49 protein-coding genes and 1 pseudogene (2 of these 50 running past the window's edge) are annotated in these 56,382 nt (G+C 72.3%); 26 read left to right on the top strand and 24 right to left on the bottom strand.

Annotated elements, in window-relative coordinates; all coding sequences use genetic code 11:
- Positions 1–78, bottom strand: partial view of an Rv2578c family radical SAM protein gene (locus ACIRPT_RS33165; protein WP_403833979.1) — the beginning only. It extends 993 nt beyond the left edge of the window; only the first 78 of its 1,071 coding nucleotides appear in the window; the start codon lies at positions 76–78; its stop codon lies off the left edge, out of view.
- 158 nt (positions 79–236) lie between these two features.
- Here ACIRPT_RS33165 and ACIRPT_RS33170 point away from each other — a divergent pair, with 158 nt between their 5' ends.
- The 3 genes from ACIRPT_RS33170 (at position 237) to ACIRPT_RS33180 (ending at position 4,108) form a co-directional block, all read left to right on the top strand.
- Complete coding sequence (locus ACIRPT_RS33170; RefSeq protein WP_403497417.1) at positions 237–680, top strand: SRPBCC family protein; 444 nt, start codon at positions 237–239, stop codon at positions 678–680.
- 216 nt (positions 681–896) lie between these two features.
- Positions 897–3,353: an MFS transporter gene (locus ACIRPT_RS33175; RefSeq protein ID WP_403833981.1), complete on the top strand. Its 2,457-nt coding sequence runs from the start codon at positions 897–899 to the stop codon at positions 3,351–3,353.
- 149 nt (positions 3,354–3,502) lie between these two features.
- A complete protein-coding gene (locus ACIRPT_RS33180; RefSeq protein WP_403833983.1) occupies positions 3,503–4,108 on the top strand; it encodes a hypothetical protein in 606 nt (201 codons plus the stop codon).
- Here the strand turns inward: ACIRPT_RS33180 and ACIRPT_RS33185 are convergent.
- From ACIRPT_RS33185 to ACIRPT_RS33215, 7 genes are all read right to left on the bottom strand, one after another.
- Positions 4,053–4,967 (bottom strand): class I SAM-dependent methyltransferase, encoded by a 915-nt coding sequence (locus ACIRPT_RS33185; protein WP_403833986.1) that lies wholly within the window; start codon positions 4,965–4,967, stop codon positions 4,053–4,055. The two genes, ACIRPT_RS33180 and ACIRPT_RS33185, sit on opposite strands and share 56 nt — an antisense overlap.
- Positions 4,968–5,051: 84 nt before the next feature.
- A complete protein-coding gene (locus ACIRPT_RS33190) occupies positions 5,052–6,344 on the bottom strand; it encodes a DUF6895 family protein (protein WP_403833988.1) in 1,293 nt (430 codons plus the stop codon).
- Positions 6,341–7,153 carry an ABC transporter permease gene (locus tag ACIRPT_RS33195; protein WP_403833991.1) on the bottom strand — a complete coding sequence of 271 codons (813 nt, stop codon included), beginning with the start codon at positions 7,151–7,153 and terminating at the stop codon, positions 6,341–6,343. The genes ACIRPT_RS33190 and ACIRPT_RS33195 overlap by 4 nt, the downstream gene beginning before the upstream one ends.
- Positions 7,150–8,163: an ABC transporter ATP-binding protein gene (locus ACIRPT_RS33200; protein ID WP_403833993.1), complete on the bottom strand. Its 1,014-nt coding sequence runs from the start codon at positions 8,161–8,163 to the stop codon at positions 7,150–7,152. The genes ACIRPT_RS33195 and ACIRPT_RS33200 overlap by 4 nt, the downstream gene beginning before the upstream one ends.
- 59 nt (positions 8,164–8,222) lie before the next feature.
- Positions 8,223–9,575, bottom strand: a complete 1,353-nt coding sequence (locus ACIRPT_RS33205; RefSeq protein ID WP_403833996.1) for a lanthionine synthetase C family protein — start codon at positions 9,573–9,575, stop codon at positions 8,223–8,225.
- Positions 9,572–12,781: a lantibiotic dehydratase gene (locus tag ACIRPT_RS33210; RefSeq protein WP_403833998.1), complete on the bottom strand. Its 3,210-nt coding sequence runs from the start codon at positions 12,779–12,781 to the stop codon at positions 9,572–9,574. Before ACIRPT_RS33210 ends, ACIRPT_RS33205 begins: the two co-directional genes overlap by 4 nt.
- Before the next feature lie 150 nt (positions 12,782–12,931).
- A complete protein-coding gene (locus tag ACIRPT_RS33215) occupies positions 12,932–13,099 on the bottom strand; it encodes a gallidermin/nisin family lantibiotic (RefSeq protein WP_078971490.1) in 168 nt (55 codons plus the stop codon).
- Positions 13,100–13,446: 347 nt separating this feature from the next.
- Between ACIRPT_RS33215 and ACIRPT_RS33220 the strand changes: the two genes are divergently transcribed.
- The 7 genes from ACIRPT_RS33220 (at position 13,447) to ACIRPT_RS33250 (ending at position 19,197) form a co-directional block, all read left to right on the top strand.
- Positions 13,447–14,004: an RNA polymerase sigma factor gene (locus tag ACIRPT_RS33220; RefSeq protein WP_403834000.1), complete on the top strand. Its 558-nt coding sequence runs from the start codon at positions 13,447–13,449 to the stop codon at positions 14,002–14,004.
- Complete coding sequence (locus ACIRPT_RS33225) at positions 14,001–14,921, top strand: hypothetical protein (protein ID WP_403834002.1); 921 nt, start codon at positions 14,001–14,003, stop codon at positions 14,919–14,921. The genes ACIRPT_RS33220 and ACIRPT_RS33225 overlap by 4 nt, the downstream gene beginning before the upstream one ends.
- Before the next feature lie 419 nt (positions 14,922–15,340).
- Positions 15,341–15,982 carry a hypothetical protein gene (locus ACIRPT_RS33230; RefSeq protein WP_403834004.1) on the top strand — a complete coding sequence of 214 codons (642 nt, stop codon included), beginning with the start codon at positions 15,341–15,343 and terminating at the stop codon, positions 15,980–15,982.
- Positions 15,982–16,776: a hypothetical protein gene (locus tag ACIRPT_RS33235; RefSeq protein WP_403834006.1), complete on the top strand. Its 795-nt coding sequence runs from the start codon at positions 15,982–15,984 to the stop codon at positions 16,774–16,776. Before ACIRPT_RS33230 ends, ACIRPT_RS33235 begins: the two co-directional genes overlap by 1 nt.
- The gene (locus ACIRPT_RS33240; RefSeq protein WP_403834008.1) at positions 16,773–17,804 is read left to right on the top strand and encodes an ABC transporter ATP-binding protein; all 1,032 of its coding nucleotides are present in this window, start codon (positions 16,773–16,775) and stop codon (positions 17,802–17,804) included. Before ACIRPT_RS33235 ends, ACIRPT_RS33240 begins: the two co-directional genes overlap by 4 nt.
- Positions 17,801–18,211: a DUF2511 domain-containing protein gene (locus tag ACIRPT_RS33245; RefSeq protein WP_403834010.1), complete on the top strand. Its 411-nt coding sequence runs from the start codon at positions 17,801–17,803 to the stop codon at positions 18,209–18,211. The genes ACIRPT_RS33240 and ACIRPT_RS33245 overlap by 4 nt, the downstream gene beginning before the upstream one ends.
- 68 nt (positions 18,212–18,279) lie before the next feature.
- The gene (locus tag ACIRPT_RS33250) at positions 18,280–19,197 is read left to right on the top strand and encodes a hypothetical protein (RefSeq protein ID WP_403834012.1); all 918 of its coding nucleotides are present in this window, start codon (positions 18,280–18,282) and stop codon (positions 19,195–19,197) included.
- A 98-nt stretch (positions 19,198–19,295) separates the two neighbouring features.
- On the opposite strand, the gene ACIRPT_RS33255 is transcribed toward ACIRPT_RS33250, so the two are convergent.
- The 4 genes from ACIRPT_RS33255 to ACIRPT_RS33270 all read right to left on the bottom strand — a co-directional run bounded on the left by ACIRPT_RS33255 (position 19,296) and on the right by ACIRPT_RS33270 (position 21,918).
- The gene (locus ACIRPT_RS33255; protein ID WP_403497449.1) at positions 19,296–20,054 is read right to left on the bottom strand and encodes an ABC transporter ATP-binding protein; all 759 of its coding nucleotides are present in this window, start codon (positions 20,052–20,054) and stop codon (positions 19,296–19,298) included.
- Between the two features lie 2 nt (positions 20,055–20,056).
- Entirely contained in the window at positions 20,057–20,860 is an 804-nt protein-coding gene (locus ACIRPT_RS33260; RefSeq protein WP_403834014.1) for an ABC transporter permease, read from the bottom strand.
- 209 nt (positions 20,861–21,069) lie between these two features.
- A complete protein-coding gene (locus ACIRPT_RS33265; protein ID WP_403834017.1) occupies positions 21,070–21,417 on the bottom strand; it encodes a DUF4288 domain-containing protein in 348 nt (115 codons plus the stop codon).
- Positions 21,418–21,507: 90 nt separating this feature from the next.
- Entirely contained in the window at positions 21,508–21,918 is a 411-nt protein-coding gene (locus ACIRPT_RS33270; RefSeq protein WP_403834019.1) for a hypothetical protein, read from the bottom strand.
- Positions 21,919–22,152: 234 nt separating this feature from the next.
- Between ACIRPT_RS33270 and ACIRPT_RS33275 the strand changes: the two genes are divergently transcribed.
- Both ACIRPT_RS33275 and ACIRPT_RS33280 read left to right on the top strand, forming a co-directional pair.
- On the top strand, positions 22,153–23,217 hold the full coding sequence (locus ACIRPT_RS33275; RefSeq protein ID WP_403834022.1) for an aldo/keto reductase: 1,065 nt from the start codon (positions 22,153–22,155) through the stop codon (positions 23,215–23,217).
- Between the two features lie 175 nt (positions 23,218–23,392).
- Complete coding sequence (locus ACIRPT_RS33280; RefSeq protein WP_403834024.1) at positions 23,393–23,911, top strand: YfbM family protein; 519 nt, start codon at positions 23,393–23,395, stop codon at positions 23,909–23,911.
- Positions 23,912–23,947: 36 nt separating this feature from the next.
- Here the strand turns inward: ACIRPT_RS33280 and ACIRPT_RS33285 are convergent, their stop codons facing one another.
- A complete protein-coding gene (locus ACIRPT_RS33285; RefSeq protein ID WP_403834026.1) occupies positions 23,948–25,318 on the bottom strand; it encodes an 8-oxoguanine deaminase in 1,371 nt (456 codons plus the stop codon).
- Positions 25,319–25,700: 382 nt separating this feature from the next.
- Between ACIRPT_RS33285 and ACIRPT_RS33290 the strand changes: the two genes are divergently transcribed.
- A complete protein-coding gene (locus ACIRPT_RS33290; protein WP_403834028.1) occupies positions 25,701–26,930 on the top strand; it encodes an NAD(P)/FAD-dependent oxidoreductase in 1,230 nt (409 codons plus the stop codon).
- Between the two features lie 88 nt (positions 26,931–27,018).
- Here ACIRPT_RS33290 and ACIRPT_RS33295 read toward each other — a convergent pair whose 3' ends face one another.
- Positions 27,019–27,885 (bottom strand): alpha/beta fold hydrolase, encoded by an 867-nt coding sequence (locus tag ACIRPT_RS33295; RefSeq protein ID WP_403834031.1) that lies wholly within the window; start codon positions 27,883–27,885, stop codon positions 27,019–27,021.
- 192 nt (positions 27,886–28,077) lie between these two features.
- On the opposite strand from ACIRPT_RS33295, the gene ACIRPT_RS33300 reads away from it, so the two are divergent.
- Complete coding sequence (locus ACIRPT_RS33300; RefSeq protein WP_403834034.1) at positions 28,078–29,406, top strand: PLP-dependent aminotransferase family protein; 1,329 nt, start codon at positions 28,078–28,080, stop codon at positions 29,404–29,406.
- A gap of 46 nt (positions 29,407–29,452) precedes the next feature.
- On the opposite strand, the gene ACIRPT_RS33305 is transcribed toward ACIRPT_RS33300, so the two are convergent.
- The 6 genes from ACIRPT_RS33305 to ACIRPT_RS33330 all read right to left on the bottom strand — a co-directional run bounded on the left by ACIRPT_RS33305 (position 29,453) and on the right by ACIRPT_RS33330 (position 37,125).
- Entirely contained in the window at positions 29,453–29,968 is a 516-nt protein-coding gene (locus ACIRPT_RS33305; RefSeq protein WP_403834037.1) for a cupin domain-containing protein, read from the bottom strand.
- Positions 29,969–30,130: 162 nt separating this feature from the next.
- Complete coding sequence (locus ACIRPT_RS33310; protein WP_403834039.1) at positions 30,131–31,012, bottom strand: carbohydrate ABC transporter permease; 882 nt, start codon at positions 31,010–31,012, stop codon at positions 30,131–30,133.
- Positions 31,009–32,412 (bottom strand): ABC transporter permease subunit, encoded by a 1,404-nt coding sequence (locus ACIRPT_RS33315; RefSeq protein WP_403834042.1) that lies wholly within the window; start codon positions 32,410–32,412, stop codon positions 31,009–31,011. Before ACIRPT_RS33315 ends, ACIRPT_RS33310 begins: the two co-directional genes overlap by 4 nt.
- Positions 32,413–32,423: 11 nt before the next feature.
- Complete coding sequence (locus tag ACIRPT_RS33320) at positions 32,424–33,767, bottom strand: ABC transporter substrate-binding protein (protein WP_403834045.1); 1,344 nt, start codon at positions 33,765–33,767, stop codon at positions 32,424–32,426.
- Positions 33,768–33,843: 76 nt separating this feature from the next.
- Entirely contained in the window at positions 33,844–35,643 is a 1,800-nt protein-coding gene (locus ACIRPT_RS33325; protein WP_403834047.1) for a glycoside hydrolase family 13 protein, read from the bottom strand.
- 210 nt (positions 35,644–35,853) lie between these two features.
- Positions 35,854–37,125, bottom strand: coding sequence for an ABC transporter substrate-binding protein (locus ACIRPT_RS33330; protein ID WP_403834050.1), 1,272 nt, complete (start codon positions 37,123–37,125; stop codon positions 35,854–35,856).
- A gap of 270 nt (positions 37,126–37,395) precedes the next feature.
- Here ACIRPT_RS33330 and ACIRPT_RS33335 point away from each other — a divergent pair, with 270 nt between their 5' ends.
- The 8 genes from ACIRPT_RS33335 to ACIRPT_RS33370 all read left to right on the top strand — a co-directional run bounded on the left by ACIRPT_RS33335 (position 37,396) and on the right by ACIRPT_RS33370 (position 48,493).
- A complete protein-coding gene (locus tag ACIRPT_RS33335; RefSeq protein WP_403497478.1) occupies positions 37,396–37,902 on the top strand; it encodes a PadR family transcriptional regulator in 507 nt (168 codons plus the stop codon).
- Positions 37,899–38,666 carry an ABC transporter ATP-binding protein gene (locus ACIRPT_RS33340; protein ID WP_403834053.1) on the top strand — a complete coding sequence of 256 codons (768 nt, stop codon included), beginning with the start codon at positions 37,899–37,901 and terminating at the stop codon, positions 38,664–38,666. The genes ACIRPT_RS33335 and ACIRPT_RS33340 overlap by 4 nt, the downstream gene beginning before the upstream one ends.
- Before the next feature lie 3 nt (positions 38,667–38,669).
- On the top strand, positions 38,670–40,994 hold the full coding sequence (locus ACIRPT_RS33345; protein ID WP_403834055.1) for an FtsX-like permease family protein: 2,325 nt from the start codon (positions 38,670–38,672) through the stop codon (positions 40,992–40,994).
- Positions 40,995–41,122: 128 nt separating this feature from the next.
- On the top strand, positions 41,123–41,956 hold the full coding sequence (locus ACIRPT_RS33350; RefSeq protein ID WP_403834057.1) for a M55 family metallopeptidase: 834 nt from the start codon (positions 41,123–41,125) through the stop codon (positions 41,954–41,956).
- Entirely contained in the window at positions 41,949–43,367 is a 1,419-nt protein-coding gene (locus ACIRPT_RS33355) for a M20/M25/M40 family metallo-hydrolase (protein WP_403834059.1), read from the top strand. Before ACIRPT_RS33350 ends, ACIRPT_RS33355 begins: the two co-directional genes overlap by 8 nt.
- Before the next feature lie 74 nt (positions 43,368–43,441).
- Positions 43,442–45,481 (top strand): prolyl oligopeptidase family serine peptidase, encoded by a 2,040-nt coding sequence (locus ACIRPT_RS33360; RefSeq protein ID WP_403834061.1) that lies wholly within the window; start codon positions 43,442–43,444, stop codon positions 45,479–45,481.
- A complete protein-coding gene (locus ACIRPT_RS33365) occupies positions 45,478–46,410 on the top strand; it encodes an LD-carboxypeptidase (protein WP_403834063.1) in 933 nt (310 codons plus the stop codon). The genes ACIRPT_RS33360 and ACIRPT_RS33365 overlap by 4 nt, the downstream gene beginning before the upstream one ends.
- Positions 46,411–46,678: 268 nt before the next feature.
- Positions 46,679–48,493 carry a CocE/NonD family hydrolase gene (locus tag ACIRPT_RS33370; protein ID WP_403834212.1) on the top strand — a complete coding sequence of 605 codons (1,815 nt, stop codon included), beginning with the start codon at positions 46,679–46,681 and terminating at the stop codon, positions 48,491–48,493.
- A gap of 99 nt (positions 48,494–48,592) precedes the next feature.
- Here ACIRPT_RS33370 and ACIRPT_RS33375 read toward each other — a convergent pair whose 3' ends face one another.
- The 3 genes and pseudogenes from ACIRPT_RS33375 to ACIRPT_RS33385 form a co-directional block, all read right to left on the bottom strand.
- Entirely contained in the window at positions 48,593–48,787 is a 195-nt protein-coding gene (locus ACIRPT_RS33375; protein WP_403497493.1) for a ferredoxin, read from the bottom strand.
- Positions 48,788–48,826: 39 nt separating this feature from the next.
- A pseudogene (locus ACIRPT_RS33380) lies at positions 48,827–49,557 on the bottom strand (cytochrome P450); the annotation flags it as partial.
- A 348-nt stretch (positions 49,558–49,905) separates the two neighbouring features.
- Complete coding sequence (locus tag ACIRPT_RS33385; protein ID WP_403834066.1) at positions 49,906–50,505, bottom strand: TetR/AcrR family transcriptional regulator; 600 nt, start codon at positions 50,503–50,505, stop codon at positions 49,906–49,908.
- Between the two features lie 69 nt (positions 50,506–50,574).
- Between ACIRPT_RS33385 and ACIRPT_RS33390 the strand changes: the two genes are divergently transcribed.
- The 3 genes from ACIRPT_RS33390 to ACIRPT_RS33400 all read left to right on the top strand — a co-directional run bounded on the left by ACIRPT_RS33390 (position 50,575) and on the right by ACIRPT_RS33400 (position 54,072).
- Entirely contained in the window at positions 50,575–51,474 is a 900-nt protein-coding gene (locus ACIRPT_RS33390; RefSeq protein WP_403834214.1) for a DUF2867 domain-containing protein, read from the top strand.
- A 48-nt stretch (positions 51,475–51,522) separates the two neighbouring features.
- On the top strand, positions 51,523–53,028 hold the full coding sequence (locus ACIRPT_RS33395) for a CoA transferase (protein WP_403834069.1): 1,506 nt from the start codon (positions 51,523–51,525) through the stop codon (positions 53,026–53,028).
- 63 nt (positions 53,029–53,091) lie between these two features.
- Positions 53,092–54,072 (top strand): glyoxalase superfamily protein, encoded by a 981-nt coding sequence (locus ACIRPT_RS33400; protein WP_403834072.1) that lies wholly within the window; start codon positions 53,092–53,094, stop codon positions 54,070–54,072.
- Here the strand turns inward: ACIRPT_RS33400 and ACIRPT_RS33405 are convergent.
- Positions 54,044–54,391, bottom strand: a complete 348-nt coding sequence (locus ACIRPT_RS33405; protein ID WP_403834075.1) for a DUF6204 family protein — start codon at positions 54,389–54,391, stop codon at positions 54,044–54,046. The genes ACIRPT_RS33400 and ACIRPT_RS33405 overlap by 29 nt on opposite strands.
- A gap of 303 nt (positions 54,392–54,694) precedes the next feature.
- Here ACIRPT_RS33405 and ACIRPT_RS33410 point away from each other — a divergent pair, with 303 nt between their 5' ends.
- Positions 54,695–56,382, top strand: the 5' portion of a protein-coding gene (locus ACIRPT_RS33410) for a DUF5107 domain-containing protein (protein ID WP_403834077.1). It continues 364 nt past the right edge of the window; the window shows 1,688 of its 2,052 coding nt (coding positions 1–1,688); its start codon is at positions 54,695–54,697; the stop codon falls past the right edge of the window.

The following is a 56,382-nucleotide window of genomic DNA, read 5'->3' on the forward strand; positions in this document are numbered from 1 at the left end:
GGGGGTGTCGATCGTCCGGCTGACGACGTCCGTGCCGAACAGCGCGGCAGGGCTTTCGCCCAGATTGTCCCAGCGCATCGGGCCTCCTTCAGGGTCCTGTCGAGCCCCCGTTCTCGATAATAGAACACATGTTCCCTTGTCGGCTGTCACCCCGGATTTTGGGCGCGCCGCCCAGTGGTGGTTGGCTTGGCGGCGCATCGCAGGACCGGCAGCCGACTAACTGGAGGAAGACGCACATGGGTCAGGTCGAGGCCACCACGCAGCGCGAGATCGCGGCGGACCCGGAGGACGTGTTCGACGCGCTCGCCGACTACAGCGGCACGCGCCAGAAGCTGCTGCCCGAGCACTTCAGCGAGTACGAGGTCCGCGAGGGCGGCGACGGCAAGGGCACCGTCGTCCACTGGAAGCTCCAGGCCACCAGCAAGCGCGTCCGCGACTGCCTGCTGGAGGTCGACGAGCCGACCGACGGTCAGCTCGTGGAGAAGGACCGCAACTCCTCCATGGTGACCACCTGGGTCGTCACCCCGGCGGGCGAGAACCGCGCGAACGTCGTGGTCACCACCAACTGGCAGGGCGCCGGCGGCATTGGCGGTTTCTTCGAGCGGACCTTCGCTCCCAAGGGGCTCGGCCGGATCTACGACACGATCCTCGCCAAGCTCGCCCAGGAGATGGAGAAGTAGCCGGTCACCGGTTCGGGTGGTTTCCGTTGCGCCGCGGTGTCCGGTCGTCCCGGCCATCGTCGTACGGAAACCCCTGATGGGAGCCCAATAGGCGCCCCGGGCAACGTACTTGACGCCCCTTCCCGCCCCGCATGCCCCCTTTCGTCGTACTTGTTCGCTGTTATCGCCCGATGCGAAAAAGGGGCGGTGGTGCAGGTGTGACGAGGGAGGCAGTACGTGGGCGGGACCACCCTGGCAAAAAGGGGCAAGCGGGCCAAGCGGGCAGTGGTGCCCGTCGCCGTCTACCCGGGCGGCGGGGCAGGCCTGGCCCTGGGCTCCCGGCGCAGGCGGACGGTCTTCGTCGGACTGACACTGACGCTGGTGCTCGCGGCCCTCGACCAGACCATCGTCGCCACCGCGCTCCCCAGGATCGTCGGTGAGCTGCACGGCCTGCCCATGATGTCCTGGGCGGTCACCGCCTACCTGCTCGCCTCCACCATCGGCCTGCCGCTCCACGGCAAGCTCGGCGACCTCTTCGGACGCAAGCCGGTCCTCCTCTTCGCGATCCTGGTCTTCGTCGCCGGCTCGGCACTGACCGGCTGGTCGCGCTCCATGGACGAGCTGATCGCCTTCCGCGCCGTCCAGGGCATCGGCGGCGGCGGCCTCCTGATCGGCGTCCAGGCGGTCATCGCCGAGGTCGTACCGCCCCGGACCCGCGGCCGCTGCCTCGGCCTGTTCGGCGCGGCCTTCGGACTCGCCGCCATGGCCGGTCCCCTGCTCGGCGGCCTCTTCACCGACCACGCCTCCTGGCGCTGGTGCTTCTACCTCAACGTCCCCTTCGGCGCGCTGGCGTTCCTCCTCATCGCCGGCGCGCTCAGACTCCCCAGGCACCCCGTCCGCCCCAAGCTGGACATCGCGGGCGCGCTGCTGCTCGCCGCGTTCTCCACCTGCCTTGTCCTGCTGGCCAGTTGGGGCGGCACCCACTACGCCTGGAACTCGCGGGTCATCCTCGGGCTCGGCGCCGGTGCCCTCGGCACCGCCCTGCTGTTCCTCGCCGTCGAACACTTCGCCACCGCACCGCTGATGCCGCTCCGGCTCTTCCGCGACTCCGTCTTCACCCTCACCCATCTCGTCGGGACGGTCGTCGGCATCGCCCTCTTCGGCGCCGCGGGCTATCTGCCGACCTTCCTCCAGATGGTCGACGGCGCGACGGCCACCGCATCAGGCCTGCTGATGATGCCGCTGATGGGCGGCATCGTCCTCGCCTCCCTCGTCGCCGGCCGGCTCATCAGCCGCACCGGCCACCACAAGCTCTTCCCGATCCTCGGCTGCGCGGTGGCCGCCGAGGGAATGTGGCTGCTGTCCCGGATGGAGCGGGACACCTCGCGCGGCGTCTACAGCCTCTGGACGGGCATCCTCGGCCTCGGCATCGGCTTCGTCATGCCGGTGCTGGCGCTCGCCGTACGGAACTCCGTACGCCGCACCGATCTCGGCACCGCCACCGGCACCACCGCCTACTTCCGCCAGCTCGGCGGCAGCATCGGCGCGGCCCTCTTCGGCGCCCTCTTCGCCCACCGCCTCGCCGGCCAACTCGCCCATGAACTTCCCAAGTCGGCGCGCCTGCCCGACCCGGACTCGCTCACTCCGCAACTGGTACGAGCCCTGCCCGCCGGACTGCGGGACAGCTACATCGCCGCGTACGCGAACGCCATGCCGGGGATCTTCCTCTACCTCGCGCCGGTGCTCGTCGTGGGTTTCCTGCTCGCCATCTTCCTGAAAGAGAAACCACTGGTGTCCTACGCCTCTCATGCATCGCAGGCCCCCCAGACCTCGCACGCGCCCTACGGCGACGCCGAGGACCCCTCGGCCGGCGTGCCCCGGGCGCGCACCGCCGTCAACGGCCACGCCCCCACGGCCGGTTACGCCCCGGCCCCGGCCGGCGTCCCCGTGTGCGGCGCGGTCCGGCACCACGACGGCTCCACCGTGCCCCGCGCCGCGCTCACCCTCATCGACGTCGCCGGCCGCCAGATCGGACGCGGCGCCACGGGCGAAGACGGCCGGTACGCGCTGAGCACCCCCGGCGCCGGCTCCTATGTGCTGATCGCGGCCGCCGGCGGCCACCAGCCGCAGGCCGTCACCGTCACGGTCGGCGAACGGCCGGTCGAACTGGATGTGGTGCTCGGCGGCGCGGGCCGCCTCGCGGGCACCGTGACCACCGGCGACGGCACCCCCGTACGCGACGCCATGGTCACCCTCACCGACGTACGCGGCGAGGTCGTCGCCACCACCCGCAGCGGCCGCGAAGGCGGCTATGTCATCGGCGAGCTGGTGGCCGGCGAATACACCCTCGCCTCCAGCGCCCCGGCGTTCCGGCCCGCCGCGCTGCCGGTCACCGTCCACGCCTCCCGCGAGACCCGCCAGGACATCGAACTCGCGGGCGGCGCGGTGCTGCGCGGGACCGTACGGGCCGGCGGCGGCCGCCCCGTGGAGGACGCCCGGGTCACCCTGCTGGACGCCGGCGGCAACGTGGTGGACACCGCGACCACCGGACCCGACGGCCTCTTCCGCTTCGTGGACCTCTCGGCCGGCGAGTACACCGTGATCGCCGCCGGATATCCGCCCGTGGCCACCGTCCTCCAGGTAGCGGGCGGCGGCCGCACCGAACGCGACCTCCAACTGGGCCACGAGGACTGAGCCCGCCGCCCCCGCGCGGCCGCCCCGTCGTGGTGGGCGCGGGGGCCGGGTGCCACGGCGGGGCGGGCGCTGCGGCGGCTGGTTAGAGTTCCGCCCAGTCGACCGCCGCCGACCGCCGTGATCCCGCAGGCCACCGAGGAGAGCTCTTGATGACGTTCCGGCAGCACATGAGGGAGGCGACGGCGCGCGCCCTGGCGGAGTTCCCCCAAGAGCTGCTTCCCCAGATCTACGTCGTCACGTTCCGCATCGACAGCGTCGGCCAAGACCCCCGCTTCCCGTACCTGGCGATCGGCTACAACACCGAACTCGAGGTGGCCCGGATGCCGGCGGAGTCGAGCCCGTCGGAGGCATGGGACGTGCGCTGGAACTACGCCTATTTCCCGCCCTCGGGGCTCGAAGGCATCCGCATCGTCGGCCACCATCGCGAACACGACCCGGCCGGCGCCGAGTTGCACCGGCGGGAGGCCGAGACCAAAGGCCTCTGGTACGAGGACGGGCTCCCCGAAACGGAGCAGGACGAGCGGGGCGAACAACTCGACGCACAGTTCCGTGAACTCTGCGTCGAGCTGGCGCGGCAGCTCCACTCCGACGGCCGGATCGTCGGCACCCTGGGCCGGCCACTGCCGGTGGTCCTCTACGACATGTTCAACCCCGACGAGATGTTCGCGATGACCAGAGCCGCCAACCCGGCAGAACTGATCACGGAGTTCCTGAGCGAGGACCCGGAGGGGCCTTCGCGACCCGTGCTTCAGTAGCCGCCGCGCCCGCGCCGAACCGCAGCCGCGTGATCAGCGGCCGGTCCCCGCGCAGCAACGGCACGGCCGCGGCCCGCGGCGCCAGAAAGCCGAGGAGGCCGCGGCCCGCGGGCAGCGGGACATCGGCCACCTCGGTGACGGCCGGGTGGGCGGTACGCAGCGCCTTCCGCTCGGCCGCGTTCATGCCCCAGGGCATCGGCGGCAGGCGATGGCCGCCGGGCCCCCGGGCACCGGCGCGGGAACGGGCGCTGAACCGCCGTGACACGGTGTCGAACACCATCGTGCCGCCGGGAAAGGCCGCCGCGCAGGCGCCGATCAGCCCCTGCACCTGCGCGGGCTGCAGATACATCAGCAACCCCTGGGCGGTCACCAGCACCCCACGCGAGGACTCGATGCCGGCCATCCAGTGGCGCTCGCGGGCGTCACAGGCGACGAGCCGCTGGCGGGCGCCGTGCGGCAACAGGCGCCGGCGCAGCTCCAGCGGATCGGTCAAATCCACGGTGACCCAGCGGACCCGGCCGTTGTCCACCCGCCAGAACTGTGTCTCCAGACCCTCCCCGAGCGCGATCACGGTGCCCTCCGGATGCCGGTCCAGAAAGGCGCGCACCGCGCCGTCGAAGGCCAGCGCACGGAGCGCGATGGCCTGCGCCACCCACGGCCGGGCGGCGCCGAGCCGCTCCTCGAACGGGTACTCCACCTCGTCGACCAGCCGTACCGCGCGCGGGTCCGGCAGCACGGTGTCCCCCCGGGCGGCCTCGGCGGCCCGGTGATAGACCGTCCACAGCGCCGTTTCGGGGACTCCCCGGAGGTCTGCCCTGATACGGCCCGGCACCGCCTGGTGGCGCACATCCTCGGTCATGTGGCGTTGATATCGGGAGACCGGTCCCGTACGACGGCGATCGGAGTGTCGCTCACCCGACGGGGTGCAAAGTCGTACCGGCGGTCAGCCGGTCTGCGCGGACACGTACGCGGCCGCCGAGCGGACAACCGGGGCATCCCCCTGCCCGAGGGCCTCGGCCGCCCGCAGCACCTCCGTCAGGACGGGCAGGTCGCGCGCCTGCACGCAGAGCACCAGCAAGGGGACGACGTGGGCCGCCCAGGCCTCCCGCGACGAGGGCGGGGCCTGGGCCGCCTCCCGGGTCCAGCGCAGGATCTCCTCGGGCGCCGCGCAGGGGAGTTGCGGACCACAGTCGGCGCGGCCGCCCCCGCCGCGCTCGATCCGTACCGCCGCAGCCAGCCCCGCCGCCAGGGTCGTGTGGTAGCAGGTGCCGAAGAGATAGGCCGCGGCCTTGTCGCCGCTGAGTGTGGCCAGGACCTCGGGCCGGTGAACGGGGCTGGGCACCGCGCCGTCCGGCCGCCGGGCGCGGGCCAGGACGGACCAGCCGTAGCGCACCGGAGGGGCGGCGGAGATCCCTAATGCCTGCGTGCAGAGCAGGAGTTCGGCGGCCAGGTCGAGGCTTCCACGGGCGAGATGCACGGCCAGCAGGACCCGTACGGTCTCGCGCAGCCGGGCCGCCTCCTCCGGGCCGCCCGGAAGATCACGGCCGCCGAAGTCCGTGACGTAGAAAAGGGCATGGGTCAGGGCGTAGGTCTCGCTCTCGGTGAGGTGGAGGACGTCCGGGCGCAGGGCGGGCAGGCTCTCGCGGAAGAGCGTGCCGAGGTCGGGCAGCGGGGCGGGGGCCGGGAAGCCGCCGCGGTCGAGGAAGTAGCGCAGCTCGATCCGGCCGAGCACCGGCTTGTACGGCCGGGCATGGGCGCCGGCGCCCGCCGCCAGCAGGGCCTCGCCCCGCGCCCGCAGCGCGGGCTGCGGGCGGCCGAGGAGCTCCAGCAGGGCGATGAGGTTGAGGTGGTACGGGAAGAGCTCGTCGGCGCGGCACAGGCCGCGGGTGAAGTCCGGGTCGGCCGTGGCCCGTTCGGCGAGATCGAGGGCGCGGGAGGGGAGTGGGGCGTGTTTGGGGAGATGGCCCGAGCGGTCCAACAGCCGTATCAGGCCAAGGAGTTCGAGCAGCGGTCCGGGGCGGAAGGGGCGCCGCGGCAGGAAGCGCTCCCAGAGGTGTGGGGCGAACCATTCCAGGTGGGTATCGAGCCAGCCCAGCGCCCCGGACAGGGCACCGGCCGCCGCCTCCTCCGCCGCGTCCGCCCCCTCCGCCGCGTCCTCAGCCGACGGCGTCCCGACGGGCCGCGCGTGCGCGGGCACCGGGGCCCAGCAGGCCTCCGGGCCGCCCGCGGCGCTCATCGCCCGCTCCGCACCCGCAGCAGCACCAGCACGACCGCCAGAATCCCGCCCAGCGCGGCCAGATCCGCCCACCACACCAGCAGCTCGCCGCCACCCAGCAAGGTCCCCCGTGCCAGATCGACGGCATAGGTCATGGGATTGAGGTGCATGATCAGCGCCAGCCAGCCCGGCGCGTCCCGGGCGCTGAAGACCGAGCCGGACAGGAACAGCATCGGGAACATGGCCAGCTGGACGGTCGCCTGGAGCGTCTGGACCCGGGTGATGACCGTGGCCAGGCACAGGCCGATGACGCTGAAGACCGTGGCCGTCAGCGCATAGCAGCCCGCCGCGGCCACGAACCGGCCCGCCGTCAGATGCACCCCCATCAGCGGCGAGAACGCCAGCATGACGACGCTCTGCACGCTCACCATCCCGGCGCCCGCCGCGACCTTCCCCAGCGGCAGACAGATCCGCGGCACCGGAGCGACGAGGAGCTCGCGCAGCACGCCGTATTCGCGGTCCCAGGCGTACGACTGGCCGGACGCGACGCCGATGGAGACCACCTGGATGGCGATGATGCCGGGGAAGACATAGGCGCTGAAGGGCACCGACCCCACGGAGGGGATCATGCCGTCGAAACCGACGGCGTAGACGAGGACGAAGAAGACGATCTGTACCGCCTGGCTGAAGAGCACGCCCGGCCGTTTGACCTGGCGGAGCAGATCGCGGTGGGCGATCACGGAGATGGCGCGCAGGGCGACGGACAACCGCCCTTCGGCGACGGCCGGGGCGGGAGAGGGGACGGGAACGTGGGTGGTTGCCGCGGTCATGGCGTCCTCACGCCCTCCGGCACCGTCTGCCGTTGGCCGTGCGGCCCCGGTTGCCCGTCGAGGGCCCGCGGCCCGCCGCTCTCGCGAGGCCCGTCGTCCCCGGTGGCGGCGGCCAAGTACACGTCGTTCATGGACGGATGCCGTACGGACACGGTCAGTCCCGGCACGTCCAGGGCCCGCACCACCTCCGCGATCCGGGTCTCGGGGTCGGCGCAGTGCACGGAGACCCCCTCGGCGCCCAGCAGCGGATCGAAGCCCACGGCGCGCAACTGACGCGCGGCGGCGTCATTGTCCGCGCAGGACACCACGATCCGGGACGAGTCCAGCCCGCTCTTGAGCCGGTCGACGCTGCCGCGCCGGACCACGCGCCCCTTCTGCAGGATGACGATGTCGTCGGCGTACTCCGCCTCGTCCATGTAGTGCGTCGAGTAGAGAACCGTGACGCCCAGCTCGGCCCGCAGCCGCAGCAGATCGGCCCATACGGCGCTGCGCGCGGCCGGATCCAGCCCATTGGTCGGCTCGTCGAGAATGATCAGCCCCGGGCGGTGAAGGAGGGCGCGGGCGATCTCCACGCGCCGGGACAGCCCCCCGGACAGCTCCTCGACGGGGTCACGGCGGCGGTCGGCGAGGCCGAACAGCTCCAGCATCAGGTCGATACGGGCCCGCGCGTCACCGCGTTTCATCCCGAACAGCCGGGCGTGGAACCACAGATTGCGCTCGACGGACAGCTCCTTGTCGAGCGTGCGCTCCTGGAAGACCAGCCCCAGGCGCCGCCGGGCGGCCATCGGCGCCTCGCGCACGTCGTGCCCGAAGATCCGTACGCTGCCGCCGTCCGGCCGCGCCGCCGTCGACAGCACCCTGAGCAGGCTGGACTTCCCCGCGCCGTTGGGACCGAGCAGCGCGGTGATACGGCCCGGCGCCGAGGCCAGCGACACCTCCTGGACGGCGGTCAGCTTGCCGTAGCGCACCACGAGACCGGCCACCTCGAAGGCGGGGGGCGTCGAAGGCATCGGGACATTCCTCTCCTGGAGATCCTCGGACGGGACATTCCCCGCTGCGCGCCGTGCGGTCATACCAGCCCCAGACAGCGGTCCCAGGGCAGCGGCTCGCCGCCCACCGGCAGCAGCGCCAGGGCGACGCCCGCGGCGCCCTCCAGCATCCCCGCGACATTCACCGCCCGGTGCGCGACGGGCGAGCGGGCGGCAGCCGAAAAACGCATGAGGTGACGAAAGGCAAAGGGCGCCGTGGCATCGGCGCACCCCAGCACCTTGACCCGCAACCGCTGGCATCCGGCACGGAGTTCGTCGTCACCGGAGGCCACCGCCACCCGCGCCAGGACGCGCAGCAGGCCCGCGTACCCATGGCAGACCGTGGGGCCCTCGATCGCCCACCGCGACTCGTCCCGGCGGAGCGCGGCCCGCAGCGCATCGACGGCGGCCTCGCGCCAGCGCGGCCGGCCCAGCGCCGTCCCCGCGCGGTGGAGGGCGGCGGCCACACCCGGCGTGCCGTAACACCAGGCGGTACGCGTGAACAGCGCGTCCGGGCGCCGCGCCGCCAGCTCGTCGTCCCAGCTCACCCGGGCGGGCCAGTAGGCGCCCGCCTCGTCCCGCAGCGTCCAGCCCAGCAGCCACTCGGCGATGTACTCGACGGCCGCGCGCATCCCGGGCACCTCGCGGCCCGCCTCGTACGCCGAACACAGCACCGCCAGCGGCCCGCTGATCCCATGGGCCATCCCGAGGTTGAAGTCGCCGCGCGGATAGTCCGCCCGGTCGCGGTCGCTGATCTGGAGCTCGGGGGGCACCCACCAGCCGGGGACGCGGTGGCCGTCGACCCGGATCGGCGCGCTCAGCGCGACGAGGTGGCGGAGCGATGCGGTGAGGGCCGCCTCCACCGCGGGGCCGCTCTCCGCCGGGTCGGCCGCCGAGTCCAGCAGCAGGCGCGCCGTCCCGGACAGCCCGTTGATCAGGTCGTACGCGGCCCAGTCCACGCCGGCGCCGCCCTCCTGGGCACGGCCGCGGACGGCCCGCAGCCGTTCCGTCTGGTCCTCGGCGACCCAGGTCGCCAGATCGCGCCGCAGCGAGGCGTAGTGCCCCTCCCGTCCGGCGCAGGTCTGCGCGGCGGCCAGCAGCGCGGCCGGACCGGAGAACAGGCCATGGCTGGGCGCCGATGCCATGGCCCGCCCGGCGGCCGCCAGATGGCGGTGGGCGACCGGCCGCCAGGTGCCGTCGGCACGCGCCAGCTCGCCGTAGAGGAGGGCCGTGCCGGGAAGTCCGTTGGCGAGGGTGAGCGGGCCCCACATCACCGCGTCGTAGACGGGATCGCGGTTGTCGTCACGGGAGGCCACGGCGGCGACCTGCGCGGGGTCGGCGAGCCGCTCGCCGACCAGGGTGATGGCGCCCTGCGTAAGCGTGGCTGCGGTCACGGCTGGTGCCTCCGGCGGTTGAGGTGGTCCTGTACGGCGCCGCGTGCGATGCCCAGCACGGTCATTTCGCGGGCGCTGGAACCGCCGAACAACCGGTTGCAGACCATGTGCAGCAGACTGCCGACGACCCGACCCTCCGGGGTGTCGCCCGACTCCCTTACTTGGGCGGCAAGTTGACGGACGGCCTCGTCCCGAGGGCGGAGCGCCTCCAGGACGCGGGCGCCCACGGGATCCCCGGCGAGGGCGGGCCAGCCGCCGTACGGGTCGACGATGCGCCGCCACCGGGCGGCAATGCTGCGGAACTCGGCGGGCAGATCGCGGCGTGAGCCGGTCATCGACAACCACGCGGCGGCGCCGTCGCGGCCGTAGTCGTCGGCGGGCGGGGGAGCGCCGGGCGCGGGCGGGCCGAAGGCGTGCGACAGGGCGGCGCAGGAGATGACGGCCAGATCGTCGACGTCGTGATCGTTGCCGGGCTCCTTGGCCAGCCGCAGCAGGGCGAGGGCGGCCTCGCTGTCGTACCGGAAGACTCGTTCGGCCAGACGCTGCGCGGCCGGGCCGCCGTAGCGCTCGGTCTCCGGGTCGTACTGCGCGAGGCTGTGGCCGCGCAGCAGGCCCGCGCGCTGCCAGCTCGTCAGCAGCGCACCGGCCTCGGGGGCCACCGCGCCCCACAGCGCGCGCGGGTCCGGGCCGTGCAGCCGCAGTCGCAGATGATGTCCGGCGTCGTCCGTGTAGCGGAGGAAGAACCAGTCGTCCACGCCCAACTCGGCCGCCCTGGCGAGAAGTTGGGGCAGACGGTCGCACAGGAGGCCGTCCTGGGCGCGGGCGGCGCCGTGCAGTTTGAGGTAGAGCCAATCGCCACCGAGGCCATGGACCGTGCGATCGGGTTGCCGGTGACCGGCGTACGGGCGGCGGCGCGGGAGTCCCGTATCCCGGCGGACCAGCGGCACGACCAGTTCCGTGACATGCCCGGCCAGCGGGCCGGCGACACCGCACTCGTGCTCGCCCGGCACCTCCTGTGCGATCAGATCGGGATGCCGCAGCACCTGGTCGAGGAGCAGCTCGCGATGCCAGACGTTCTCGAGATCGAGCAGCAGACGCTGGTCGGCGGTGACGGCGAGGATCCGGCGCGGTACGTCCCAGGCGGCCCGCCAGTCCCCGACCGCCCGCGCCCAGCCGGCCTCGCGCGCGCCGCCCGCCGTACGGAGCCGCTCGCCGGCCGTACGGATCTCGTCCGGCCGCCAGATGGCGGGGGCCAGTACGAACCGGCCGTGGCGCACCCGGGGAACGAACGGCGCATCCGCGAGTGGACCCCAGTTCCACGGTTCCCACAGCCGCTGGCCCTCGAGCCCGATCTCCCACAACAGGCGGATGGCGTTGGGGGCCTGGGCGGGGGCGCTGACCATATTGCCGAGGACGGGGGCGAGTTCGCGGCCGGTGGGGAGATGGACGGCCGTCAGGCGGTCCAGGGTGGCGCCGATGGCGATGTCGGACAGCCGCAGCTCCTCGACGCCGCTCGCGTCGGGCACCCCGACGCCGATCCGACGGCCGGTCGCGGGGACGGTGTGGGCGAGGTTGGCGGCCCGTCCGGAGCGGGGCCGGAACGCGAGATCGACCGGTACGGCGCCCTCGATGTGCACCGGATTGTCACGGTGCAGCGCGCCGAACGCCTCCCGCCAGCCGGGGCATTGGTCGGCGAACCGGGCGAAGGTGGCCCCCGCCCGGTGCGAGCCGGGCGACGGCGAGAGGAAGACCCGGAACTCCCCGTTGGACAGCGCGTCCGTCGAAGGGGCGACGACCTGCACCGTCACCTCACAGCAGCTGGGCAGGTCCGCGAGATCGGCGACGTCATGGCACAGCTCGGCCAGATCGGCGTCCTGAAGGACCACCTCGCGCCGCCCCGAGCGGTGCGCGACGGCCACCAGCCGGGCCATCGCGCGGTCGCGGCGGGCGGTGCGCGGATCGTCGGGCGGCACCGGCGCGGCCTCGCTGTTGGGCCATCCGTAGCCCGCCGGCGCCCCCAAACCTGTTGATTCATCGAGGAGTTGAAGAATCGGCACCAAGCGGTCGGCCCCATATGCATCGAGGAAACGGCGGTGGTAGTCCCGCAGCGCGAACAGCCCGAGCTTGGGACGGGAGAGCCGCCACATCACACCGGCCGCCGCCTCGATCACCTCGCGCACCGCGTACGGCAGATGCAGCTCGGCATCCAGGAGGGTGTCGATGTGCAGGGGCGTGTCGTCCGGCTCGAGGGACCGGGCGGTCTCCAACAGGCGGCGCAGCGACGCGCGGCCCTCGCCTACGGGGCGCGCGTCATACGCCCGCCGCTCGCGGTCGAAGGCCAGCAGCGCGGCGTGGATCCGGCGGGTCTCCGCGCCGGGCCCGGCAACCCGGGCGAGCAGGCCGAGGACGTGCCGCAGCGGATCGCCGCCGTCCAGCGGCGGGCGCAGGCCCGTGATCAGAATCTCCTGCCGCACGAGCTCCCCGAGCAGGGCGCGGATCCGGTCCACCGGAGCCGTGGGGAAGGCCGCGGCCGTACGGCGGACCAACTCCTCGTACGGCAGCGGTCCGGCCGCCTCGGCCACCGCCCGCGCCACGACCGGCGTCCTGCGTACGGAAACCGAAGAGCGCCCCTCCCCGCTCTCGGAGGGGGCGACGCCCTGGGTGGAGGGCGAGACGAGCACCAGCCGGTCCCCGGCGGGCACCAAGGCCTGGTGGGCCTGCACGGTGAGCGCGCCGAGCACGGCCGGATCGCGCTCGAGGCGGTGGCCGATCCTGGTCAGCCACTGCATATCGGCATGGGTACGGGTGCGGTGCGCGCGGCCGCGCGCCACCTTGGCGGTGGCGTCGAAGACGCCCGTCGCCACCCCCGCGAACAGGCCGAACGGGGTGGGCCTGGTCCGCATCCGGATGTCGTAGCGGAGCGCGGCGAGGGCGGCGCGGCGCAGCTGACCGGTCTTGATCCCGGCGCCACCGCGCTCGCCGACCCGGTGGACCAGGGCGCTGAGGCTGGGGGAGGCGAGGTCGAGCGCCTCGCTCAGCGCGGGGTCGCCATCGACCGAGGAGAGGAGCGCGACACAGGCGTCGACGTCCTGGGGGCCGCCCGTATCGGGGAGGGGGAGGCCGGGTGCGTCCGGCGCCAACGGCGCACGCAGCAGGAACAGCTCCCGGGCCGCGAACGGCGCGTGCGGTGTCTGTGTTTCCCCCATGGCTCCCCCTGCTCTCGCTGCCCCTGCCCCGTGCCCCTGCGCTCGTCCTTGCGCCGCTTCGTACGAGGCCTGCGGACGAGGCCTCCGTATGCGGCGGGAACGGCCGGTGGGGCCGGGCGAGCGCCCGCCCGGCCCCACCGGCCGGTGATGTCAGCAGCAGTGGCTGCAGCCGGAGCCGCCGCCGTCGCTGGTGCACCCGGGGGTGCAGTAGGAGATGCTCGTGACGGCCGGGCCGGCGACGGACTTCTCGACGCCGATCTCCAGGTCGAGGTCGAACAGGCCGTCGTCCTGCGTCTGGGCGGGTCCGTTGATTCCCATGGTGTCCTCCGTTGAAATCACATGGACGGGTGGATGTGCATGGATCGCGATCCGGGCTTCACGCAACCACGGTCATTCGACGCTCTTCAATCGTTCTGAGCGGTCTTGGCAGTCTTGGCAGTTACGCGGCAGAAGGCCGGGAGCGCGGCAGTGGCGGGAAGAAAAATCCGGTCGGTCCGGCAGCCGGATCCGGCCCGGTCGCCGGAGGGGCCGGGCCGTAGGAGGGGCGGGATCCGGACCGAATGCCGGCGGGATCCGGACCGCACACCGAGATCCGTTTCGGACATCACTCGGATGAACCCGGTGAAACCGTGAACCGATCCCGGATTCTTGGATACGTACATGGTGTGTGTTCGGACGAAGCTCTGCTGACCGCGGTCGCCCGTGGCGACCAGGCCGCCCTGCGGGCCCTTTACGACAGGCACGCGGCCGCCATGCTCCGCCTCATCCGCAGACTCACCTCGGATCAGGGGGTCGCGGAAGAGCTCCTTCAGGAGTCCTGGCTGGCCGTGTGGCGTTCGGCGGGTGGTTTCCGCGCCGAGTCCTCCGTACGGGGCTGGCTGCTGGGCGTGGCACGACGGCAGGCCCACAACCAGCTCCGGAAATCGCGGCCGCAACTGACCGATCTCGCCGAGGCGCGCGATGTGCCGGACCCCGCGCCGAGCATCGAGGACCAGATCGTGCAGGACGCCGACCGTACGGCGCTGTTGACAGCCGTGCGGGCGCTTCCCGAACATCTGCGCGAGGTCCTTGCGCTGGTGCTGGTCGAGGACCTGGCCTACCCGGAAGTGGCCACCGTGCTCGCCATCCCGGTGGGCACCGTCAAGAGCCGGATGTCCCATGCGCGAAGGCGGCTGGGCAAAATGCTCGCCGCCACGCGGCTGGAAGGAACGGGACGACGATGACACCTCACCTCGCGGACGACGCCCTGGCGCGTCTCTCCCGGCCCGGCGCGGTCCCCGCGCAGCACCAGCGACATCTCGACGGCTGCCTCGACTGCCGTACGCGGATGGCAGTGTGGCAGGGCATCGGCGAGGCGGCCCGGGCGGATGCGGTGGAACAGACCGTGGCGGTCCCCTCGTTCGACGTGCTCATGGGGCCCGCGCTGGCGGAAGCCGGCCGGCATGAGGCGGAGTCCGCCACGGAGACCGGGACGGCGGAGCGGCCCGCCCGCCGCTTCGCGCCCCGGGGCTTCGCCCAGCCCTGGCGGCTGGCCGGGCTGCTCGCAGTGCGGCAGGCCGCGCTGCTGCCACGTATCTGGGCGCCGGCGAGCGCCCTCGGCATCGTCGGCGCCGCGCTGCTGGCCTCGACCTTCACCCAGGAACGTCTCGCGCTGCGGGTGTTCGGTGGCGTCGTGGTCCTGCTGATGCTGTTCGGCGCGCTGCTGGTGGCCTCGCCTCGCCGGGACCCCCGGCGCGAGCTGCTGTTCACCCTGCCGGTGCCGCCCGCGGCGGTGTTCCTCGCCCGGCTGACGGTGGTGCTCTGCGCCGATGTGGTACTGGCCCTGGCCTGTTCGGCGCTGCTGGACGGGCCGGCCTGGCGGACGGTGGTCGCGAGCTGGCTCGGAGAATCGTTGCTGGCCGCGTCCCTCGCGCTCGCCCTGTCCGTACGCTTCGCCCCCGCCGTGGGCGCGGCCGCCGGCGGCGCACTCTGGCTGCTCGGCCTGCTCAGCGGCCCCCAGGGCATGTTCACCACGCCGCTGCAGAACCTGACGGGCAGCCTGCTGTCGACCACGCCCTGGACGCTGCTGCCGGCCCTCGCACTCCTGGCCTGGGCCGCCATGGCCATGCGGACGGCCGGGGGGCCGGCGCCGTCGGACTAGCCGGGCCCACGCTCCGTTCGCGCGCCCCCGCCCCCACCCCCCGTCACCTGCCCTCCCCCCTACGGGGGGAGGGCAGGTGGGGGCGGGGGAGGGTGTGTGGGTGGGGTAGGGGGGTGCAAAGCGCCCGAATTCGGGCGCGATCAAGCCCTCGCTCGGCGCGCAGGCGTACCACCACCTCTCGGTACGGCCGCACCGACAGCGGCCCTCCGGCCGCAGGCGTACCGCTGCCCCAGGCGTACGTGCGCCTCCGCCCCCTGGCGCCGCCGCTCCATGCGCAGGCGTTCCGGGCGCAGGCGTACCCCCGTTCCGGGCGCAGGCGATTCCAGCGTTCCGGACGCATGTGAACCGCAGAGAGCCGGAACGCTACGTACTGTCCGTACCGCCTGCTTTCCGCGGGATCACATGGGAGGAATGGCGCAATGACTGCTGCGACTTGGTGGCCCTACGAGGTCCGCCGCTGCGGGCGGCAGGCGTATGTCCTGCCGCTGCTGGCGGCCCTCCTGGCATACGGGGCGACGGCCACGCGCACCGGCGACGGCCTGCTGCTCGGCCGCGCGCTGGTGACCTGCGCCCCGCCCACCGCCGCGGCCCTGGCCTGCGCGGCCGTGGTCGCCCGGGAGCCGATGACCGAGCTCCATCTGTCGCTGCCCACCGCCTACGCCCGCACCGTCGCCCGCCGTCTGACCTGGCCCGCCGCCGTCACCGCGGCGGCCGGCCTCGCCATGACCGGGGCGCTGGCGGCCACCGGCCAGCACCTCGACCCCGCCGTCACCCTCGTCGAGCTGGCCGGGCTGACCGTCCTGCTCGGCGGCTGCGCGGTATGGGCGACGGTACGGTCCGGCTCGGCCGCGCCCGCCACGGGACTGGTCGTGGCCATGGTCCTGGCCAAACTCCTGCTGATCGACCGGGTGGTACCGGAGGGGGCGGCGCAGGCGGTGCCCGCGCTGCTGGCCGGCGGCTGGCTGACCGCGCTGGCGCTGCGCGCCCTCCGGCCCGGCGGGAGCCAGGGCGCCCGGCTCGGCCGCGCCTCCGGTCCCGGCTTCGGCCCCGGGGAGGCCTGATGACCGCCCTGCTCGTGACCCTGCGCTACGAAGCGCTGATGGCCGCCCGCCGCAAGGCCGTATGGGCCGCCGTCCTCCCGCTGGCCCTGCTGAGCCTCCTCCTCGCCGCCACCTCACCCGTCGTCACCGGACACAGCGACCCGGCGGCCAGATGCGGCGCGGCCGCGGTGCTGGTCAACACCCTGTGCACCCTGGGCGTGGGCCTCGCGCTCACCGACCGGCTGCGCCGCTCCCTCGAGGCACGCGGCATGCCCGAACTGCTGACCGCCACGCCCGCCGGGCTGCTGGCACGCACGACCGGCACCCTGATCGGGCCGCTGCTGACCGCGCTGGCGCCGGTCGTCGGCCTTTTCCTCCTCTACGGAGCGGTGATCTCGGTGACCGCCGGCTCCGCCGCCCCGCTGGCCTCGACGGTCATCGCCCTGGTGGTGGCCGTACTGCCCGCCGCGCTCCTGGTGACCGCGTTCGCCGGGCTGCTCGGCGTGCTGATGCCGGTCGCCGCGGCGCGCGCCGTCACGGTCGTGGTGTGGCTGTGGGCCCTTCACTTCCCGCCGAGGTTCTCCCCGCTGCCCACCGCCACCGGCACGGTCCTCTCCCCGCTCGGCGGCTATCCGCTGGCCGCCTGGGCGCACGCCCCCCAGATCTGGGCCAACCGGCAGGGCTCCGGCCCGCTGCGCCCCGAAGTCTCCGACGCCACCGCCCTGCTGAACCTCGCCCTCGTCCTGGCCATGGCCGCGGCCTGCTACGCCCTCGGCCATCTCGTCGCCCGACTACGCCGACACGGAGCATCATGAACATCACCACTGAGCGACTGACGAAGGTCCACCCCGGCGGCCGCCGCGCGCTGGACGCCGTCGATCTGCACATCGACCGTGGCACCGTCGGACTGTTGGGCGCCAACGGCGCGGGCAAGACCACGCTGCTGCGCATCCTCACCGGCGTACTGCGGCCCACCTCCGGGCGGGTGACCGTCGCCGGCCACGATCTGTCCACCAGCCACGGCCTCACCGCCGTCAAACGCACCCTCGGCTACCTCCCGCAGGAGCTCTCCCTCTACCCCGACCTGACGGCCCGCGAGTTTCTCGACTACATCGGCGTCCTCAAGGGCATGCGCGACAAGCGCACCCGCCGCACGCAGGTCGAGGCCAAGATCGCCGAGGTCGGCCTGGAGGACCGTGCGGACGAACGGCTGGCCGGGTTCTCCGGCGGGATGAAGCGCCGGGTCGGCATCGCCCAGGCGCTGATGGGGGACCCTTCCGTACTGATCATCGACGAGCCGACGACCGGACTCGACCCGCACGAACGGATGCGCTTCCGCGCCCTGCTGGCCGGGCTCGGCGGCGGCCGTACGGTCCTGCTGTCCACCCACATCCTCGACGACGTCGCCCAGACCTGCCCCGAAGTCGCCGTCCTCACCGCCGGCCGGCTGGTCTTCCACGACACCACCGCCGCGCTGGTCAGCCAGGCCGCGGGGTGCACCTACGCGTTCAAGGCGGCCGGGCCGCCGCCCGGCGCGGAGGTGGTGAGCGCGGTGACCACCGCCGAGGGGCCCGAGTACCGCATCGTCACCACCCATCCGCCCGAGGGGGCGCGCCCGGTCGAGCCGTCGCTCGAGGACGGCTACGCCGCGCTCCTGTGCGCCGATGGGAAGGCGCGCGCACCAGAACGCGCGAATTCTTCACAGACCGACAGCCGGCCAGACCGTTCCGAACCCACCGGGGCCTCCGGCAGCGCCGGCAATCCCCGTCACTCCAGCGGTTCCGACAGCTCCAGCGGTTCCGACAGCTCCAACAGTTCCGATAGCGAGGTGGCCAACACATGAGCGCATACACCCGATCCGCCCGGCAGCCCCGAACCGCCGTCGCCTCCGCCCTGGCCGGACTGGCCCTGCTGGGCCTGACCGCCTGCGGGGGCGGCGGCCGCAGCGAACCGCACACCACGGACCCCGTACCGCTGCCCAGTCCGACCGCCGGCAAGCAGAAGATGAGCGAGAAGAACCTCGGCTACACCTGGCCGCTCAAGGTCGACCACGGAACTGCCGAATGCCGTAAAGACAATCAGGCGGTCTTCACCGTTCCCGACGGCACCACCTACGCTCTCAACGACCGTGCCCGTAATGCCGGATACCGTGACATCGACCCGCTGCGCGCCTCCGGTGACAACGGCGACAAGGTGAGCCTCGGCTCCCTGCTCAGCAAGACCCTCAAGCTCTGCCGCGCCGCTCACTGACCCGAGCCGGCCGGCCCGCGCACCACCAAAGGAAAACCGCACGAACGCACCACACGGGGGGCAACACCATGCAGCATCAGCACGCCTCGTCCGCCACCGGGCTGCATCTCCTGGCCCAGTCCGGCCTCCGAGCCCAATTCGAGTCGCCACACTCCCCGCTCAGCGGTCTCCGCCCCGGCCTGGACCGCGTCGACTTCGTCGAGGACGCGGCTCTGACCGCCCCCGGCACCGCCCTCGACCTCCCGGTCCTGATGCCCGTCACCAGCGAATTCCAGGCCGAGGGGCTGCGCGTCGTACGGGTCCGGCATCCCCTCGCGCTGCTCGTCGCCGTCACCAACGATGTCTCGGGCCATCAGACGTACTACGCCATCCGCTCCGGGGCGAACTTCGTGCTCAACCTCGCCATCCCCGGGGAGCGCCAGACCGACATGCTGTACGCGCAGTGCCGGGCGCACCGCGTGGCAAGCTCCGTCGACGGCTCCGCCGCCTGGCTCCGTTCCGTCCCCGGTGTCACCGGCGACCACGGCGGCCATCGCTGTGCGGACGACAGTGGCCACGCCGGCTGGGAACCTCCGCTCGCGCCGCACCGGGAGGCGCACGGATCACGGCGTCCGGAGTCCGCCTTGGCCGATTCGGTGGCCAGGGCACGGTCGGCGCTCGACGCACCCCCCGAGCCGGCTCGGGGCGCGGCCCCCGATCCGGTTTCCGTCCCGGAACGGCGCCGTGAACCCCAGCCGCCGCCCGACCCGCCGGCACCGCTCGCGCCGGGGTCCGGCGTGCCGGACTGCGACCGGGAACTGCTGCATTCGCTCTGTACCTCGGCGACCGTGTCGGAAATCGCACGGCGCCATTACTGTTCCGAGCGGTCCATGTACCGCCGTATTCGCCGTCTCTACGACGACCTCGGCGTCGCCGGCCGGTCCGAGCTGCTCTCGCTGGCCGCCGGGTGGGGTCTGGTGCATCCGGTGCCCGCACGCGCCAGCTGAAGCGCCGCGCGACGGTCCCGCGGGAGGGCGGCGTCCGGGCGGCCCCGGTGGCACACACCACCGGGGCCGCCCGCGGTCCGCTGCCGAGGGCTCCCGCATCAGCGGATCCCCGCGTCCGCGGTCTCCAGCAGCCGGAAGAAACCGGCCTCCACATCTCCGTCGAGGGCCAGCCCCGCGAGCGGCCCCTCGAAGCGGGTGCGCCCGGCCACCAGCACCTGCACCCGGTCGCAGACCTGGGCGACCTCCGCCAGCTGATGACTGGCGATCAGTACCGCCACTCCCTCCCCGGCCAAAGAGCGGATGATCCCGCGCATCTCGCGGATGCCCACCGGATCCAGACCGTTGGTGGGCTCGTCCAGCACGATCAGCCGCGGCTTGGCCAGCAGCGCCACGGCGATCCCCAGCCGCCAGCGCATACCCAGGGAGTACGCCCCGACCTTCCGGCTCCGCGCATCGGTCATCTTGACCAACTGCAGCGCCGGTTCGATCCACTCCTGCGGCACCCCGCGCAGCTTGGCATGTACCCGCAGCGTCTCATCACCCGTCAATGTGGGCCACAGGCCTGGCACTTCGATCAGCGCGCCGACATCCGCCAGCGACTGCCGCCCCACCGGACGGTCGAAGATCTCGATGCTCCCCGAGGTCGGCCGCTGCAGTCCCAGGAGCGCCTTCATCAGCGTCGTCTTGCCGGCGCCGTTCGGCCCGAGCAGGCCATAGACCTCCCCGACCTGGACCGTCAGATCCACCCCGTCCAGGGCGCGGTGCGCGCCGTAGTGCTTGTGCAGCTGCCGGATCTTGAGGGCCGTCGGCATCCGGCCGGTCGGCATCTCGGAGTATCCCGGTGTCATCGCGGTCATGGTCAGATCTCCTTACGGCTCATGTGCAGGCTGCCGATGATCAGCAGGACCGCCGTCAATGCGGCGGCGAGGCCGACGGCCAGAGGGATGGCCGAGGGGTCCGTTACCGGACTGTCCTTCGGCAGCGGTACGCCGTTGGGACCGATCCCGGCCAGCGGCAGCACCACCCGCATCGGCCAGGCGAACGGCACCGCGTACCAGAAGACCTTGTCGGAGATGAGCGCGCCGGAGAGCAGCCCCGCCACGCCCACCCCGATGCTGGGCCCCATGCCCCACATCACGGCGACCAGCACCGCCAGCGCGGTCATCGACAGTCCCACCAGCCACGGCAGATAGACCGCGGCGACGACCGTGCCCAAGGCGCCGGGGAATTTGCCGCTGAGCACCGCGCCCAGCGAGAGCATCACCAGCAGCACCGTGGAGGAGAGGAAGCCCAGCACACCCAGCGCGGCCACCTTCCCGACGAAATAGCGGCCGCGCGGCACGCCGTACGACAGCAGCAGTCGCCACGCGTCCTGGTCGGCGCGGACCGACAGCGCCGCGGCCAGGCCCGCCGTCATCGGCACCAGCACGCCCCAGAACTCCAGCGTCACATTGCGGAACACCTCGAACGTCTGGCCCGCCTTGGCCTCGGAGGAGCCGAGCGCCCCGAGGAACAGCGGGACGGTGATGATGACCGGCGCGAGGAGGTGATACCAGGGCACGAAGCCCCGGCGATTGCGGGCGAGCTCGGTGCCCAGCACCGTGGCCAGCGAGGGGTTGTCGCGCTTGCCCGCGAGCGGCGGGGCGAGGGTGTCGTGTGTCATGCGTTCTCCCACGGGTGCCGTCAGATGTCCTCCGGTTACGCCCTGTACGTAGCGTCGGCCGGCGACTCGGTTCACCGTTTGGTGTGCCGGTCTCGCGTTCGCGGCCCGGCCCGGGTGCCGGTCGCGTATCCGTGCCCGCATACGCGCGGTGGCCCGCCCCGGCAAGGCGGGGCGGGCCACTTGGGTGAGCTGCGGGGGCCGGGCGGGGCTCAGATCTCCTCGCCCGAGAGCAGCGGCTCGAACCGTTCGTAGGACGCGTAGTCCCGGAAGTGCCGGGTGTAGAGATCGGCGTCCCGGGTCAGATCGGTGTCCTCGGCCTCCTTGACGTCGACGATCGCCCGCAGCCGCCAGACGACGGTCTCACCCTGCTCGTTGCGGTAGCCCGTCTCCGCCTCCCGGGCCCGGCGCTCGACCCGCTCCCGTGCGGCTTTCTCGTCCGGCGCGTGCACCAGCAGGAAGCTCTCCTGGAAGAGCGACGGCCGGTCCGCCGCCTCGGAGCGTGCCTCCATCAGCACAATCGCCACATGAGGAATCGTCTTGGGGTTCATGGCGGTCATGGCGGACTCCTTGCCCGGTCGGTATCGGCGGGTGCGTTCGCGGTGAGCCGCTCCCCACGATCCTCACCCTCCCCGCGATCCGCCCGTTTCTCACTTGTCGAACCGGCGGTCGTTCAGCAGCTTCCACGCCTTGACGTCGTCCCGGTCACCGCTCCGTTTGCCGGCGTAGATCTGGCCGAGCGAACGGGACAGCCGGTCGCTGGGGAATTCGCTGCGGATGGACCCCTTCTTGCACCGGGAGATGAACTTCGCGGCGATCTCCTCGTGGTTGTCGGCGGCGCGGCAGCTCAGCGCGGCCGACGCGGTCGTGCTCCGGGCGTCCGCGGCGCCGGCCGGGGCCACGGCGGAGGCGGCCGGGGCGACCAGTCCCCCCAGCGCGAGGGTCAGGACTCCGGCGATGAACGCACGGCGCAGCGTCGTGAGGCGTGCCGTCGCCAGGCGTGACGTCGTCAAGGGGCGCGTCGTCGTGGGCAGCGTCTTCAGCGTCTTCAGCATCTTCATGGTCTTCCTCCCGAAGTGGGGCTGAGGCTGACACACCGGACCACCCGGGCCACGGGGGTGACCCGGCGGTCCGGTGCTGCCGAAGAGCGTTGCACCGACGACGGCCACATAGACGGGGTGGCAGAGAGATGGGCAGTCAGGTGTCAGCTGTGCCACCACAGCGGGCCGGTCTTGTGCTGGAGCGCACTCCAGCACCTAGCGTCTGCCACACGAACTGCCACGAAAGGAAACGCGGTGCGCTACACACTCTTCGGCAAGACCGGCCTGCGGGTGAGCGAGTTGAGCCTGGGGGCGATGACCTTCGGCGGGGAAGACAGCGGCTGGGGCGTTTCCAAGGACGTCAGCGCGCGCCTCCTCGACGCCTACACGGACGCCGGCGGCAACTTCATCGACACCGCCAACATCTACACCGGCGGAGAATCCGAGACGATTCTCGGCGAACTGCTCGACGGCGGCCGCCGGCAGCAACTGGTCCTGGCCACCAAATTCACCTGCGCCACCCGCAGCGGTGATGTGAACTCCGCGGGAAATCACCGCAAGAGCCTCGTCCAGTCCGTCGAGACCAGTCTGGAGCGGCTGCGCACCGACCACCTCGACATTCTCTGGGTGCACGCGCGGGACAACTTCACCCCGGTCGAGGAAACCATGCGTGCGCTGGACGACCTCGTACGCGCCGGGAAGGTGCTCTACATCGGCGTCTCCGACTGGCCCGCCTGGGAGATCGCGCAGGCCAGTACGCTCGCCGAACTCCGCGGCTGGACCGCCTTCGCCGGTTCGCAGATGCGCTACAACCTGCTGGAGCGGACGCCGGAGCGGGAACTGCTCCCGCAGGCCCGCGCCTTCGACCAGGCGGTGCTCGCGTGGGCGCCGCTCGCGGGCGGCAAGCTCACCGGCAAGTACCGCCGGGGTGCGGACGGCCGGCTGACCGTGGTCGGCGAGTACAGCGGCGGGAACCACAACGAGGACGAGACCATCACCGCCGTACTGGAGATCGCCGAAAAGGGCGGCTGGAGCCCGGCGCAGGTGGCGCTGGCGTGGCTGCGCAGCCGCCCCGGCAACATCATCCCGATCATCGGTGCCACGAAGGAGAGCCAGCTCGCCGACAATCTCGCCAGCGTCGACGTGCACCTCGACGCCGATGCCCTGGCGCGGCTGGACGGGGCGAGCGCGGTGCCGCTGGGCTTCCCGCATGCGTTCCTGAACGAGCCCGGTGTCCAGGCGAACGTTTACGGTGACCGCCGGGCCGACATCGACGACCGGCGCTCCACGTACCGGCGGACGACGGGCGGGGTCCTCTAGTGGCCTGAATCGGAGCTTCCTGGCGTCGGGACCCACCGTTGGATCGGATTCATGACCGCGGCTGAAGCGCGGTGGCGGCCCGGACCCCCGGCCTCGTGATCGCGAGACCTTCGATGCCCGCCCTGCTCTGGCTGTCTGCGCTCGCGTTGTCAGTGCGGCATGGAACATTTGTTCGTTGAAGCGATGGATCGATCTCGACTCGATGATGGGGGCTGTCTTCATGGGCATGGTCATCTCGTTCACGCGCGTGACGCCGGAGGAGTTGAACAGGGCGGAGAAGGATCACGAGTGGGCGAGCGAATTCCTCTGGAAGGTCGACGAGCTCCGGCCGGACAACCCCGAGGCCTACCTCGACAAGGCCTGGGCCGGCCTGGAGTTCCTGCTGGGCGCGGCCGATGCGTCCATTGAGTTCCTGATGGATGGCTACCAGATAGACGACGACGGCACGCTGTTCAGCTGGGGCGTCGAGCACGTCCAGGGCGTGGCGAAGAGGCTGCGGGCGCTGCCGTGGGAGCGGTTGGCCACCCATTACGACCCCGTTCGGATGACCGAGGAAGGGGTGTACCCCAACGTCTGGGATCCCGAGGATGAAGACGAGCTCGAGTATCTGAAGGGGGCCTACGAGACGCTGGTGAGCTTCTTCGACGCCACGGCCCGCCTGGAGTCGGGGGCGCTGATGAACTTCAGCTTCTGAGGGAGCGGGAGACGAGGGGGCGCACCGTACCGGTTCTCACTTCAGCCGCTGGATCCGGCGCGCCACCCGTGCGTGCTCCCGCAACTTCTCTTCCAGTTCCGGCAGTTGGGGCTCACCCCCGTCCACCAGGACGCGCCCGCCGACGATCGTGGTCCAGGCGCGGGACGGCCCGCAGCGCAGCCAGGCCTCCACCGGGTCGGTGAACGAGCCCGCGAGCGCCACCTCATGGGTGTTCCAGACGACCAGGTCGCCGCAGGCGCCGGGCCGCAGATGGCCGAGTTCGTCGTCGCGGCCGAGGCAGCGGGCGGAGCCCCGGGTCGCCATGTCGAGGGCGTCGCGGGCGGTCATCGCCCCGGGGCCGCCGCGATAGCGGGCGAGCAGCAGGGCGCCGCGGGTCTCCATCCACAACGAGGCGTGGTCGGTCGAGGCGGACCCGTCGCAGCCGATGCCCACCGGCATGCCGAGCTCGCGCATCTCCCGGATGGCGGCGGTGCCGCCGCCGATCAGCATGTTGGAGCTGGGACAGTGCGCCACCCCGACGCCGGCCGCGGCGAGCCGGGCGCGCTCCGCGTCGTCCGGGTAGATGCAGTGGGCCACCCACGTCCGGTCGGTCATCCAGCCGACGGAATCGAAGTACTCGACGGGCCGGCAGCCGTGTGTCTCCAGGCAGAAGGCGTCCTCGTCGCGGTCCTCCGCGAGATGGGTGTGCAGCCGTACGTCGAGCCGCTCGGCCAGCTCCGCGGTCTGCACCATCAGCTCCTTGGTCACCGAGAACGGCGAGCAGGGCGCCAGCGCGACGCGGATCAGGGCGCCCGGCGAGGGATCGTGATAGGTGGTCACCACCCGTTCGCTGTCGGCGAGTACCTCGTCATCGGTCTGGGTGACGGAGCGCGGCGGCAGCCCGCCGTCCTCGACGGAGCGGGTCATCGAGCCGCGGGTGGCGTGGAAGCGGAAGCCGATGTCCTGGGCCGTACGGATCTCGGCGTCGACCAGCCGCGGCCGGGGATGGACATAGAGGTGGTCCATCGAGGTCGTACAGCCGCCCATCAGCAGTTCGGCGATGCCGACGTAGGTGGAGAGGTGGACGGCTTCCGCGTCGAGGGCGGACCACAGGGGGTAGAGCGCCGTGAGCCAGTTGAAGAGGGTGCCGTTGACCGCGGGGGCGAAGGAACGGGTGAGGTTCTGGTAGATGTGGTGATGGGTGTTGATCAGGCCGGGGGTGACCAGGCGGCCGGTTGCGGAGATCGTACGTGCGACGCTCTCCGGCTCGGTGCCGGGCCCGCCGACCGCGGCGACGCGGCCGTCCCGCAGGGCGATCCAGCCGCCGGCGATCTCGGTGGCGCCGTCGACGACGAGCAGCTGGGCATCCTTGACGAGCAGGTCATAGTCATAGCTGGGCTTGCGCATGCGTGGTTCTCCCGTGATCGGTGTGCCGGCAATGGCACAAGGACTGCACTGAGTGCGCAGTTGCCCTGTACCGGTGTCGTGCGCCGAGCCGACCCCGGATCGTCACCACTCGCTCACGCGGGCGGACGGGCGTTGTTCCCCTGGTCGTTGGTCGTCTGCCCGTTCCGCGCACCCGTTATTCGCCTTTGTCGTTCGCGCGGTGGGTATGCGCCCTCGGGTTGTGCCGGCGAACGAGGTGCTGCCCCGTACCGCCCCGCTGTATGCCGACGCCGGCGGCCGGTTGTGGTGGCTGGCTATGGTGACCAGCGGTCGCTGGAGGGATCAGTACGCGATCAGCAGGCGACCAAGTACGCGATCAGTACGGGGAGGCGGGAGACGGCGCATGGCAGTCGAAGAAATAGTGGTCGTGGGAGCCGGAGTGGTGGGGGCATCGGTTGCCTACCACCTGACCGCGTTGGGGCACGACCGGGTGACCGTCCTGGACACCCGCGAGCGGGATGTGCTGCCCGGCTCCACCGGCCTGGCCCCCGGCTTCGTCGGTCAGCTCAGCGCCACGCCGGAACTGGCCGTGCTGGCCAAGGACAGCGTCGCCACCTACCGGTCGCTCTCCGCCGGCGCGGACCGCCCGGCCTTCTGGCAGGTCGGCTGCCTTGAGGTGGCCACGACGCAGGCGCGGCTGGCGCAGGCCCACCAGGACGTCGAGCACGGTCGCGGGCTGGGCATCGAGGCCGAGGTGATCGACGCGGCGGCCGCGGTGGCGCTGGCCCCGGCCCTGGTCGACGGCGAGCGGGCGCTCGGCGGGCTGCACATCCCCTCCGACGGCGCCGCCGACCCGTCGGCGCTGACCGCGGCCCTGGTCGCCGCGGCGGAGCGGGCCGGCGCCCGGTTCCGCTGGCAGACGCCGGTGCGGGCGCTGGAGTTGGCGCGCGGCCGGATCGTCGGCGTACGGACCGGGGCGGACGGCGACGACCTGCTGCGGGCCGACCGCGTCGTACTCGCCACCGGGATCTGGGGCCCGGTGCTGGCCGGCCAGGCCGGCGTACGGCTGCCGATGGTGGACGTCCAGCACCCCTATCTCTTCACCGCCGAACGCCCCGAACTCGACGACACCCCCCGCGATACCCCCCTCGACACCCCGATCGTGCGGTACCCGGACCACGCCGTCTACACCCGCCGGCACGGCCGCCGCTACGGCCTCGGCAGCTACGCGCACACCCCCCTCCCCGTGGAGCCGACCGCCGGACTCGAAGGGGCCGAACGCCCCTTCCGTGAAACCGACTTCGGCACCGCGCTCGCCGAGGCCCGTGCCCTCGTCCCCGCCTTCCGGCAGGCCCCGCAGGGACGCCGGCTCAACGGCGTCTTCGCCCTCACCCCCGACGAACTTCCCCTCGTCGGCCCTGCCCCCGGTGCCCCCGGCCTCTGGGTCGCGGAGGCCAGCTGGCTCACCCACGCCGGCGGCGTCGGCCGCCATCTGGCCCACCTCCTCCTGGACACGGGGCACCCCCTCGTGGACCCGGACCGGCTGGCCCCGGGCCGCTTCGACCATTGGACCGACCGGAAGGTGCGCGAGAGGGCGCTGGGGCACTATCGCGGAATTTACGACGCTCATTGAGGCCCATTGACGCCCATTGAGGCCTGTTGAGGACCATTGCGCCCTATTGGCGTCCATGAGGAGGCGAACAGCGAGAGGGGCTGGCCGGCTATCGCTCCACCGATTGCGGAATGCGCGCCGCCGGCAGGTCCTCGAGGAATTCCTGGAGCGCCGCATTGAACTCTTCGGGACGTTCCAGATTCGGCATGTGTGCCGCCTGCGGAATGACCTTGAGTGAGGCGTGGGGCACCCGGTCGGCGATCAGCTCGGCGTCGCTGACGGGCGTGAACTCGTCCTCCTCGCCCACGACGACCAGGGTCGGAACCGTGATGCGCGACAGCAGGTCCGTGTAATCCCGCCGCTCGGCGCGGCCACGCAGCGCCGCGGCCGCGCCCTCGGGAGAGGTGCCCCGCATCATGTCCAGGACGTGTCGGGCGACGGCCGGCTGCGTCTCGATGTTGCGCGGCGCGATCATCTTGGGCAGCACTTCCCGGGCGTAGCCGGCCATGCCTTCGCGCAGCAGGCGATCGGCCGTGTCGCGGCGGACGGCGCGGGCCTCGTCCGTATCCGCGGCCGCGAAGGTGTCGGCCAGCAGCATGCCGCTTATCCGGTCCGGGAATTGCCGGTGGAACTCCATCGCGATCTGCCCGCCCATGGACAGGCCACCGAGGACGAAGCGCTCGACCTTGAGGTGATCGAGGAGGCCGGCGATGTCCCGCGCGAAGGTCTCCAGTGTGGTTTTTCCCGGTGAGGTGTTTCCCGCTGCGGTTTTGCCGGGTGCGGAATTTCCTGGTGCAGGGGTGTGTACGGCCGGGTTCTCGCCGTAACCGCGGAGGTCCGGGGCAATCACCCGCATGCCCGCCCGCCGGAAATGGTCGATCTGCGGGCGCCACATCGAGCGATTGAAGGGATGTCCATGGATGAGGACGAGCGGCTCGCCGTCGCCCGCATCCTCGTATGCGCCGGTGATGGTCATTGTTCCTGCCCCGTTCTTCCGCGTTCTTCCGCCAACTGCCGCCGGTTTCCGTTGGCTTCGTTAACTTCCATCGGCGTCCGTCGACTTGACGACTCGATGCTATAGAGGGCAATCTCTCGGTGCAATAAAAACAATGCGCTCGGTGCAATGTTGAATGTGCGGCGCGCGCCGCGGGGACGTGGGGGCCTGCTGGTGGACGACTATCGCGTGATCGCCGATGAGCTGGCTGCCGAGATCGCGGCGGGCCGGCTCCGCCCGGGGGACCGGCTGCCGCCGCTGCGCCGGTACGCCCGTCAGCGGGGCATCGCGAGTTCGACCGCGGCACGCGTCTACCGCGAGCTGACCCGGCGCGGCCTGACGGTGGGTGAGGTCGGACGGGGAACGTTCGTACGGACCTCCGCGCCGGCGGCCGAGCCCGCGCTGGCCGAGCCGGGCGGGGCGCGGATCGATCTGGAACTGAACTTCCCGGTGCTGCCCGAACAGCCGGCCCGACTCGCCGAGAGCCTCCAACACCTGCTGCGCGCCGATGTGTTGGGAGATGCCCTGCGGCCGGTCGGCGTGGCGGGCACCGGGCCCGCCCGCGAGGCCGCCGCCTCCCACCTCGCCCGCGGCGACTGGGCCCCGGACCCCCAGCGGCTGCTCTTCGCGGGCAACGGCAGGCAGGCCATCGCCGCGGCCATCGCCGCCCTCGTCCCGGCCGGCGAACGCCTCGGCGTCGAATCGCTGACCTACCCCGTGGTGAAGGGCATCGCCGCCCGCCTCGGCGTCACCCTCGTACCGTTGGCGATGGACGAACACGGCCTCCTCCCCGAGGCGGTCGACGCCGCCCCGCCGCTGCGCGCCGTCTACCTCCAGCCCGCCCTGCACAACCCGCTGGGCATCACCATGCCGGACCACCGCCGCGAGCAACTCGCCGAAACCCTGCGCCGGCACGGCCTCTTCGCGATCGAGGACGCCATCTACGGCTTTCTCCGCCGCGACCTCCGCCCCCTCGCCGCCCTCGCCCCCGAACGCACCGTTCTCGTCGACAGCCTGTCCAAACGCCTCGCCCCGGGCCTCACCCTGGGCTTCGTCATGCCCCCCGAGGGGCGTACGCAGGAGTTCGCCGCGGCGCTTCGGTCGGGTACCTGGACGGCCGCCCGCTTCGCCCTGGATGCGGCGACGCGCTGGATGGCGGACGGCACCGCCGCCGCCATCGAGGAGGACAAGCGACGCGACGCCGCGAACCGTCAGCGGCTCGCCGCCGCACGCCTCGCCCCGCACGCCATCCAGGCCGACCCGCACGCCTACCACCTGTGGTGGCAGCTCCCGGACCCCTGGCGGGCCGACACCTTCGTCGCCGCCGCTGCCCGCCACGGTATTGCCGTCACCCCCTCGGGAGCGTTCGCCGTCGGTCCGGGCCACGCGCCCAACGCCGTACGCCTGGCCCTGGCCTCCCCGCCCCTCGACGCCCTGGCCGACGCCCTGGGCGTACTGGCCGAACTGGCCCATGGGACACCGGAGGACGCGGGGGCGGAATAGGGGAGGGGAAGGGGAGCGAGGAGAAGGGGGAGGCCGTTCGACGGGGTCAGTCGGCGCTCGGCCCGTGGCCGAGGACATACAGCCCGGGAAGGTTGACCACGATGGCTTCCTGGGTGCTGCGGGCGATCACCACGACGGCCTCCTCGTCGGGACTCGGGTTCTCCTCGCGATGGGGGACGTACGGCGGGACGAAAATGTAGTCGCCGGGCGCGGTACGGAGCCGGATCTCCTCGGGGGTGCCGCTGGAGTCGTCGAGAAAGACGAACTCCGGGTGGCCCTTGATGACATGGATCGCGGTTTCGGAGGCACCGTGGTGATGGTTGGCGGAGGTGGTCGCCGGGGCGACATGGGTCTGCCCCATCCAGATGCGCTCCGAGCCGACCGTCCGCCCGCTGATCGCGGCGAACCGCCGCATGCCCCCGGACTGGGCGGTATCGCCGTCCAGGGCATCGGCGCGGAGGTGATGCAGCCGGGCGCGCAGCGGCAGGGAGCCGGCACCTCCGGCCGGGTCGTCCCGGCCGTCGTCCGGGAGGTCGGGGTGAAAGGCGTCGTGCGAGGTCATGGGAGTCCTGCTCGTCGGGGTCGGTCGGGGGTCAGCGGGGGATGCGGTGTCCGGGTACGCCTACCACCCGGACACCGCTCCGTACCATGGCCCGAATCACCCCGAGCGCCTGACGACCGTGCCTGCCGCCAGTGCCTGACCGGCGGAAACGTCGCCCGGTTCCTACTTCACCGACCCCGCCATGATTCCCTGCACAAACTGCCGCTGGAACGCGAAGAACACGATCAGCGGCACGATCAGGGAGAGGAACGCGCCGGGCGCCAGCACCCCGATATTGCTGCCGAACTGCCGCATCTGCGACTGCAGGGCCACCGTCAGCGGCTGGGACTCGTTGTCGGCGAAGAGCAGGGCGACGAGCATGTCGTTCCACACCCACAGGAACTGGAAGATGGCCAGGCTGGCGATGGCGGGCCGGCCCAGCGGCAGCACGAGCTGGGAGAAGATCCGCCACTCCCCGCCGCCGTCCATCCGGGCAGCCTCCAGCATCTCCTTGGGAATCTCCGCGAAGAAATTGCGGAGCAGGAAGATGGCGAAGGGCAGACCGTAGGCGGTGTGGAAGAGGACCACGCCGGGGATCGAGCCGAACAGCCCCAGCGCGCCGAACATCTTGGCCACCGGCAACAGCCCGATCTGCACCGGGACCACGAGCATCGCGACGACCAGCAGGAAGATCCAGTCGCGGCCCGGGAAGTCCAGCCAGGCGAAGGCGTATCCGGCGAGCGCGGCGATCACCACGACGGCGATGGTGGTGGGCACCGAGATCAGCACGGTGTTCCAGAAGGCCTGGACGATGCCCGAGTCCTTCAGCAGCGCCGAGTAGTTGTCGAACGACAGCTGGCCCGGGGTGGTGAACGCCTGCCACCAGCCGCCGCTCGCATTCGCCTCCTCCGTCCGCAGGGAGGAGAGGAACAGTCCGGCGGCGGGGGTGAGCCAGACCAGGCCGATGATGAGCAGCAGGGCCTGGATCAGGCTGGTGGTGAGCCGCTTCGCCGGCCGTGCCGTCTTTCGCCCGCGCGGGGCGGTGGCTTGCTGGACGGTGGTCATGACTGGCTCCTGCGGAAGCGTCGGATGTTGAGGGCCATGGCCGGGACCACCAGGAGCAACAGCAGGACACCGAGGGCGCTGCCCAGGCCCTGGTTGTTGCCGCCGCCGAAGGAGACCAGCCACATCTGCAGGGCCAGCACATTGGCGTCCTGCTGCACGGGGCCGGGGGCGATGATGTAGACGAGGTCGAAGACCTTCATCACGTTGATCACCATGGTCACGAACACCACGCCCAGGGCGGGCGCGAGCAGCGGCACGGTGATCCTGCGGAACACCTGCCACTCGTTCGCACCGTCCATCCGCGCGGCCTCCAGGATGTCCCGCGGCATCGCCGAGAGCCCCGCGCCGATCAGGACGAGGGAGAAGCCGGTCCAGATCCACATGTAGGCGCCGATGATGGCGGGCGTGATCAGCGCCGGGCCGAGCCAGGAGACGCCCTCGTAGGGCGGGGCGAAGTCCTGGGCGGGGAGCCGGACGGCGTACGAGCCGGACGTCAGGCCGGTCAGCCGGTACGCGCCGTCCGGGCCGGTCGTGCCGTGGGCGACCACCTTGCCGTGCCGATCGACGGCCTCGACGGCGAGCCGGGGCAGACCGCGTTCGGCGGCGTCCACCTTGCCGGGCCTGCCGCCGCCACCGGGCGTGAAGTCGAGGAAGACCACACCGCGCAGTTCGCCGTCGCCGGCCGTTGCGTCGCCCGCCTTCGCGGCCGGCGCGGCCTGCTTGGGCATGTCCTTGGGGGCCACGCCCACCAGGCCGAGGTTGACGGTGTTTCCCGGCCCCGTACGGCGGGCCGTCGTGTACGAGCCGTCGTGCCCCTTCACCAGCAGCTTGTCGCCGATGCGTGTCTTGGCGGTCGGGAAGGAGGCGGCATCCCCCTGGAAACTGTCATGGATGCCGACGGTGACGGCGTTGAGGACGCCGCGCTGCGGATCCTGCTCGTAGGCGAGCCGGAAGATGATGCCGGCGGCGAGGAAGGAGATCGCCATCGGCATGAACATCAGCAGCTTGAACGCCGTCTTCCAGCGGATCTTCTCCGTCAGTACGGCGAGGACCAGGCCGAGTCCGGTCAGCAGCGCGGGGGCGAAGACGACCCAGATGGCGCTGTTCCGGATGGCGCGCAGGGTGGCCGGGTCCTGGAACATCTGGGTGTAGTTGTCCGCGCCGACGAAGGTGGTGCCGGACGCGTCGTACAGGCTGCGCACGACGGAGAACACGATGGGGTACGCGACGAGCGCGCCCAGCAGCAGCAGTGCGGGCAGCAGGAAGACGGCCGCGATGCGCCGGCGGCGGCGGACGGCGCGCCGCCCGGGGGCGCCGGCCCGGCCGGACGGTGCGTCCGGCGGGCCGGGCCGGGTGCCGCCCGTCTTGGCGGGCGGCGCCTCGGAAGTGGTGACTGGCATGGCAGGGCCCCTTAGCTGCGGTACGCCTTGACCGCGGCGGCCTCGAGCCGGCCGGCCGTGGCCTTGGGGTCCGAGGGGTTGCGCAGGAAGTCCTGGAGCAGCTTCCACTCGCCGGCACCCTGGGTGCCGCCGAAGGCCGCGGGCGCCTGGTCGGACATGTCGAACCGCACGGAGTTGCCGGCGGCCGTCAGCGACTGGGCCGCCTTGCGGGTGACCTGGTCGTGGTAATCGCCCGCGGGGACGTTCTTGTTGGGCGAGATATAGCCGCCCGCCTTGGCCCAGATGCCGGCCGCCTCCGGGGTGGCCAGGTACTTCACCAGCTCCATCGCGGCCTTCTTGTTCTTGCCTGCCTTCAGCACCACGGCCGCGTCACCGCCGCTGACCACCGGGGCCTTGCCGCCGTCGACCGAGGGGAACGGGAAGAACTTGGCGTCCTTGCCGACCTCCTTCTTGAGCTCGTCCTTCACCAGCGCGCCGACGAAGTCGCCCTCGTAGACCATGGCCGCCTTCGGCTCGGGACCGAAGACCTGCTGGACCGACTCGGGGAAGTCGGTGCGCAGCGCGCCCGAACCGCCCCCGGCCACCAGGTTCTTGTCGCCGAAGAGCTTGCCGAGGGTGGTCAGCGCCTTGACCACGCTGGGATCGGTCCAGGGGATCTTATGGGCGGCCAGCTTGTCGTACTTCTCGCCGCCGGCCTGCGAGAGATAGATGTTCTCGAACCAGTCGGTGAGCGGCCAGCCCGCCTCGCCCGCGACGGAGAAGGCCGGCACGCCCGAATCGGAGAGCGTACGGCCGGACTTCAGCAGCTCCTGGTACGTCGCGGCGGGCTTGACCCCGGCCTGTGCGAACGCGTCCGGGCTGTACCAGACCGTCGACTTGTGGGAGGCCTTGAAGTACAGGCCGTAGTAGGTCTTGCCGACCGTGCCGTAGTCCTTCCACACCTGCGCGTAGTTCTTCCCGGCCTGGGCGTCGACCTCCTTGGAGAGGGGCGCCAGCCAGCCCTTCTTCGCGAACTGCTGGAGCACGCCGACCTGGGGGACCATCACCACGTCGGGGGCGTTGCCGCCCTCGATCTGGCTGCCGACGACGGTCGAGACGTTGTCGCCGGTGGAGGCGAACGTGACCTTGGCGCCGGTCTTCTCGGAGAACGCGTCCAGCACCCGCTTGAAGTTCTTCTGCTCCACGCCGGTCCAGACGCCGGCGACGGTCAGCGACTGGCCGCTGAGTTCCTGCTTCCCGCCCCCGGGGGAGACGTTGCCGCCGCATGCGGTCGCGGTGAGCGCCAGGCCGAGTACGGCGGCGCCGGATATGGCGGTGCGGGCGATGCGCTGTTGACGCGCGGAGGGGTGTCTCATGGTCGGATTCCCATCGGTCGGAGCGGTCGGAGCGGTCGGTGCTCGGGGGCTGTCGGGGTGTGCGGAACCGGCTGAACTAGTCGGCGTCGGGGGTGTGCATCCACCAGGCCGCGGTGGCGCCGGGGAGGGTTCCCGCGGGGCAGTCGCCGCTGGCCAGGAGGGGGGCGCCGGGTACGGGGGCGGGGACCGGCAGGGTGCCGAAGTTGACCGCGCACACCAGGCCATCCCCGCGGACGAAGGCCAGCACCTGAGGCGGCGTCTCCAGCCACCGCAGCGTGCCCTCGCCGAGCTGGGGGAGCGTACGGCGCAGCTGCAGCCCCTCGCGGTACAGGTGCCAGAAGGACCCGGTGTCGGCCACCGCCCGGTCCGCGGTGTGCTCGGCGAACCGCTCGGGCTGCGGCAGCCAGGTCCCGGCGCCGCCGGTTCCGGTGGCGCCCGTCGTGGCGCTGAAGCCGAACGGGGCGGCGTCACCCGTCCACGGCAGCGGCACCCGGCACCCGTCCCGGACGTGCTGACGGCTGCCCGTGCGGTGGAAGATCGGGTCGGTGAGGACCTCGTCCGGCAGATCGTCGACCTCGGGCAGGCCCAACTCCTCGCCCTGGTAGACATACGCGGCCCCGGGGAGCGCCAGCATCAGCAGCGCGGCCGCGCGGGCCCGCGCCGCTCCCGCCCCGCTCGCCTCGCCGCCGGGCCCGGTCGCGTACCGGGTGACGGTCCTGACCTGGTCGTGGTTGTTGAGCACCCAGGTGACGGTGGAGCCGGTGCTCGCGATGTCGGTCAGCGCTTCGGAGATGACCTTGCGGAAGACGTCGACGTCCCAGGGCGCGGTCAGCAGGTGGAAGAAGAACGCCTGGTGCAGCTCGTCGGGCCGGACATAGGCGGCCTGTTCGCTCGGCGTGCGGACCGAGACCTCCCCGACCAGCAGCCGGTCGTGGCCGTCGCGGGCGGTGTACTCCTCGCACAGCGCCCGCCACTGGCGCCATACGTCATGAACCTCGGGCTGGTTCCAGGCGAGGGGGTTGACCGAGTCGCGGGTCCGCTCGTCTGCCGAGGGGTCGGGGGAGTCGGGGAGTTCGGGGTGCTTGAACAGGCCGGCGGCCACGTCGATACGGAAGCCGTCGACGCCGCGGTCCAGCCAGAAGCGCAGCACCTTCTCGAAGTCGGCGCTCACCTCGGGATTGCGCCAGTTCAGATCGGGCTGTTCGGGCGTGAACATGTGGAGGTACCACTGCCCCGGCCGGCCGCTTCCCTTCGCTGCGCCTCCGCTCCCTTCCGATTCGCCGGAGGCGGAGCCCGGCTCCGTGACCCGGGACCAGGCGGGTCCGCCGAACATCGCCCGCCAGTTGTTGGGCGGCAGCGCGCCGTCCGGTCCGCGCCCGTCCGCGAAGTGGAAGAGCGACCGGGACGGGCCGCCGGGCCGGTCTTCCAGGGCGGCGCGGAACCACGGGTGCTCGCTGGAGCAGTGGTTGGGCACGATGTCGAGGAGCACCTTGAGGCCCAGCCGGTGGGCGTCGTCCACCAGGAGGTCGAATTCGGCGAGATCGCCGTAGGCGGGGTCCACCTCGCGGTAGTCGGCGACGTCGTAGCCGTGGTCGTGCTGCGGCGAGGGGAAGAACGGGCTGAGCCACAGGCCGTCCACCCCGAGCTTCTTGAGGTACGGCAGCCCGGCCCGTACGCCGGCCAGGTCGCCGACGCCGTCACCGGTGGTGTCGCGGAAGCTGCGCACATACACCTGGTAGATGACCGCATCGCGCCACCAGCGCTGTGCCGTGTCCGGTGTGGTGTCCGGTGTGGTGTCCGCTTCGGTGGCCGGTGCCAGCGGGGGAGAAGGTGCGAGTCCGACCGAGGGGCCGTTCCCTGCCGAGGCTGTGAGCATCTGCCGTGATCCCGTTCTTACCTGAGCATGCCGAAGCGGCCTGCAGTTCGCCGGTCAGTTGGTTGGTATGCATGCATGTTAAGTAGGTGTGTCATTTGAGTGTCAATGAAGCGGCCGAAAATGGCAGATAGATGCCCGAGTTTGTCGCGGTATGAGAAGGCGACGATCCCTCGCGGGCTACTTAACGTGTAACTAGAAGATAGAAGTTGATCAACCGCGACCGGCGATGGCCCTGAGCTCCCGGCTCAGCCGCGCCACCGTCGCGTCGGTGCTCCGACCGTGCACGAGCGCGTCATGCATCACGGCCTGCACCGCCAGGCTCACCTGGTCGTACCGGGGGCTCTTGAGCCGCGGCCGGGCCGCCAGCAGGCTCCGCTTCAGCGTCGGCAGATACGGGAAGCGCCGGACCAGTGCCGGCTCCCCGTACAGATCGGCCCACACCGGTGGCAGCGCGCCCTCGGTGAGCACCCGGCGCTGCACCGGCTCGGACGTCAGATAGGAGATCAGGTCGGCGGCCGACTTCTGGTGCCGCGAGTGGCTGTTCACCGCCAGATTGGAGCCGCCCAGCACGCTGGAGCCCTGGCCGTCCGGGCCCGGCAGTGGCACCGTGCCGACCCTGCCCGCCGCCTTCGGCGAACCGGGGCGGGCAAGCGCGTACGCATACGGCCAGTTCCGCAGGAACAGCAGCTTGCCGTCCTGGAAGGCCTGCCGGGACTCCTCCTCCTTGAACGCCAGCGCCCGCCGTGGGATCCACCCCTCGCGCACCCCGTCGAGGAGGAAGGACAGTCCCCGGCGCGCCGCCGCGGAGTCCACCGTGACCCGCGCGCCCTCGCCCGCCAGCACCGTGCCGCCCGCCGACTGCACCGCCTCGGTGACATTGGCGGTCAGCCCCTCGTACGGCAGGAACTGCCCCGCGTAGCCGTCCAGCCCGTACTTGGGCGCGACCGTCTTCGCCAGGCGCTCCAACTCCGCCCAGGTGCGCGGCGGCCGGACGCCTTCCCGGTCGAGTACGTCCTTGCGGTAGTAGAGAAGCCCGGCATTCGTCACATAAGGGACGGCGTACAGCCGCCCGCCGAAGGTGGCCGTGTCCACCACGGGCGGCAGGAAGTGGCGCAGCGGCAACCGCCGCCCGTCCACCGGGGTGATCCAGCCCGCGGCCGCGAACTCCGACGTCCACGCCACATCGATGTTCAGCACATCGAAGCGGTCGCTGCCGGAGCGCAGCTCGCTGACCATCTGCGCCCGTACCTCGTCGGCGGCGTCCGGCAGCTCGACCAGCGTCACCTTCTCGCGGGGATGCCGGTCGTTCCAGCCGCCGAGGACCCCGCGCAGATAGCCGGTGAGGTCGCCGCCGGTCACCAGGGTGAGCGGGCCGCGCCCGTCCGCGTCGCCGCGCGGCTCGCCGGCCTGCGCACCCGACATCCCCGCACACAGCAGCGAGCACACGAGCAGAGCCCGGGCCGCGGCACGCTTCCACCGCATGGGCTCCTCCTCGTACCGGCACCGACGGGTCAGCGGCCCGACGGCAGGCCCCCTGTATACCTGTTAGCCATGCAGGGATACTAGGGCCTGGGCCTCATCCACCGGACGGGCTCAAGATCCGGCAGCAAACGCTGCGGGAACGCAGGAAGAGCTGCGGGAACGGACGGCTCTGCAGGAATATACGACGGCGAACCGGCCCCCGGCCGGACGAGTTCAGCAGGCCGGCAGGCACGGACCGGCAACCACGGGCGGAGAGGGAGAGGGAAGGCGTTGCGGCTGCCACTCCTGGCGCTGCTGGTCGGCGGACCCGCACACGGCTATGAACTCAAGCAGGCCCTTGAGAACCTCCTGGGCGCGGCATACCCTCAGCCGAACGTCGGCCAGATCTACGTCACCCTGGGCAGGCTCGAGAAAGCGGGCCTGATCGAGGGGGAGGACGTCGAACAGTCGGATCGCCCGAACAAGCGCATCTACCGGATCACCGCGGCGGGACGCGAGGCGGTGGACGCGTGGTTCGACGAATCCACCGCCGAACCACGGGTGCGGGACGAGTTCTTCATGAAGCTCGCCCTGGCCCCGTACACCGGAGCCGCCGACCAGATCGCCCTGATCAACAAGCAGCGCCGGCACTATCTCAACACCATGCGCGACCTGTCGAAACTCGCCGCTGCCGAGGATCGCGGCAACCGCGTCGCGCAGCTGCTGATCGAGGGCGCGATGCTGCATCTGCAGGCGGATCTCGACTGGCTGGAGCGCTGCCAGGAGGAGTGGGAATGAGGCGGGACGAGCCATCGGGCGCGATATCCGGCCCGATATTGCGGGCGGCCGGCCTGGTCAAGACCCACCGGCCGGAGGGCGCCGCGCCGGTCCATGCCGTGCGGGGCGTCGACCTCTCCGTCGAACGCGGCGAATTCGTCGCCGTCACCGGACCCTCCGGAGCCGGCAAATCCACCCTGCTCCACCTCCTCGGCGGCCTCGACCGGCCCGACAGCGGCGCCCTCTGGCTCGACGGCCGAAGGGTCGACTCCGTCAGCGAGGCGCGCTGGGCGGTGCTGCGCCGTAACCACATCGGCATCGTCTTCCAGTTCTTCAACCTCGTCTCCAACCTCACCGTCGCCGACAACGTCGAACTCCCCGCACTGCTGGCCGGCCGCTCCCCGAAGAAGGCCCGCGCCGACCGGGCGGAGCTCCTCGAGGAGCTGGGCCTGACGGGCAAGGAGAACTTCACGCCCGGCGAGCTGTCCGGCGGCGAACAGCAGCGTGTCGCGCTGGCCCGCGCCCTGGTCAACGCCCCCAGCCTGCTGCTCGCCGACGAACCCGCGGGCAGCCTGGACAGCAAGGGCACCAGAGAGGTGCTGCGGCTGCTGACCCGCTTCCACCAGAGAGGCCAGACCATCCTCCTGGTCACCCATGACGCCAGGATGGCGAGCGCCGCGGACCGGGTGATCAGCTTCTTCGACGGCCAGGTGGCCGACGATGTCCAGCTGGGCGGCGGCCGTCCCGGTGCCGGTGTGACCGACGTCCTCAAGCTGAAGGGCTGACGCGTGCGAGCGGCGGCCCGCTGGACCCACGCCCACCTCAGATCGCACCGCGCGTCCGCGGTGCTCATCGTGCTGGCAACGGCCGGGATCACCGTCTCGCTGCTGCTGGCCAGCGCCCTGTTCGCGTACGCCACCGACCCCTGGCAGCGGATCTTCACCCAGTCCACCGGCGCCCACGTATGGATCCACACCCAGGCCGGCGCCCCCGCCGCCTCGCTCGCCCGCCTCGACGAGGTACGCGCCGCCGCCGGCCCCTTCCGTACGGTCACCACGACCGCGAGCTTCCAACTCGGCGGCTCCAAAGCGACGCTGGAACTGCGCGGCGCACCGGCGCTGCCCACCACCGCCGTCCCCCAGATCGCCGCGGGCCGCTGGCTCGATCCGGCCGCCGATAAGGGCACCAGCGCGGGCGCGGACCGGGGCATCGTCCTGGACAGCTCGGTGGCCCGCGCGATGTGGGCCAAACCGGGCGACTCCCTCGCGCTGAGCGGCTTCCCCGCACCCCTGCGGGTGGTGGGCGTCGCGGACACCGCCGAGGCCGGCTTCCGCGCGGGTGAGACGCCGGGCGTCGCCTGGGTGCTCCCCGCCACGCTCGCCGCCTCGGACGCCGGCCGCGACCAGCGCGGCCAGACCGTCGGCCTGCGCCTGACCGACCCTGCGGACACCGACTACGTCGTCCAACGGGCGGTCACCCGGCTCGGCGCCGACCGGATCACCGACGTCTCCACCTGGCGGCAGGCCAAGGCCGAGGCCGCGGGCGACAACCAGCTCCTGGGCCGGCTGCTCGCCCTGTTCGGCCTGGGCGCGCTGTGCGCCGCGGCCCTGGCGGTGGGCGGAGCCATCAGCACCCGGGTCCACGGGCACCTCAGGGACATCTCCGTCCTCAAGGCCATCGGCTTCACCCCCAGCCAGGTGGTCCGCATGTTCCTCGCCCTGCACCTGGGCTTCGCGCTGCTCGGCGGCGCGCTCGGCGCCCTGCTCACCCAGACGCTCGGATCCCTCGCACCCGGCCGGATCGGTGAGGCGCTGGCCCTGTGGCGGGACCTCCCCGGACACTCCTGGCTGCCCTTCGCCGTCCCCGCCGGGGTGGTGGTCTTCATCGGCTCGGCCACCTGGCTGGCCGCGTGGCGGGCCGGGCGCGTCCCACCGGTGCCCGTCGCCCGCGCCGCCGTACCCTCCGGCCGCCGGATGTCGGGCTCGACCCGGCGCGCGCTGGGCCTCCGTATCCCGCCGGCCGTCGTACTCGGCTGGCGCGGCGCCTTCCACCGCCCGCTGCGCGCCACGTCGGCCGTGGCCCGGCTGGCCGTCCCGCTCCTCCTCATCACCATCGCCCTCGGCGCCTGGTCCACCATGAACCTCTTCACCTCCCACCCCGAGCGCGTCGGCCTGCCCGCCGCCCTCACGGCACGCTCCGACAGCCTCGGCGAGCGGGACCTGCACCGGCTCCTCGCCGCGCAACCCCGGGTGACCGCCTACCCGGGCGTCGAGGTCCAGGCCCTCGTACCGGGACAGACCGGCACCATCACCCTGCGCGGCCTGGGGACCGACGCGCACCCCTACCCGTTCACCATCGTGGAGGGCCGCGCCGCCGACGGCCCCGACGAGGCGATCGCCGGCCAGGGCCTGCTCGACCTCCTCGACGCCCAGGTCGGCGACTGGGTGCGGATGACCGTCGCCGGAGCGCCCCACGTCCTGCACATCGTCGGCCGCAGCATCGAACCGGCCGACGGCGGCCGGGTCATCTCCACCGGCCTGGACACCCTCCGCGACGGCGCCCCGGCGCTGCACCCCGACTTCTACAACCTGGTCCTCCGCCACGGCACCGACCCGGCCGCGGTCCGCGACGCCCTGACCGATGCGTCCGCCGGCCGGCTCGAAGTACGCGAGATCCCCAACCCCGCCGATCAGCTCTCCGCGGTGCGCGCCGTCATCATCGGCCTGATCGCGGTCCTGGTACTGATCGGCCTGGCCGAGCTGTCGACCACGGTCGCCGCCGGCGTACGCGACCGCGGCCGCGACCTCCTCGCCCTGCGGGCCGTCGGCCTGACCCCACGCCAGATCGCCGCGGTGATCGTCGCCGCGACCGTCTTCGTCGCCCTGGCCGCCGTGCTGCTCGGCACCGTACTCGGCGTCTTCGCCGCCGAATGGCTCATCGACCTCCAGGGCCACACCAGCGGCTGGGGGACGGGAATCGCCCAGCGCCCGGCGTTGCGCACGCTGGTGCCGGTCGACGCGGCCGCGGTGCTGGTTGCGGGTGCGGTCTCGTTGTTGCCTGCGGTCCGGGTGGCGCGTCGCCGGCTGGCGGATTCGGCGAGCGCGGTGGCGTAGGGGTCCGGCGCTGCCCGCCCCCGCCGGCCCGCCCGCCGGCCCACCCGGGTAGATCTTCACCGGTCTGGACCTCCGGAGTTATCCACAGGCCTGGCCGGGGTGTTCGGGTCCGCGTAACGTGACGAGGCATGAAGATCCTGATCAGCGCGGACATGGAAGGCGCAACGGGCGTGACCTGGCCCGCCGATGTGCTGCCGGGTACGCCGCAGTGGGAGCGCTGTAGGCATATGTTCACCTCCGATGTGAATGCGGCGGTCGTCGGGTTCTTCGACGGCGGGGCCGATGAGGTGCTCGTCAATGAAGCGCACTGGACGATGCGCAACCTTCTGCTCGAGCAGCTCGACGAGCGGGCGCAGATGCTCACGGGGCGGCATAAGTCGCTGAGCATGGTCGAGGGCGTCCAGCACGGCGATGTCGACGGAATCGCCTTCGTCGGCTATCACACCGGCGCGGGCACCGAAGGGGTCCTCGCGCACACGTATCTGGCGAATTCGCTCACCGGGGTCTGGGTCGACGGCACCCGGGCGAGCGAGGGGTATCTCAATTCCCTGGTGGTGGCCGAATACGGCGTGCCGGTGGTGCTGGTCACCGGCGACGACCGGACCTGTCAGGACGCGCTGGGGTATGCGCCGGACGCGCCGGGGGTGGCGGTCAAGGACTATGTGTCGCGCTATGCCGCGGTGTGCCGGCCCCCGGCGCGTACGGCGGCGGCCATCCGGGCGGCTGCGGAGTCGGGCGCGGCGCTGGCGGTGCGGCACGATCCGGTGCGGCGCGGTCCCTACCGCTTCGAGATGGAATTCGACGCCGAGCATCTGGTGGGCGCGGCGACGTGCGTGCCCGGCGTGGAGCGCAGCGGAGAGCGCCGCGTGACGTATACCAGTGAGAACATGTACGAAGCCATCCGGTGCTTCAAGGCGGTCACCACCGTCGTCTCGTCGGCCGTGGAGGAACAATATGGCTGAGCATCAGGGGGACCGCACCAGATCCGTCGGCCCCACCAAAACCGTCGGCCCGGCGAGAGTCGTCGGCCCCGCCAAGGCCGTCGATCCCCTCGACACCGTGGATCAGCAGGCCCTGGACGAAGTGGTCCGCTTCACCTCCGAGCTGATCCGTATCGATACGAGCAACGCCGGTGACGGCGCGTGCCAGGAGCGCCCGGCCGCCGAGTATGTCGCCGAACGGCTCGCCGAGGCCGGTCTCGAACCGGCGCTCCTCGAGCGGACCAAGGGCCGTACGAACGTCGTCGCCCGGATCGCCGGCGCGGACCCGTCGGCCGATGCCCTGCTGGTGCACGGCCATCTGGACGTGGTGCCCGCCGAGCCCGCCGACTGGAGCGTGCACCCGTTCTCCGGCGAGATCACCGACGGTGTGGTCTGGGGCCGGGGCGCCGTCGACATGAAGAACATGGACGCGATGGTGCTGGCGGTCGCCCGCCAGTGGGCGCGCGCGGGAGTCCGGCCGCGGCGCGACATCGTGCTGGCCTTCACCGCGGACGAGGAGGCCAGCGCCCACGACGGCTCGGGATTCCTCGCCGACCACCACGCGGCCCTCTTCGAGGGCTGCACGGAAGGCATCAGCGAGTCCGGGGCGTTCACCTTCCACGCGGGCGGCGGCATGCGGCTGTACCCGATCGCGGCGGGGGAGCGCGGCACGGCCTGGCTCAAACTGACCGCCCGTGGGCAGGCGGGCCACGGCTCCAAGGTCAATCACGCCAACGCCGTGAGCCGGCTGGCCGCCGCCGTGGCCCGCATCGGCGAGCACGCCTGGCCGGTCCGGCTCACCCCGACCGTACGGGCCGCGCTCCGCGAGCTGGCCGCGCTGCACGACATCGACGTCGATGTCGTATCGCCCGACGTCGACGTCGACGCGCTGCTGAGCAAGCTCGGACCGTGCGCCAAGCTGGTCGAGCCGACGGTCCGCAACAGCGCCAACCCGACGATGCTGGAGGCCGGGTACAAGGTCAATGTGATTCCGGGCAGCGCCGTCGCCTATGTGGACGGCCGGGTCGTCCCCGGGGGCGAGGCGGAGTTCCGTACGACCATGGACGCCCTCACCGGACCGGAGGTGACCTGGGACTACCACCATGGCCAGGTCGCCCTCGAAGCCCCGCTGGACTCCCCGACGTACGCCGCGATGCGGGCCTCGATCGAGCGGTTCGACCCGCAGGGCCACGTCGTCCCGTACTGCATGTCCGGTGGCACGGACGCCAAGCAGTTCTCGCGGCTGGGCATCGCCGGCTACGGCTTCTCGCCGCTCAAGCTGCCGGAGGGCTTCGACTATCAGGCGCTGTTCCACGGCGTGGACGAGCGGGTGCCGGTCGAGGCGCTGCACTTCGGGGTCCGCGTGCTCGACGACTTCCTGAGACAGGCTTAGGCACGAACGGGGCGGCGGCGGGGCAGGAAGAGGGCAGGCACCAGGGCGGTGTCCGGCAAAGGAGGAACATCAGCATGGTGACCACGGCTCCCTACGGTGCCTGGCCGTCCCCCATCGACGCCCGGACGGTTGCCGCCCATGACGGCCGCCCGGCCTTCGTCGGTGCGGTCGGCGACGAGGTCTGGTGGACGGAGCCGCGGCCCGCCGAGGGCGGCCGCCGGGCGCTGGTCCGCAGGCGCCCGGACGGCGCGGTGGAGTCGGTGCTGCCCGAGCCCTGGAACGTCCGCAGCCGGGTGCTGGAGTACGGCGGCCAGCCCTGGGCCGGCACGGTCACCGATCGCGGACCCCTCGTGGTCTTCAGCAACTTCGCCGACCAGCGGCTGTACGCCTACGAGCCGGACGGCGGCACCGCCCCGCGCCCGCTCACCCCGCTGTCCGCGACCGGCGACGGCCTGCGCTGGGTCGACCCCGTACTGCGCCCGGAGCTCGGCGAGGTGTGGTGCGTGCTGGAAGAGTTCACCGGCGACCGTCCCACGGATGTGCGCAGGGTGATCGCCGCCGTGCCGCTGGACGGATCCGCGGCCCAACACCGGGATTCGGTAAGGGAGTTGAGCGACGACCGGCATCGTTTTGTCACCGGCCCCCGGGTCTCGCCGGACGGGCAGCGGGCGGCCTGGATCGCCTGGGACCATCCCCACATGCCCTGGGACGGCACGCTGGTGATGCTCGCCCGGATCACGGCCAAGGGGGAGTTCGACGACGTCCGGCCGGTTGTCGGCGACCCCGGGCCGGGCGCGCCGGGCGGCCCCGGCACCAAGGAATCGGTCCCGCAGATCGAATGGGCCGCCGACGGCACGCTGCTCTTCGTCTCCGACCTCAGCGGCTGGTGGGAGCTGCAGCGCATCGACCCCGACGGCGGCCGGGCGGAGCCGGGACCGGGGGCGGCCGCCCGCCGGGCCCTGTGCCCGGCCCGCCAGGAGGAGTTCGGCGGTGCGCTGTGGAACGTCGGGCAGCGCTGGTTCCTGCCCCTGGAGAACGGCACCCTCGCCGTCATCCACGGCCGCGGCACCACCACCCTGGGCATCCTCGACCCGGTCTCCGGCGACCTGGTCGACTCGGCGGGGCCCTGGACGGAATGGGCCCCCACCCTCGCCGTCCACGGCAGCCGCATCATCGGCGTCGCCGCCGGCCCGCACGGCTCGTACGAGATCGTCGAACTGGACACCTGCACCGGCCGCGCCCGGGTGATCGCCGCCGGCCACACCGATGTGGTGGACCCGGCCTACTACCCCACGCCGGAGATCCGCGCCTTCACCGGCCCCGACGGCCGGGACATCCACGCGCACATCTATCCGCCGCACCACCCCGAATTCACCGCCCCCCAGGGCGAGCTGCCGCCCTACGTGGTGTGGGTGCACGGCGGCCCGACCGGCCATTCCCCGCTGGTGCTCGACCTGGAGCTGGCGTACTTCACCTCCCGGGGCATCGGCGTCGCCGTGGTCAACTACGGCGGTTCGACCGGCTACGGCAGGGAGTACCGCGAGCGGCTGCGCGGCCAGTGGGGCGTGGTGGACGTCGAGGACTGCGCCGCCGTCGCCCGCGCGCTGGCCGACGAGGGCACCGCCGACCGTGCCCGGCTGGCGATCCGCGGCGGCAGCGCCGGCGGCTGGACCACCGCCGCCTCGCTCTCGGCCACCGACGTCTACGCCTGCGGCGCGATCAGCTACCCGATCCTGGACCTGGCGGGCTGGGCGACCGGCGAGACCCATGACTTTGAATCGCAGTATCTGGAGTCGCTGGTCGGCCCGTTCGCCGAGGTGCCCGACCGCTACCGCGACCGCTCGCCGCTGCATCGCGCGGACCGGATCGCCGCGCCGTTCCTGCTGCTCCAGGGCCTGGACGATGTGATCTGCCCGCCGGCGCAGTGCGACCGGTTCCTCACCGAGGTCGCCGGGCGCGGCATACCGCATGCGTATCTCGCCTTCGCCGGCGAGGGCCACGGCTTCCGCCGCGCGGAGACCATCGTCCGCGCCGTCGAGGCCGAACTCTCCCTCTACGCCCAGACCTTCGGCTTCACCCGCGACGACATCCCGGCACTGGAGCTGCGCACATGACGGTAACGAGGGCGATCCGGCCGCCACGCCTGCGGCCGGGCGACCGGGTGGCGGTGGTCGCGCCCAGCGGCCCGGTCGTGCCGGAGCGGCTGGACTGCGGGCTGGACGTGCTGCGGGGCTGGGACCTCGACCCGGTGGCCGCGCCCCATGTCCGCGATACTCATGAGTCCTTGGGCTATCTGGCTGCCGCCGACGCGGACCGCGCCCGCGATCTCCAGGAGGCGTGGTGCGATCCGTCCGTCAAGGCGGTGTTCGCGGCGCGCGGCGGCTATGGCGCGCAGCGCATGGCCGACCTGCTGGACTGGTCCGCCATCCGGGCCGCCGCCCCCAAGCCGCTGATCGGCTTCAGCGATGTGACGGTGCTGCACGAGGCGTTCGCGGTGCGCGCGGGGGTGGCGACGCTGCACGGCCCGGCCGTCGCGGGTGAGGTGTTCCTCAAGGACGACGCCACCCGGGAGGGGCTGCGGCGCACGCTCTTCGCCCCGGAGACGGTCCGCACGGTGGCCTCGGCGTCCGCCCGTCCGCTGGCGCCGGGCCGGGCCGCCGGGGTCACGCTGGGCGGCTGCCTGACGATGCTCGCCACCGAGCTGGGCACCGCGCACGCCAGGCCCGGTGCGGCGGGCGGCCTCCTGCTGCTGGAGGACGTGGGGGAGTCGCCGTACCGCATCGACCGGGCGCTGACCCAACTGCTGCGCGCCGGCTGGCTGGACGACGTCGCCGGGGTCGTCCTCGGCTCCTGGGCGCGCTGCGGGCCGTACGAGCGGGTGCGGGAGGTGCTGGTGGACCGGCTGGGCGGGCTGGGGGTGCCGGTGGCCGAGGAGTTCGGCTTCGGGCACGGCGACTCGGCGCTGACCCTGCCCCTGGGCGTACCGGCGGAGCTGGACGCGACGGCCGGCACGCTGACGTTCGAGACGCCGCCGCTGACCTGAGATCCGGCGTCGGGCCGCTCCGAACCCCGCGTCGGGTCGCCGTAATTGCCGATGCCGGGAATGGGGGGAGTGGCCGGCGGCAGAAGGCAGCACATGGCAGTGAACTGACAGCAAACTGCCATGAATTGACGCCGCAGCGACGTGAACTGACTTCGTGCCAGTAACTCCTGTCAGGAGCGTTGACACCTCGGTTACTCGTGTCACAACATGAGGCGCCGTTACCGACTGGTTGGTACGGCCGTCCTTGTGGAGGTCATTCGTGCCCAGCGTGTCCCGAGCCGTGTCCCGCCCCGTACTGCGCACTTCCCTCGCCCTGCTGGCCGGCACCGCCCTCGCCGCGCCCCTCGTCCTGTCCGCCCCCGCGAACGCTTCCGCCGCCGACCCGTACACCGTGACCGCGCTCAGGATGACCGTCCGCGCCGGTGACCGCGACTGCACCCTGGACGCGGACCTCTACCGCCCCGCCGGCGTCGACGCCGCGCACCCGGCGCCCGCCGTACTGACCACCAACGGTTTCGGCGGCAGCAAGGCGGACGGCTCGACCGACGCCACCGCCAAGGCCTTCGCCGCTCGCGGCTATGTCGCCCTGGCCTACTCCGGCCTCGGCTTCGGCAAGACCGGCTGCCCGATTTCCCTCGACGACCCCAAGGCCGACGGCCGGGCCGCGAGCCGGCTCGTCGACTTCCTGGCGGGGTCGCGCACATCCGACGACGGCACCCGGGTCGACTACGTCACCAAGGACGGCAAGGGCGACCCCCGGGTCGGCATGATCGGCGGCTCGTACGGCGGGGCGATCCAGATGGCCACCGCCTCGGTCGACCACCGCGTCGACGCCCTGGTCCCGCTGATCACCTGGAACGACCTCTCGTACTCCCTCGACCCCAACAACGCGGGCCGTACGCAGGGCGTCAGCGGGCCGGTGCCCGGCGCGTACAAGTACCAGTGGACGAACGGGTTCTTCCTGATCGGCGAGGCGCAGGGGCTGCTCAACCCGAGCCTGGACCCGTCGCGGTGGGGCGGCGCCGGCTGTCTGCACTTCGTCGCGCCGGCCTGTGAGACCAAGCGGCTGCTGGATTCCCGTAGGTACCCGGCGGACAAGACCGCCACCATGCTGGCGTATGCCCGCAGCGTCTCGCCCGTCTCCTACCTGAAGTCGGTCAAGGCCCCCACCCTGCTGGTGCAGGGCCAGGCCGACTCCCTCTTCAACCTCAACGAGGCCACCGCCACCTACCGCACCCTCACCGCCCAGGGCACCCCGGCCAAGATGATCTGGCAGGCCTGGGGACACAGCGGCGGGATGAAGGACCCCGCGACGGGCGAACTCGACCTGGGCAAGGGGAACTTGGATACCAGTTATGTCGGCCGGCGGATCCTCGCCTGGTTCGACCGCTATCTCCAGCACCGCAAGGAAACCGACACCGGTCCCGCCTTCGCCTACTACCGGGACTGGGTGACCGAGGGGTCCACCTATGCCACCTCGCGCACCGTCCCCGTGGGCGGCCAGAAGCTGTATCTCTCCGGCGACGGCAAGCTCGTCGACAACCGCAGGAAGGTGGCGCGCGGCAGCCGGGAGTACCGCAATCTGCTGGTGCCCACCAGCCATTCGGAGAACTCGCTGGCCGGGATGCTCGGTCTGCCGGACCCCGCCCCGTACGACATCAAGGGCACCTACCTGGACTGGACGTCCGCCCCGGTGGCGGGGCGACCGGTGGATGTGGTGGGCGCGCCCAAGGTGACGCTGAGGGTCGTCTCGCCCCAGACGGAGCGGGTGCAGAACTCCGCCGACGCGGCCGACAAGCTGGTGCTCTTCGCGAAGCTCTACGATGTCGCGCCGGACGGAACGAAGACGCTGGTGCACCGGTTGGTGGCCCCGGCCCGGGTGCCGGATGTGACCCGGAAGTTCACCGTGGAACTCCCGGGCATCGTGCACCGTTACGAGCCGGGGCACCGCCTGCGCTTCGTGATCGCCGCGAGCGACACCGCCTATGCGGGCAATCGCGGAGTGAAGCCGGTGACGGTCACCAGCGCGCCCGAGGACACCGGTGTCCTCGAACTTCCCGTCACCCAGGGGACCTTGAAGTAGGGCCGGGCCGTCCGCTAGCGGATGGGGTGACCGCAGTAGGGACGGCAGGGCCGGCACGGAAAGCGGTGAGAGCAGGGACGACAGCCGGAACGGGCGGGCTCAGGCGTCCTTCACGCTGATGGCCTGCACCGGGCAGGCGCGGGCGGCCTCGCGTACGAGCGGGTCGCCCGCGCCGTCCTCGCTGCCGGGCAGTACCTGGCTGAAGCCGTCGTCGTCCTGGGTGAAGACACTCGGCGCGGTCAGGGCGCACTGGCCTGCGCCGATACACAATTCCTGGTTAATGGCGATCCGCATCTCGGACCCCTTTCACTTGTCCGCGGCCACCGGCGCCTTCTACCAGGTCACCGGCAGCTCGATCATGCCTTGCAGGGTGTCACCCGACTTGAACGGAATGTCGGTGGCGGGCGCGGCGAGTCGCAGATCCGGGATCCTGGAGAAGAGGGACCGCAGCGCGATTTCCCTCTCCGCACGGGCGAGGTTCTGGCCCGGGCACTGGTGAATGCCGAACCCGAATGCCACGTGGTGCCGCGCGCCGCGGCTCCAGTCCAGGTCGTCCGGCGCCGCGTACGCCGTACCGTCGCGGCTGATCAGCGACGTGGGGAACACCACCCCATCACCGGCGCGGATGGTCCCGGCGTCGGTCTCGATGTCCTCCGTCGCCACCCGCAGCAGGGAGTCGACGATGGACAGGAACCGCAGCAGCTCCTCGACCGCGGTCGGCAGCAGGGCGTCCCGGGCGCGCAACCGGGCGAGCTGTTCGGGGTGTTCCAGCAGCGTGAAGGTGCCCAGCGAGATCATGTTGGCGGTGGTCTCGTGGCCCGCGACCAGCAGGATCATGGCCATCCGGGCCAGTTCTTCGTGTGCGAGAGACCCGGCCCGGAGCCTGTCCGCGATCAGCTCGTCCAGCAGCCCGTCGCCCGGTTCCTTCTCTTGCGGGCGATCAGCGCGGCGAAGTACTCCTCCAGCCTGCCGCGCGCCTCCTCCGCCTCCTCGCCCGTACTGCCGCGCAGGATCCGGCGGGACTCCTCCTCGAAGAAGTCGTGGTCGGCGTACGGGACGTCGAGCCGGCCCACACCTGACGGCCGTCATGGAAGGCGACGCGCGACAGCGGGCTCCGCGCAGGGGCTGATGGCCGGTGGGCGGGTGGTAGGGACAGCCGCGGTCCTGGGGAAGGCGACCGCCTCGGTCGACGGGGTCCCGGGGGTCTGGGTCGGTGATGTCTCGGTCGTTGCCTCGGTCATCTGACTGCCTCCCGTGCGAGGGGCGTGAGGTGCTCGTGTGGCGCGAGGGCCGGTTGGCCCGCCGATTCTCCCTTCATGCCTCTGTACGGTGTATGTCTACGCGCAGTCCGGCCAACTTGGGTGGCGTCCGGCCCTGTCGGGCGCGGTGTTCCCGGTGCCGGCCGGCGCCGGTCAGCCCCGGCGCAGCAGGGTGTCGAGCACCGTGTCCAGATAGCGGGAGCGCGCGGCGCCGGTGGGCAGCGCCTGCGGAACCGCATGGTCCAGCTGGGTGTGCCCGAGATGGGCGCTGTACGCGAGCAGGGCGCGGCGCCGCGCCTCGGCCTCCGTGAAGCCCAACTCGGCGAAGAGCGCGGCGACATAGCCGATCCGCCGGTCGGTGACCCGGGCGAGCGCGGCCGCCACCCGGGGGTCCGTGGCGGTGGCCAGCAGCGACATCTCCAGGGAGGCCGCGGCGGAGGCGTCGGTGACCCGCAGGAGCAGCCCGCGCAGCCGCCGTTCGGGGTCGGGCTCCGCCTCCGTCTCGCTGATCACGGCCTCCGTGGCGACCTCTTCCCAGCGCCGCAGCGCGGCCTCGATCAGGGCGTCGCGGTTGGCGAAGTGCCAGTAGAAGCTGCCCTTTGTGGTGCCGAGCCGGGCCGCCAGCGGCTCGACGGCCACCGCCGCGAGCCCGCCCTCGCCCATGGCGGCCAGCGCGGCATCCGCCCAGTCCCGCGCGGTCAGCCGCTGCCGGGGGCCGGTGCCGTGGGGCCGCTTCGCTCGCTGCTGTGCCATGACCGTACGGTACCGTACGGTGAAACATACGCCACCGTATGGAGGTGCAGGATGCGTCCGAACCGCCCGCTGCGAACCGTCCGTGATGTGCATGCCCGTACCATCGCCGCCCCGGCCGAGACCGTCGGAGCCCTGATGGACCGCCTCGGCGGCGACCCGGACCCGGTCTTCCCGGTGCCCGCCTGGTCGCCGATGCGCTTCGACCGGCCGCTGGGCGTCGGCGCCGACGGCGGACACGCCTTCATCCGCTACCGCGTCAGCGCATACGAGCCCGGCCGCCGGATCCGCTTCGACTTCACCCCCGGCCCGTCCGGCTTCCACGAGGTCACCGTGCTGCCCCTGGGGCCGGACAGCTGCCGCGTCGAGCATGTGCTGGAGAACCAACACGGCCTGGCGCAGGGGCTGTTGTGGCATATCGCGATAGGCGCCGTCCATCGCACCGTCGTCGAGGAGCTCCTCGACAACATCGAGCGAGCGGCCACCGGACAGGTCCGACACCCGGTCCGCCGCACACCCCGCGTACGGCTCCTCAACCGCCTGCTGTGGGACCGCCCGAAGGCCGTCCCCCTCCCGGCCGAGGCGCGGCTGGCCCGCAGTGCCTTTCCGCGTACGGACTTCGAGGACGCCTGGCAGATGGAACTGCTCCCCGGCATGCCCGCGGATCCCGCGGCCTGGGAGGGCGTACTGCGCGGCGCCTCCTTCCCCGTCGTGGGGCGGGCGGACGGCGAGGTCCTGCTCGGCCAGGACGCCCGCCACCTGGACTTCCGCGCCTCGATCCTCATCGCGAACGGCCAGGTCACGCTGGGTACGGTCGTCCGCACCCACCACCTGGCCGGCCGGCTCTACTTCGCCCTCGTACGGCACGTCCACCCCTTCATGGCGCGCCTGATGCTGCGCCGCACGCACCGCAGGCTGGCCCTGGCGGCACCCAGCGCGGGGGAGCGGGAGCGGGCCAGGGTGCAGGCGTAACGGCGGATCTGCTGGCAGGTAGATGGCACTCGGTGCCACACTGTCGGCATGGGGCAACGACAGCACAGCGGTACGGATCTGGCCTGGGCGGTTCTCGGCGGTGACCCGCGTCTGGCGGAGCGCATCACGTACGGCGGGCCGCCCGGTCTGCTGCCGGCCCGGCTCCCGGTCATGGACCTGGCCCGTACCACGGTCGCGGTCTGCGCGCTCGCGGCGGCGGAGCTGACGGCCGAGCGCACCGGCGGCCCGGTGCCCGCCGTACGGGTCGACGACGGCGCGGTCGCCACCGCCTTCCTCAGCGACCGCCTGGTGCGGATCGACGGCCGGGCCCCCTCGACGTTCGCCCCGCTCTCCCGTTTCTGGCGCACCGCCGACGGCTGGGTGCGCACCCACGCCAATTACCCGCACCACCACGCCCGTTTGCTGAGCGCGCTGGGCCTTCCGGAAGCCGCCGGCCCGGCCGAGGTGGAGGCCGAACTCGCCGGGCGCCGGGCCGAGGAGGTGCAGGAGACGGTCTACTCGGCGGGCGGGCTGGCGGTCGCCGCCCGCACCCCCGAGGAGTGGGCCGCCCATCCGCAGGGCGTCACGGTGGCCGCCCACCCCCTGCTGACCGTGGAGACCCTCGACGACGGCACCCCGCCCCGCCTTCTCGCCGGCACGGGCGAGCAGGGGGGAGCGCCGTCGCCGCTCGCCGGCGGTCCTTCGCTGCCCGCCGCCGGGCTGCGGGTGCTGGACCTGACGCGGGTCCTCGCCGGGCCGGTCGCCACCCGTACCCTCGCGCTGCTCGGCGCGGACGTCCTGCGCATCGACGCCCCCGCGCTGCCGGAAAGTCAGGACGCCCACAGCGACACCGGTTTCGGCAAGCGCTCCACCGCCCTCGACCTGGGCTCGCGCTCCGGCCGCGCCACCTTCGAGTCGCTGCTGGCCGACGCGGACGTCGTGGTGACCGGCTACCGTCCGGGTGCCCTGGACCGCTACGGCCTCGCCCCCGAGGCCCTGGCCGAACGCCGCCCGGGGCTGGTCGTCGCCCGCGTCTCCGCCTGGGGCGACGACGGCCCCTGGGGCGACCGGCGGGGGTTCGACAGCCTGGTCCAGGTGGCCACCGGGATCGCGGCGGTCGAGGCGGACGCCGGCCCCGCGTCCGAGGACGCGAAGGCGAGCGAGGAGTCGACGGCACGCGGTGGCATTCCGGGCGCGCTGCCCGCGCAGGCGCTGGACCATGGGACGGGATATCTGCTGGCGGCGGCGGTGCTGCGGGGGCTGACCGAGCGGGCGCGGGTGGGCGGTTCGGGCGTGGCGACGCTGGCCCTCACCCGTACCGCGCGGTGGTTGGTGCACGGGCTGGGGGGACCGGAGCGGGGCGACGGCCCGGCGGCGGATGCGCCGACGGGAGCGGCCGCGCCGGGCTACGACGCCGAGCGGTACCTCCGGGAGACCGACAGCCCGGTGGGACGGCTGCGGTACGCCCTGCCACCGGTCTCGTTCGACGGCGGTCCGGTCGACTGGGCGACGCCGCCGGGGCGCTGCGCGGCGGATGCGCCGAGGTGGCGGTGAGCGGGCGCCGGACGGGAGCGCCACCGGCTGGCCCGCCCGGCCGCCGCTCCGTACGATCTCCCGATGACGTCCAGTGATCGCTACCTCGCCCGCGGCCCCCGGGTCGGCATCCGCCCCTTCACCGCCGCCGACCGCGACGAGTTCACCGCGCTCGCCCGGGAGAGCACCCAACTGCACCGCCCCTGGCTCTTCCCGCCGGGCACCGACGCCGACTACGACAATTACCTGGCGAAGCTGCGGGAGCCGGAGCGCGAGGGCTTCCTGATCTGTGAGCACGACAGCGGCCGGATCGCGGGCTTCCTGACGATCAACAACATCGTGCACGGTGCCTTCCGCTGCGGCGCCATCGGCTACGGCGCCTTCGCGCACGCCGCCGGCCGCGGACTGATGAGCGAGGGCCTGGGGCTCGTACTGCACCATGCCTTCGAGGAGCTGGGCCTGCACCGGCTGGAGGTCAACATCCAGCCGGCCAACACCGCCTCCCTCGCGCTGGTCCGGCGCGCCGGATTCCGGCGGGAGGGCTACTCCCCGGACTTCCTCTTCATCGACGGCGCCTGGCGCGACCACGAACGCTGGGCGCTCACCAGCGGCGAGCCCAAGGGACCCGCCTTCGGCCGCACCGTGCCCGTCTTCCGGATCTTCGACGTCGCCAAGGCCCATGAGTTCTACGTGGACTACCTCGGCTGCACCGTCGACTGGGAGCACCGCTTCGAGCCCGGTATGCCGCTGTACACGCAGGTCTCCCGCGGCGCCCTCGTCCTGCATCTGTCGGAGCACCACGGCGATGCGACCCCCGGCTCCACGATCTACACGGAACTGACGGGGGTGCGCGAGCTGCACGCCGAGCTGGCGGCCAAGGGCTATCCGTATCTGCGCCCCGGCCTGGAGGACGACGAGACCGGCACGTCCCTCACCCTGACCGACCCCTTCGGCAACCTCCTGCGCCTCAACGAGCCGGCGCGCCCCGGGGCGAAGACTCCGGAGAGGACGTGCTCACAAGCCAAGAGCGCTGACCTCAAGAGCCCTGGCGGCCCTTGCGATTGATCTTCATCGTGTCCATGTCGGTGACCGTGGACCGCAGCTCCCGAAAGGTGAGACCCGCTTCCTCGAGCGCGGTCTCCGCCTTGTCCTCGGCGAGCGCCGCCGCCATTTCCTCGCCGTCCTCCGCAGCGGAGACGATGACATAGCGGTAGCTGAAGGAGTACAGGGCGGTGTCGTACGCCAGCGAGCCCTCGGGAGTGAACCGCAGCTGCGACAGCCCGTGGTCGTCGGCCTCGGCGAGCAGCTTCGCCCGGGACTCGGCCGTCAGACCGTCCCACTTGCCGCGGACGATCACTCGGTAGGTGTGCTGGGTCGTCGCCATCGGTGCCGTGTTCCGTTCTGTCATGGATGGGTGAGCCAAGGGGCAGGGTATTTCGGCGGTACTTCCGGGGCCTGCCATTTTTTCCGCGCACGCCGGTGTACGCGTGCACCCGTGCACCGGCGTACGACACCGTTTCGCGGCCCCGCCCCCGAGGGCTGGGTACCGCCTTCCTCGGGGGCGTCTTTGCGCAACCCTGACCCCGTCCGCCGCAAGAAGCCCTGTTCACAAGGGCGCTGACAGGGTTGCATGGTCAACAGGAGGCCGCCGGAGCCGAGGTGGCCGGTCCAACCCTGCGAGGCAGCCGTGGCCACGAGTGTGCGACGCACCACCCTGACCCTTCCCGCCGCCCCCGTCGGCCCGGACAACCCGCTCCCGGCCTTGCGTCCCGGCCGCGATCCGCACCGTGTCGAGATCCCCCAGGACGCCGGACTGCCCGCCGCCATGGCGCGTCAGATCGGCTACCGGCCGCTGCGCTCGGTCCTGCCCACCCGGCTGCGCGACGGCTACGGCCGCGCCCGCCGCGCCACCGACGTCGACGCCCTGGTCCTCGAGAACGACCGGCTGCGCGCCACCGTCCTGCCCGGCCTCGGCGGCCGGGTGTACTCCCTGCACCACAAGCCGACCGACCGCGAACTCCTCTACCGCAACCCCGTGTTGCAGCCCGCCCACTTCGCCCTCAACGGCGCCTGGTTCTCGGGCGGGATCGAATGGAACATCGGCGCAACGGGCCACACCACCCTCTCCTGCGCCCCGCTGCACGCCGCCCGCGTACCGGCGCCGGACGGCGGCGAGATGCTCCGCCTGTGGGAGTGGGAGCGGCTGCGCGATCTGCCCTTCCAGGTGGACCTCTGGCTGCCGGAGGGCTCCGACTTCCTCTACGTGGGCGTACGGATCCGCAACCCGCACCACCACACCGTGCCGGTCTACTGGTGGTCCAACATCGCCGTGCCGGAAGGCGAGCGCACCCGGGTGCTGGCGCCCGCCGACGAGGCCTGGCACTTCGGCTACCAGCGGACGCTCCGACGCGTCCCGGTCCCCGAGTCTGCGGGCGCTGACCGGACCTACCCGCTGCGCAGCGAGTTCCCCGCCGACTACTTCTACGAGGTCCCCGACGGCGAACGCCGCTGGATCGCCTCACTGGACGAAGCGGGCCGCGGCCTGGTGCAGACCTCCACCGATACGCTGCGCGGCCGCAAGCTCTTCCTGTGGGGCGCGGGGCGGGCCGGACGGCGCTGGCAGGAGTGGCTCACCGAGCCGGGCACCGGTGGCTATGCCGAGATCCAGGCCGGTCTGGCCCGTACGCAGCTGGAGCACGTCCCGCTCGACGCGGGCGGCGAGTTCGCATGGCTCGAGGCGTACGGGCCGCTGGCCGCCGACGCCGCTGCCGTGCACGGGAGCGACTGGAGCGCGGCCCGCGGCGAGGTCGCCCGCCGGCTGGAGGCGGCGCTGCCGCGGGCCGATGTGGATGCCGCGTACGCCGCCTGGCGGCCGTACGCGGACCAGGAGCCCAAGGGGTCGCTGGCCACGGGTTCCGGCTGGGGCGCGCTCGAAGTGGCCCGCGCGGGGCTCGACCTGCCCGGTACGCCGTTCGACGAGGGGACCCTCGGCGCGGCGCAGCGGCCCTGGCTGACGCTGCTCAGGACCGGCGATCTGCCGCCCGTCGGCCCGCTCCCGGGCCCGGCGCTGGTCGCCCCCGCCTGGCGCGATCTGCTGGAGTCGGCGATGCCGGGCCCGGCCACCGACTATCACCTCGGCCTCGCCCAGTGGCAGGGCGGCGACCGCGCCCAGGCCGTACGCAGCTGGGAGCGGGCGCTGGCGGCGGGCGGCGGGCGGCTGTCGCTGGACGCGCTGCCGCTGTACTGCCTGGCCGTCGCCGAGGCCGAGGCGGGCGATGCGGAACGCGCCGCCGAGCGGTATGCGGAGGCGTTCGGCTGCGCGGCCCGGTTCGCCGAGACGCTGGCGTCCGAGGACGCGGCCGCGCGTATCTGGCG

The sequence above is a fragment of the Streptomyces sp. NPDC101227 genome, assembly GCF_044767545.1.
GTDB lineage: Bacteria > Actinomycetota > Actinomycetes > Streptomycetales > Streptomycetaceae > Streptomyces.

What these genes read in the sequence shown, in the direction of transcription:
- ACIRPT_RS33170 (WP_403497417.1), top strand. Translation starts at nt 237, where the DNA reads ATGGGTCAGGTCGAGGCCACCACGCAGCGCGAGATCGCGGCGGACCCG.
- ACIRPT_RS33180 (WP_403833983.1), top strand. Translation starts at nt 3,503, where the DNA reads ATGACGTTCCGGCAGCACATGAGGGAGGCGACGGCGCGCGCCCTGGCG.
- ACIRPT_RS33185 (WP_403833986.1), bottom strand. Translation starts at nt 4,967, where the DNA reads ATGACCGAGGATGTGCGCCACCAGGCGGTGCCGGGCCGTATCAGGGCA.
- ACIRPT_RS33190 (WP_403833988.1), bottom strand. Translation starts at nt 6,344, where the DNA reads ATGAGCGCCGCGGGCGGCCCGGAGGCCTGCTGGGCCCCGGTGCCCGCG.
- ACIRPT_RS33195 (WP_403833991.1), bottom strand. Translation starts at nt 7,153, where the DNA reads ATGACCGCGGCAACCACCCACGTTCCCGTCCCCTCTCCCGCCCCGGCC.
- ACIRPT_RS33200 (WP_403833993.1), bottom strand. Translation starts at nt 8,163, where the DNA reads ATGCCTTCGACGCCCCCCGCCTTCGAGGTGGCCGGTCTCGTGGTGCGC.
- ACIRPT_RS33210 (WP_403833998.1), bottom strand. Translation starts at nt 12,781, where the DNA reads ATGGGGGAAACACAGACACCGCACGCGCCGTTCGCGGCCCGGGAGCTG.
- ACIRPT_RS33215 (WP_078971490.1), bottom strand. Translation starts at nt 13,099, where the DNA reads ATGGGAATCAACGGACCCGCCCAGACGCAGGACGACGGCCTGTTCGAC.
- ACIRPT_RS33225 (WP_403834002.1), top strand. Translation starts at nt 14,001, where the DNA reads ATGACACCTCACCTCGCGGACGACGCCCTGGCGCGTCTCTCCCGGCCC.
- ACIRPT_RS33230 (WP_403834004.1), top strand. Translation starts at nt 15,341, where the DNA reads ATGACTGCTGCGACTTGGTGGCCCTACGAGGTCCGCCGCTGCGGGCGG.
- ACIRPT_RS33235 (WP_403834006.1), top strand. Translation starts at nt 15,982, where the DNA reads ATGACCGCCCTGCTCGTGACCCTGCGCTACGAAGCGCTGATGGCCGCC.
- ACIRPT_RS33240 (WP_403834008.1), top strand. Translation starts at nt 16,773, where the DNA reads ATGAACATCACCACTGAGCGACTGACGAAGGTCCACCCCGGCGGCCGC.
- ACIRPT_RS33245 (WP_403834010.1), top strand. Translation starts at nt 17,801, where the DNA reads ATGAGCGCATACACCCGATCCGCCCGGCAGCCCCGAACCGCCGTCGCC.
- ACIRPT_RS33250 (WP_403834012.1), top strand. Translation starts at nt 18,280, where the DNA reads ATGCAGCATCAGCACGCCTCGTCCGCCACCGGGCTGCATCTCCTGGCC.
- ACIRPT_RS33255 (WP_403497449.1), bottom strand. Translation starts at nt 20,054, where the DNA reads ATGACCGCGATGACACCGGGATACTCCGAGATGCCGACCGGCCGGATG.
- ACIRPT_RS33260 (WP_403834014.1), bottom strand. Translation starts at nt 20,860, where the DNA reads ATGACACACGACACCCTCGCCCCGCCGCTCGCGGGCAAGCGCGACAAC.
- ACIRPT_RS33265 (WP_403834017.1), bottom strand. Translation starts at nt 21,417, where the DNA reads ATGACCGCCATGAACCCCAAGACGATTCCTCATGTGGCGATTGTGCTG.
- ACIRPT_RS33270 (WP_403834019.1), bottom strand. Translation starts at nt 21,918, where the DNA reads ATGAAGATGCTGAAGACGCTGAAGACGCTGCCCACGACGACGCGCCCC.
- ACIRPT_RS33285 (WP_403834026.1), bottom strand. Translation starts at nt 25,318, where the DNA reads ATGCGCAAGCCCAGCTATGACTATGACCTGCTCGTCAAGGATGCCCAG.
- ACIRPT_RS33290 (WP_403834028.1), top strand. Translation starts at nt 25,701, where the DNA reads ATGGCAGTCGAAGAAATAGTGGTCGTGGGAGCCGGAGTGGTGGGGGCA.
- ACIRPT_RS33295 (WP_403834031.1), bottom strand. Translation starts at nt 27,885, where the DNA reads ATGACCATCACCGGCGCATACGAGGATGCGGGCGACGGCGAGCCGCTC.
- ACIRPT_RS33305 (WP_403834037.1), bottom strand. Translation starts at nt 29,968, where the DNA reads ATGACCTCGCACGACGCCTTTCACCCCGACCTCCCGGACGACGGCCGG.
- ACIRPT_RS33310 (WP_403834039.1), bottom strand. Translation starts at nt 31,012, where the DNA reads ATGACCACCGTCCAGCAAGCCACCGCCCCGCGCGGGCGAAAGACGGCA.
- ACIRPT_RS33315 (WP_403834042.1), bottom strand. Translation starts at nt 32,412, where the DNA reads ATGCCAGTCACCACTTCCGAGGCGCCGCCCGCCAAGACGGGCGGCACC.
- ACIRPT_RS33320 (WP_403834045.1), bottom strand. Translation starts at nt 33,767, where the DNA reads ATGAGACACCCCTCCGCGCGTCAACAGCGCATCGCCCGCACCGCCATA.
- ACIRPT_RS33325 (WP_403834047.1), bottom strand. Translation starts at nt 35,643, where the DNA reads ATGCTCACAGCCTCGGCAGGGAACGGCCCCTCGGTCGGACTCGCACCT.
- ACIRPT_RS33330 (WP_403834050.1), bottom strand. Translation starts at nt 37,125, where the DNA reads ATGCGGTGGAAGCGTGCCGCGGCCCGGGCTCTGCTCGTGTGCTCGCTG.
- ACIRPT_RS33340 (WP_403834053.1), top strand. Translation starts at nt 37,899, where the DNA reads ATGAGGCGGGACGAGCCATCGGGCGCGATATCCGGCCCGATATTGCGG.
- ACIRPT_RS33350 (WP_403834057.1), top strand. Translation starts at nt 41,123, where the DNA reads ATGAAGATCCTGATCAGCGCGGACATGGAAGGCGCAACGGGCGTGACC.
- ACIRPT_RS33355 (WP_403834059.1), top strand. Translation starts at nt 41,949, where the DNA reads ATGGCTGAGCATCAGGGGGACCGCACCAGATCCGTCGGCCCCACCAAA.
- ACIRPT_RS33360 (WP_403834061.1), top strand. Translation starts at nt 43,442, where the DNA reads ATGGTGACCACGGCTCCCTACGGTGCCTGGCCGTCCCCCATCGACGCC.
- ACIRPT_RS33365 (WP_403834063.1), top strand. Translation starts at nt 45,478, where the DNA reads ATGACGGTAACGAGGGCGATCCGGCCGCCACGCCTGCGGCCGGGCGAC.
- ACIRPT_RS33375 (WP_403497493.1), bottom strand. Translation starts at nt 48,787, where the DNA reads ATGCGGATCGCCATTAACCAGGAATTGTGTATCGGCGCAGGCCAGTGC.
- ACIRPT_RS33385 (WP_403834066.1), bottom strand. Translation starts at nt 50,505, where the DNA reads ATGGCACAGCAGCGAGCGAAGCGGCCCCACGGCACCGGCCCCCGGCAG.
- ACIRPT_RS33395 (WP_403834069.1), top strand. Translation starts at nt 51,523, where the DNA reads ATGGGGCAACGACAGCACAGCGGTACGGATCTGGCCTGGGCGGTTCTC.
- ACIRPT_RS33400 (WP_403834072.1), top strand. Translation starts at nt 53,092, where the DNA reads ATGACGTCCAGTGATCGCTACCTCGCCCGCGGCCCCCGGGTCGGCATC.
- ACIRPT_RS33405 (WP_403834075.1), bottom strand. Translation starts at nt 54,391, where the DNA reads ATGGCGACGACCCAGCACACCTACCGAGTGATCGTCCGCGGCAAGTGG.